This is a genomic window from Vibrio sp. V08_P9A1T1 (genome assembly GCF_963874405.1).
Classification (GTDB): Bacteria; Pseudomonadota; Gammaproteobacteria; order Enterobacterales; family Vibrionaceae; genus Vibrio; species Vibrio anguillarum.
The window spans coordinates 1-41,641 of sequence record NZ_CAWNIB010000305.1 but is presented as its reverse complement, the minus strand read 5'-3'; the positions used below and the strand labels follow the sequence as shown (position 1 = coordinate 41,641).

General features: G+C 45.9%; 33 protein-coding genes. 5 read left to right on the top strand and 28 right to left on the bottom strand.

Annotated elements, in window-relative coordinates; all coding sequences use genetic code 11:
• Positions 1-148: 148 nt before the first annotated feature.
• Positions 149-574, bottom strand: coding sequence for a ribonuclease E inhibitor RraB (rraB, locus tag AACT21_RS15845; RefSeq protein ID WP_088731609.1), 426 nt, complete (start codon positions 572-574; stop codon positions 149-151).
• 686 nt (positions 575-1,260) lie between these two features.
• On the opposite strand from rraB, the gene arcA reads away from it, so the two are divergent.
• Entirely contained in the window at positions 1,261-2,481 is a 1,221-nt protein-coding gene (gene arcA / locus AACT21_RS15840) for an arginine deiminase (protein WP_094163392.1), read from the top strand.
• A gap of 117 nt (positions 2,482-2,598) precedes the next feature.
• Here arcA and tldD read toward each other — a convergent pair whose 3' ends face one another.
• From tldD to AACT21_RS15710, 26 genes are all read right to left on the bottom strand, one after another.
• Complete coding sequence (gene tldD, locus AACT21_RS15835) at positions 2,599-4,044, bottom strand: metalloprotease TldD (protein ID WP_013857867.1); 1,446 nt, start codon at positions 4,042-4,044, stop codon at positions 2,599-2,601.
• Positions 4,041-4,874, bottom strand: a complete 834-nt coding sequence (locus AACT21_RS15830) for a carbon-nitrogen hydrolase family protein (protein ID WP_094163390.1) — start codon at positions 4,872-4,874, stop codon at positions 4,041-4,043. Before AACT21_RS15830 ends, tldD begins: the two co-directional genes overlap by 4 nt.
• A 10-nt stretch (positions 4,875-4,884) precedes the next feature.
• Positions 4,885-8,769 carry a YhdP family protein gene (locus AACT21_RS15825; protein ID WP_094163388.1) on the bottom strand — a complete coding sequence of 1,295 codons (3,885 nt, stop codon included), beginning with the start codon at positions 8,767-8,769 and terminating at the stop codon, positions 4,885-4,887.
• A 10-nt stretch (positions 8,770-8,779) separates the two neighbouring features.
• Complete coding sequence (gene rng, locus AACT21_RS15820; protein ID WP_017047090.1) at positions 8,780-10,249, bottom strand: ribonuclease G; 1,470 nt, start codon at positions 10,247-10,249, stop codon at positions 8,780-8,782.
• Between the two features lie 22 nt (positions 10,250-10,271).
• Entirely contained in the window at positions 10,272-10,838 is a 567-nt protein-coding gene (locus AACT21_RS15815; protein ID WP_094163386.1) for a Maf family protein, read from the bottom strand.
• Positions 10,835-11,323, bottom strand: a complete 489-nt coding sequence (mreD, locus tag AACT21_RS15810) for a rod shape-determining protein MreD (RefSeq protein ID WP_013857872.1) — start codon at positions 11,321-11,323, stop codon at positions 10,835-10,837. Before mreD ends, AACT21_RS15815 begins: the two co-directional genes overlap by 4 nt.
• Positions 11,313-12,200, bottom strand: coding sequence for a rod shape-determining protein MreC (mreC, locus tag AACT21_RS15805; RefSeq protein ID WP_013857873.1), 888 nt, complete (start codon positions 12,198-12,200; stop codon positions 11,313-11,315). Before mreC ends, mreD begins: the two co-directional genes overlap by 11 nt.
• A gap of 51 nt (positions 12,201-12,251) precedes the next feature.
• Entirely contained in the window at positions 12,252-13,295 is a 1,044-nt protein-coding gene (locus AACT21_RS15800) for a rod shape-determining protein (protein WP_013857874.1), read from the bottom strand.
• A gap of 170 nt (positions 13,296-13,465) precedes the next feature.
• The gene (locus AACT21_RS15795) at positions 13,466-17,878 is read right to left on the bottom strand and encodes a DUF6701 domain-containing protein (protein WP_094163384.1); all 4,413 of its coding nucleotides are present in this window, start codon (positions 17,876-17,878) and stop codon (positions 13,466-13,468) included.
• Positions 17,865-18,293, bottom strand: a complete 429-nt coding sequence (locus tag AACT21_RS15790; protein WP_094163382.1) for an MSHA biogenesis protein MshP — start codon at positions 18,291-18,293, stop codon at positions 17,865-17,867. The genes AACT21_RS15795 and AACT21_RS15790 overlap by 14 nt, the downstream gene beginning before the upstream one ends.
• Complete coding sequence (locus AACT21_RS15785) at positions 18,265-19,035, bottom strand: PilW family protein (protein WP_094163380.1); 771 nt, start codon at positions 19,033-19,035, stop codon at positions 18,265-18,267. The genes AACT21_RS15790 and AACT21_RS15785 overlap by 29 nt, the downstream gene beginning before the upstream one ends.
• On the bottom strand, positions 19,035-19,592 hold the full coding sequence (locus AACT21_RS15780; protein WP_176430163.1) for a type IV pilus modification PilV family protein: 558 nt from the start codon (positions 19,590-19,592) through the stop codon (positions 19,035-19,037). Before AACT21_RS15780 ends, AACT21_RS15785 begins: the two co-directional genes overlap by 1 nt.
• Positions 19,582-20,079: a prepilin-type N-terminal cleavage/methylation domain-containing protein gene (locus AACT21_RS15775; RefSeq protein ID WP_094163376.1), complete on the bottom strand. Its 498-nt coding sequence runs from the start codon at positions 20,077-20,079 to the stop codon at positions 19,582-19,584. Before AACT21_RS15775 ends, AACT21_RS15780 begins: the two co-directional genes overlap by 11 nt.
• A gap of 131 nt (positions 20,080-20,210) precedes the next feature.
• A complete protein-coding gene (locus tag AACT21_RS15770) occupies positions 20,211-20,681 on the bottom strand; it encodes a type II secretion system protein (RefSeq protein ID WP_094163374.1) in 471 nt (156 codons plus the stop codon).
• A 37-nt stretch (positions 20,682-20,718) separates the two neighbouring features.
• Entirely contained in the window at positions 20,719-21,294 is a 576-nt protein-coding gene (locus tag AACT21_RS15765) for a prepilin-type N-terminal cleavage/methylation domain-containing protein (RefSeq protein ID WP_094163372.1), read from the bottom strand.
• Positions 21,295-21,389: 95 nt separating this feature from the next.
• Positions 21,390-21,851: an MSHA biogenesis protein MshF gene (locus AACT21_RS15760; protein ID WP_094163370.1), complete on the bottom strand. Its 462-nt coding sequence runs from the start codon at positions 21,849-21,851 to the stop codon at positions 21,390-21,392.
• A gap of 10 nt (positions 21,852-21,861) precedes the next feature.
• Positions 21,862-23,079, bottom strand: coding sequence for a type II secretion system F family protein (locus tag AACT21_RS15755; RefSeq protein ID WP_094163368.1), 1,218 nt, complete (start codon positions 23,077-23,079; stop codon positions 21,862-21,864).
• A 12-nt stretch (positions 23,080-23,091) separates the two neighbouring features.
• On the bottom strand, positions 23,092-24,816 hold the full coding sequence (locus AACT21_RS15750) for a GspE/PulE family protein (RefSeq protein WP_094163366.1): 1,725 nt from the start codon (positions 24,814-24,816) through the stop codon (positions 23,092-23,094).
• On the bottom strand, positions 24,806-25,921 hold the full coding sequence (locus AACT21_RS15745) for a tetratricopeptide repeat protein (protein WP_019281133.1): 1,116 nt from the start codon (positions 25,919-25,921) through the stop codon (positions 24,806-24,808). The genes AACT21_RS15750 and AACT21_RS15745 overlap by 11 nt, the downstream gene beginning before the upstream one ends.
• Positions 25,918-26,763, bottom strand: coding sequence for an ExeA family protein (locus tag AACT21_RS15740; RefSeq protein ID WP_029189910.1), 846 nt, complete (start codon positions 26,761-26,763; stop codon positions 25,918-25,920). Before AACT21_RS15740 ends, AACT21_RS15745 begins: the two co-directional genes overlap by 4 nt.
• A 5-nt stretch (positions 26,764-26,768) precedes the next feature.
• Entirely contained in the window at positions 26,769-28,397 is a 1,629-nt protein-coding gene (mshL, locus tag AACT21_RS15735) for a pilus (MSHA type) biogenesis protein MshL (protein WP_013857887.1), read from the bottom strand.
• A 14-nt stretch (positions 28,398-28,411) separates the two neighbouring features.
• The gene (locus tag AACT21_RS15730; protein WP_013857888.1) at positions 28,412-28,738 is read right to left on the bottom strand and encodes an MSHA biogenesis protein MshK; all 327 of its coding nucleotides are present in this window, start codon (positions 28,736-28,738) and stop codon (positions 28,412-28,414) included.
• Entirely contained in the window at positions 28,728-29,372 is a 645-nt protein-coding gene (gene gspM, locus AACT21_RS15725; RefSeq protein WP_013857889.1) for a type II secretion system protein GspM, read from the bottom strand. Before gspM ends, AACT21_RS15730 begins: the two co-directional genes overlap by 11 nt.
• Positions 29,369-30,811, bottom strand: a complete 1,443-nt coding sequence (locus AACT21_RS15720; protein WP_094163364.1) for an MSHA biogenesis protein MshI — start codon at positions 30,809-30,811, stop codon at positions 29,369-29,371. The genes gspM and AACT21_RS15720 overlap by 4 nt, the downstream gene beginning before the upstream one ends.
• Positions 30,812-30,823: 12 nt before the next feature.
• Positions 30,824-32,812 carry an RNase E specificity factor CsrD gene (csrD, locus tag AACT21_RS15715; RefSeq protein ID WP_094125115.1) on the bottom strand — a complete coding sequence of 663 codons (1,989 nt, stop codon included), beginning with the start codon at positions 32,810-32,812 and terminating at the stop codon, positions 30,824-30,826.
• Between the two features lie 129 nt (positions 32,813-32,941).
• Positions 32,942-33,478 (bottom strand): single-stranded DNA-binding protein, encoded by a 537-nt coding sequence (locus tag AACT21_RS15710; RefSeq protein WP_064624271.1) that lies wholly within the window; start codon positions 33,476-33,478, stop codon positions 32,942-32,944.
• Positions 33,479-33,763: 285 nt separating this feature from the next.
• Here AACT21_RS15710 and AACT21_RS15705 point away from each other — a divergent pair, with 285 nt between their 5' ends.
• From AACT21_RS15705 to AACT21_RS15690, 4 genes are all read left to right on the top strand, one after another.
• Positions 33,764-34,411: a LuxR C-terminal-related transcriptional regulator gene (locus AACT21_RS15705; protein WP_176430162.1), complete on the top strand. Its 648-nt coding sequence runs from the start codon at positions 33,764-33,766 to the stop codon at positions 34,409-34,411.
• Positions 34,412-34,528: 117 nt separating this feature from the next.
• Positions 34,529-35,398, top strand: coding sequence for a UTP--glucose-1-phosphate uridylyltransferase GalU (gene galU / locus AACT21_RS15700; RefSeq protein WP_013857894.1), 870 nt, complete (start codon positions 34,529-34,531; stop codon positions 35,396-35,398).
• A 168-nt stretch (positions 35,399-35,566) separates the two neighbouring features.
• On the top strand, positions 35,567-38,389 hold the full coding sequence (uvrA, locus tag AACT21_RS15695) for an excinuclease ABC subunit UvrA (protein WP_064626113.1): 2,823 nt from the start codon (positions 35,567-35,569) through the stop codon (positions 38,387-38,389).
• 34 nt (positions 38,390-38,423) lie between these two features.
• A complete protein-coding gene (locus tag AACT21_RS15690; RefSeq protein WP_094163359.1) occupies positions 38,424-40,217 on the top strand; it encodes a PglL family O-oligosaccharyltransferase in 1,794 nt (597 codons plus the stop codon).
• A 114-nt stretch (positions 40,218-40,331) separates the two neighbouring features.
• Here AACT21_RS15690 and mgtE read toward each other — a convergent pair.
• The coding region (mgtE, locus tag AACT21_RS15685) for a magnesium transporter (protein WP_141195229.1) at positions 40,332-41,641 on the bottom strand (1,310 nt) is incomplete at its 5' end.

The following is a 41,641-nucleotide window of genomic DNA, read 5'->3' as shown; positions in this document are numbered from 1 at the left end:
GATCAATGTTGAGCGATTATATACAAAATAAATAAAGATGTGCTGACAAAAATAATGATTCGTCACTAAAGTGCCCCGCTAGCTTTGCATAGCGAAAAAAATACCAGCCAAAGGGCTGGTATCTCACATCAAGGTAAATAACGCCTAATCACTCTTGGTCGTCTTCATCTTCTTCATCGTCGTATAGCGCATCTTCACCTTCGTAGTAAGTGCCCCATCCGTCGTAAATAATGTCATATTTTTCAGCAAGTTGAATAAGCTTCGCTGCCTGTTCATCGATCGCTTCGGCCTTCAGTACCGATTGCATAGTCGCGTCACAGCACAATAGTTTATTGCCGTCTTCATCTTCTGTTTCTTCTGCTTCAAGCACTTCAAAGCCCATTTTAAAGGCTTCAACAACCGCTTTTTCTAGCGTGTCAAAATCTTCAGCAAATAGGTGGTGCTCTATCTCATATAACGCATCTGGATCACTGCCATCTTCGAGCAGGGCTTGAATGATGTCGCGAGTATCTTCTTTTTGAATTTCGATTAACTCTTCAACGGATACGTAGTCATCTTGCTGAGGTTGAGACATAAGGTGCTCCAGATTTGGCTAAATGTAGACTATACTCCATCAACTTGGCGTTGCAGATAGGCGGCAAGTGAGTTCATCCCCATGAACATAGATAAACTATGTGACTGGGGTGAGCAAACGTAGCCAGCACCGCTGCAACTTCACGTCGGAAGGGTATAAATGAATTTCGACGAAATATGGCATGGTTCGCCTAAAATTGCCACCAACAACGTACCGCGATCTTTATCTTTCTAAAGGATCACTGCTCAATCAAGTACAGATTAAATAAAAAACACTTTAATTTAACAATTTATTTTCATTTTGCTAATTCAGTAGATTATCTGCCTGATGATTTGCTCTTTCACCGCATTAAACTGCCTGTTTATCAAACATTCATGCATAGCGAAAAAGGTCGCTTTGGCTAAACATGCCCGCATTATGCACTTTTTATGTAAATAACCGCATAGAAAATCACTTATTCTTCATGCTTAATTCACCCTCCTCTGAGCCAAAAACGCATAACAAAGCACTTTGTCGTTATTAGGCTTATTTGGCTGGTTTTGGAGTTATTTTTTAATAAGTGCACACTTTAAAGCATATACAACTGTAAGTTCATAAAATAACAGCTAATACCACCACTAAGTAGACTTGCATCGTTCGCTTAAGCTTGTCATAAAGAACATGAGAAATAAGAGTAGGGATACAAAATGAATAAGCTGTACGTTGGATCTGAAGTTGGGCAACTGCGCCGAGTATTACTCAATCGGCCAGAGCGTGCCTTAACTCATCTCACACCGTCGAACTGTCATGAACTGTTATTTGATGATGTGCTTGCCGTAGAAGATGCAGGAAAAGAGCATGATGCCTTTGCCAACACATTGAAGGACCAAGATGTTGAAGTGCTGTTGTTGCATGATCTCTTAGTCGAAACCTTAGCCGTTGCCGATGCCAAAGCGTGGTTGCTCGATACGCAAATTTCTGATTTTCGCTATGGTCCCACTTTGGCGCGCGATCTGCGCTGCTATTTAGCTGACATGGATAACGAACACCTCGCCACTCTGCTACTCGGTGGTCTTGCTTATTCCGAACTGCCCATCCACTCCTCTTCGATGCTACCTAAAATGCATCGTCCGTTAGATTTTGTGATTGAGCCGCTGCCCAATCATCTCTTTACCCGCGATACCTCTTGCTGGGTGTATGGCGGCGTATCGCTTAATCCGATGATGAAACCAGCACGCCAACGTGAAACCAACCATTTACGCGCCATTTATCGTTGGCATCCTGTATTTGCAGGAGAGAATTTTATCAAGTATTTCGGTGATGAAGATCTGCACTACGATAATGCCAATATTGAAGGGGGCGACGTACTGGTGATCGGTAAAGGTGCGGTGTTGATTGGTATTTCCGAACGCACGACTGTGCAAGGGGTAGAAAATTTTGCTGCGAGTTTATTTAAACATGAGCAGGCCAAAGAGGTGATTGCCGTTAACCTGCCTAAACACCGCTCTTGTATGCATTTAGATACGGTGATGACACATATGGATGTCGACACCTTTTCTGTTTACCCCGAAATTATGCGTCATGATTTAGAAACATGGCGTTTAACGCCAAAAGGCGATGGCGGGATGAACGTCGATTCAATGCCAAGTTATGTTAATGCGATTGAACGCGCGTTAGGTTTGGACAAACTCAAAATCATCACCACTGGTGGTGATAGCTATGAGGCTGAACGTGAGCAATGGAATGACGCCAACAACGTGCTAACGGTTAAACCCGGAGTTGTGATTGGCTACGAGCGCAATGTCTACACTAACGAGAAATACGATAAGGCGGGCATCAAAGTATTAACCATCCCCGGCAATGAACTCGGTCGAGGTCGAGGCGGCGCGCGCTGCATGAGCTGCCCGATCGAGCGAGATGATATTTAACCTTTTCAATTCAACGCAGTGAATAAAAGAGATAAAAAAGCGGCGCATCAAAACGCCGCTTTTTATTTGCTTACGCTGCGCGATACAAACCACGTCAGCTCTGAGCGAGTAACAACGTTATTCGGTGCCACCAACAGTGAGCGAATCTAGCTTAAGCGTAGGTTGCCCTACTCCAACAGGCACACTTTGTCCTGCTTTACCGCACACTCCAACGCCGCGATCAAGGCTCAAATCGTTACCCACCATCGAGACTTGTTGCATTGCCTCAATGCCAGAACCGATCAAGGTTGCACCTTTGATTGGATAAGTAATTTTGCCGTTTTCAATCATATAGGCTTCAGAGGCAGAGAACACAAATTTACCCGAGGTGATATCCACTTGGCCACCGCCAAAGTTGGGCGCATAAACGCCTTTCTTCACTGTTGAAATGATCTCTTCTGGCGTATGTTCACCCGGCAACATGTAAGTGTTGGTCATGCGCGGCATCGGTAAATGTGCGTACGATTCACGACGCCCATTACCCGTAGGGTTCACCCCCATCAAACGTGCGTTGAGTTTGTCTTGTATGTAGCCTTTCAACACGCCATTTTCAATTAAGGTGTTGTATTGACCATTGACACCTTCATCGTCGACATTGAGCGAGCCACGCAGATCTTTCAGTGTGCCATCGTCAACAATCGTACAAAGCGTTGAGGTTACTTTCTGGCCAATTTTACCGGAGAAAACAGAAGATCCTTTGCGGTTAAAATCACCTTCTAAGCCATGCCCTACCGCTTCGTGAAGCAAGACGCCCGGCCAACCAGAACCGAGCACAACAGGCATCGCGCCAGCGGGAGCTGCGACAGCTTCAAGGTTGACTAAGGCTTGTCGGATAGCTTCATCGGCAAACTGAAACGCAACTTTACGGCCATCTTGTTCGGTGAGGAAAAAGTCATAACCAAAACGACCACCACCGCCAGAGCTGCCTCGCTCGCGGCGATCACCTTTTTGTGCTAACACGCTGATCGACAAACGGACCAACGGGCGGATATCGCCTGCGTAAGTCCCATCGGTTGCAGCAACTAACATCTGTTCATGCACACCACTTAAGCTCACCGAGACTTCTTGGATCAAAGGCTCTTTGGTACGAATGTAAGCATCCAGCTCTTGCAGTAATTCTGTTTTTTGCTTTTTTTCCCAACTGGCTAATGGGTTATCCGCCGCATAATAGGCTTGATTATCGCTACGTTTAAAGGCTTGAACACAACCACTTTTACCTTGCTGCGCAATGCCTCGTGCGGCTATTGCACTCTGTTTCAAACCTTCTAATTGGATTTGATCTGAATAAGCAAAACCCGTTTTTTCACCTGTGATGGCACGCACACCAACACCGCAATCGATATTAAATGAGCCGTCTTTAATAATGCTGTCTTCGAGCACTAAAGATTCATGCCAGCTCGACTGAAAATAGATATCGGCATAATCAATTTGACGAGTGGCAATTGTCGCTAGTGTATCCGCAATATCTTGCTCGGTTAATCCTGCAGGTTTTAATAGTGCATCTTCAATGCGGTTAATACTCATAGTTTGCTCTTATTATCTATAAACTGATTGGTGAATCGGGTGTGTGCAGCAATGGGCATTTTTTGTCGAACTTGCTCAACGTAAGCCAAGTCAATATCGGCGACTAAATTCCCCACTTGCTGGTTTAAGCTTGCAATAACCTCACCCCAAGGGCTGATGACCATCGAATGACCCCATGTCTCGCGCCCACATGGATGAAGCCCAGTTTGCCCAACCGCAACAATCCAACACTGATTCTCTATCGCTCGGGCTCTTAACAAGACTTCCCAATGTGCCTTTCCGGTCACCGCCGTAAAGGCCGCAGGAACCACTAATATCTGGGCACCCTGCACTCTTAATTGGGAATAGAGGTGCGGAAAGCGCACATCATAGCAGATGGAAAGGCCAATTTGACCAAATGGCGTCGACGCAACACTCAGCTTTGTGCCGCAGGTAAAAGTTTCCGATTCTCGATAGCGCTGGTGGCCGTCAGCGACATCTGCATCAAACATGTGTAATTTGTCGTAGTACGCGACAAGATCGCCACTAGCGTCAAACAGCAAGGAGGTAGTCGTTACCCCGACCTCACGACGGATAGGCATGCTGCCCACCAACAGCCACACCCGATGAAAGCGAGCCATAGCAGCCAATTGACTCTGCAAGGGCCCTTGCCCCAATGGCTCGGCATGTTGGTGATACTGTTGTCGCGTGCCAAACACCAGTGCATTTTCCGGCGTGACAATCCACTTCGCACCTTGCGCCACAAGTAGTGACACTTGCTGTTCGATATAGGCCAAATTCTGCGCAGGTTCAGAGCTTGACGTCATTTGAATAAGTCCAACGCGATCCATGCCTACTTCCCTATTTTTCAGTCAATTTTCTCAACTTTTCTGGTAATTTAAACTCGCCCCTACTACGTGAAAGCTCTTTAACAACCGGTGAATTAATTGGTCCTTTAACCTCATAGTTGACTTGGGTAAAGACCTCAACCACAGGTGCAATCACGGTCGTAATAGCTAGGACATACAGCGCTGTTTGCGGTGTCACCGCAAAAGCCGTCAAGACGGGAATTCCTGATGTGATGTCTGGTACAAAATTCACCTCAGCATCAACAGTACGGCTATTGAGATCCGCTAAGCCTTTAATGGTCATTTCACCGGCAACAGCATCCATTTTGATGTTGTTGGTAACAAAAATCCCTTGCGAAATTTCACCACTGCCCGTAATTGAGTTAAAGGCCATTCCTTTATCAAACACGTCACTAAAATCGAGCTGCATTTTACGGATAATGGAATCTAAACTGAATAATCCGAGTAAACGAGCGGCACCGCTGACATCAGAAACGACACCTTTACCCATAGTAGTCTCTATCTTGCCTTCTAAGCTGTCGATCTTCATTGACCAAGGCGCGCCATCCCATTCGGTTTGACTCGACATTTCAAATGGCGCTCTTTGGATACCGGAGCTGATGCCAAAGCGCTCCATCAAATCGCTATTATTGTCACCTTTCATGGTGAGATTCAGTTGAGTATGACTACGCTCATCACCTTGTGCGTCTTTATTCAACGTCCAAGCACCACTGATATTGACTTGGTTTGAACCACTACTGATATAAATCTTCTTCCATTGCAAAGTATCACCTTGCCGTTGGAAGTCCATATTCATCTTGCCCACCTTGTAACCCTGCAACCAAAGATCATCAATGGCCAAAGTTAAGTTTGGCACCAATCGATGAAACTGTCGGTCAAAATCAGTAATAAGCGGCTCAGACTGGCGATCTTGATCAACCAACAGTGATTTTTTGGAGCTGTCCTCCAGCTCAGGAATGTAAACGTGCAAGCGTTCAAGCGAGACGGACAAATCATAAGGTTCAATATAACTCGCTTGACCTTTTGCTTCTTGGCTCTCGAGCTGTGCGTACCAACCGAGATTTTTACGTCTAGCACTAAAATCAACATCGTGCCACTCAATGCCCGCTAGTAGAAGTGCTTTGACGTTGATGTCCACTCTCTCTGGTGGTGGGATCTCAGGAGTATTCATCTCCGCTAGAGCTGATTTTTTCTTCGGTTGAGGCTCATTGGCCAAACTCAACCATTCATCCAAATTAAAGGTATCGCTGCGGATCTGCGCATGGTGGCCAACCACTGGGCTGATTTTGAAATTGCCGCTCCCTACTATGAGATTGGTGGCTGTCAGGCGTGGTTTTTTCGATGTGATATCGATTTCAGCTTGGTATTTCGCTTGTGGTAATTGTAGGCGAGCGGTGATCGACTCTTGGTTACCCGATGCTTGCAAGTGAGCTTTGCCTGCCACGTTGAAGGCTTTTTTTAGCGGGTAAGGGTAATCACTTTCTACCATTTTTAAATCGGCTAAGGTGTCGATTTGATAAGTGAAACCGACATCATTGAGCTGAATATCAACGCCCATTTGCCAAGGAGCATGCCCTTTTAAACGGTTTAGCCAGCGCTCACCGACAAAAGGCGTCAGGGGTTTAATATCCCAGTCTCCCACCACATCAATATTCACCGCGTAACCTTGGCTGGCATTTTCACCTTTAAAATCAATCGCGATCGGTTGAGTCAGCAGATCAGCCGACAAACCGGCTGCCGTCACAACGTCATTATCAAATTCAATTTTGCCAGAGACACCCTCAAGCACCATTGGCGGTGCATCAATTTCCACGTGGTTATTATTTAAATTCGCCCAACCCCACGCTCGGGGTTCCTGCTCACTATCAAAAGGAATACGAAGCTGAAATTCAGATTGCACTTCGCCACTGACTTGGATCGCCGTTAACGCCGCTCCCACCGAATCCACTAAAGGCGTTGAGGTCATATAGTCGCGTACGGCATTGCCTTGGGCTGTTGCACTGGCTTCGATTTCGATGTGTCCACCTTCGGCTAGCTCAGGTATTCGCCCTGTGATCCGCTGGGCAGTGACATCCATTAAGGTCGCAGAGTGTGAATCAAGGTACATCGCATCGTTTTCAAACAGCAGATCGAGTTGCAAATTGGTGATCGGCGGCCACGCCGTATCAAAACTAAATTTCGCCTCTTTTAAACCAACCCAAGCTTGGAATACGCCAGTGTTTTGTTGGTAGGGAAAATCGCCAAGTTCACCATACCAAAGCAGTTTAGCGGTGTTGGCTTTACCGCCTTGAATCGCAGTAGAGAGATAGTCTGTTAACTTGCGCCCCAATGCTAAGGTGGGCAAATAACGCCAAGTTTCACCTGCATTGTATAAGTCCGCTTCCGCATAAAATGAAAGTAAAGGGCTGCGTTTTTCAGGAAAATCGAGACGAAATGATCCAAGCACTTGTAAGTCAGGCGTCGCTGCAGTCACTTTACTGGCCCACAATGACCAGCCATCGTCTTGCTTTTGCCACACAACATCGGCTTCACCTTGACGAATATTCAATGGTGCTTGGAAAACCTCACCATAAGGTAACACGTCATCAATCAGCGTCACTTTGGCGCGGGCACTCTCCATGCTACCTGCAATGGAGGCTTTGAGATGGTGTACTTGTGGCAATAACTGCCATTGCGCCATGGCGCCATCACTGAGTTCAGCCGAATAACGAAGCGATTGCAGGCTATCTCCTTTGCTGAGCCGAATATCTTCTAAGGTGCCCCCCAAATCCAATAGCTGCAAAAGCTCGTTCGTTTTGCTGGAATCGGGCATCATTTTCACAAAGGGAAGCAAAGTTTTTATGTCTAACTGCGACAAGTTCAAACGCCATTGCGTCGGTTGCCATTCAAACGCGACATCAAGTTTAGGCCACACTTCGTCATCCGTGCGCAACTGAAGTGAGTAAGCGTTAACTTGCCATCCTTGTTCAATAGGTAACAGTTTGATGATTCCCGACTCTAACAACAGTTCATGCTGACGCTCTTCACCCCAAACCAGTTCAGAGGGCTTAAGTTCGACATAGCCATCTTTGGGTTGGTTATGTTCTAAGGTCAGCCATGCATTAAAACTCACCTGTCCTTTCTTAATGCCGGTTTCGTCTTTGAGATAACGAGTCAACCACGGGTTTATTTTGATATTGTCAGCGCTAACATAGAAGCGACCTGAAATATCGCGTAGTGAACCATGATCTTCAAAGTTAGCACTCACTAACAGAGAGTTAATACTGGTATCAGCGATGCTCACCACGCCTTCAGCTTTATGTTGCTGAGCGTTATTTTTCCACCGAAGACGTTCAATATCTAACTGGCGAATCTCCCCCGCGACAGATTGATAGAAAACCGTCGAGTCGAGTAGCGCAAAATCATCCAATTGCCGCAACAGTAGGTTGTCTAAACGTTGAATGACATTGCCTTGTGTGCGGCTCTGTTGGTTATCTTCAGCCTGTAGCTCAAGCCAGTTTACCGAGCGAATATCCAATTTGAGTTGATGAATACTGAGATCCGCGACCACAGGTTGCATTTGCAGTATTGACTGAATGAGGTCAAATTCAACATCGATTTGTTGCGCAGAAAAGTGAATTTGCGATCCATCAGGTAGCTTTGCTTTTAGCCCCTTAAGTGCAATTGACGGGTGAGTATTACGCCAAAAACCAGTGACCTCACTTAATTCAAATTCAAAACCTGAATTTTGGTTGATCAACGTTTGTATTTCGCCTTGGAAACGATTCATTTGTGGCAAAAACACACGCAAAGTGGTGACAGCAACAGCCAGCACCACTAGCACGCAAACGATAAACCACAATACTATTCGCCAAAGGCGCGTAAAAGTTGAGATCACAAAGGCCCTACTACATCATCACAACGTCAAATTGTTCTTGAATATAAAGTGGCTCCGCTTGGATGCGCACTTCTTTTCCAATAAACACTTCCAACTCAGCAAGAGCATGAGACTCATCACCTTGCAAGGTTTCTGCCACCGCAGGGGATGCGTAAACCACAAATTTATCCGCATCGTAAGCACGGTTGACACGCGTGATTTCACGTAAGATTTCGAAACAGACGGTTTCAACGGTTTTCACACTGCCGCGGCCTTCACAGGTTGGACAACTTGAACATAACACGTGTTCAATACTTTCACGGGTGCGCTTACGCGTCATCTCCACCAAGCCTAACTGCGTAAAACCATTAATATTCGTTTTGACGCGATCTTTAACCAGGGCGGCATCTAAGGAGTTGAGCACTCGCTTACGGTGCTCTTCAGACATCATATCGATAAAATCAATAATGATGATGCCCCCTAAGTTGCGCAAACGTAATTGACGGGCAATGGCTTGGGTCGCTTCAACATTGGTATTAAAAATGGTTTCTTCGAGGTTACGACGGCCAACAAACGCGCCAGTATTGATATCAATCGTGGTCATGGCTTCAGTTTGGTCGATGATAAGGTATCCACCAGACTTGAGCTCCACTTTACGCTCGAGAGAACGCTGAACCTCGTTTTCGGTGTCGTACATATCAAAAATAGGCTTGTCACCTTCATACAGTTCAAGCTTATCGGTTAACTCAGGCACAAACTCTGAGGTAAACTCTTTGAGGTTCTCAAATTCAAGGCGCGAATCGACTAAGATCCGCGTCAAATCGGTGCCGACAAAATCTCGTAAAATACGCTGAGCTAAACCCAATTCGCCATACAGTGTCGAGCGTGTTTTGTATTTAACTCGACGCTCCAACACTTTCAGCCATAGCCGTTTAAGAAAGGCGGCATCTTGTGAAAGCTCTTTCTCATCAGCCCCTTCAGCGGCGGTACGAATAATAAACCCACCGTGCTCATCACAATAATGAGCCACGACTTTTTTGAGACGATCACGCTCTGATTCACTTTCAATGCGTTGTGAGACACCAACATGACTTGCGCCGGGCATAAAAACGAGATAGCGCGAAGGTAGGGTAATATCTGTCGTTAAACGGGCGCCTTTAGTGCCTAATGGATCTTTGACCACTTGCACCACGATATCTTGGCCTTGACGAACTAGCTCTGAAATATCACGAACTTGAAACTGCTGTTTTTCGTTCTCAGCCACACATTCAGTATGAGGAACAATGTCAGAAGCGTGAAGAAAAGCGGCCTTGTCTAAACCAATATCGACAAAGGCGGCCTGCATTCCGGGAAGAACTCGGCTGACTTTTCCTTTGTAAATATTGCCCACAATGCCGCGTTTCGCTTCTCGCTCAATGTGGACCTCTTGAAGAACTCCGCCTTCAATCATCGCCACTCGAGTTTCACTCGGGGTGACGTTTAGTAGCAACTCTGCACTCATGAGTACACCTCAATGTTTTTAATTATATAAATTCGTGCAAGAGCTGGTCAGTTTCGAATAATGGTAATCCTACAACAGCGTAATAGCTGCCTTCGATCTTCGTTACAAATCGTCCACCCAATCCTTGAATGCCATAACTGCCAGCCTTATCGCAAGGTTCACCCGATTGCCAATATTGTTCTATTTCTTCATCTGACAAAGGTTTAAACCATACATCCGTCGTTACTACGACGGATTTAGAATGATCATGTGTTGCTACGGTTACGGCCGTCATCACTTGATGTTTTGTACCAGATAAGCTGCGTAACATCTGTTGTGCTTGAGCAAAATCAGCAGGTTTTTCAAGTACTGTTTCACCTTGCACGACTATGGTATCAGACCCAATAACTATCGAAGCAGGGTTGGATAAAGCAACACCAGCCAGTGCCTTATCACGTGATAAACGTTCAACATACACTGCTGGGGCTTCATGCTTATTACGGCACTCTTCAACGTTGGGCACCACAATATCAAACTGATAACCCAGTTGAGTCAGTAACTCTCGTCTTCTTGGCGAGCCAGAAGCTAATACAATTTTTTTATTCATCATCTAAGGTGCCAGTGGCGTCGCACACGACGAAGCAGTAGGAACATCCAAGGCCATAATATGCAATTGATCATACCAACCCATAGTGAGAGCGGGTTAAATGTCACATCTTGAATTAAATATTCGCCGCAAAAGATCAGCACTTCAAGCAACATAGATAACACGCCAATGATTACGGCTTGTTGCCATAACGCCATATTACGCAGCACTAAGAAGTTAATCGCCACTAAGTAGACAACAATGGCCATCATCATGCCACGAATGCCCAATGTTGAACCAAGCAGCAGATCCCATAACAAACCAAGGATCAAAGCCGACCCTACGTTGACTCGATGCGGCAACGCTAAAACCCAATAGCATGTCACCAGCAGTAACCACGATGGGCGCAGTAGATCCAGCTCACCCGGCCAAGGGATAGTTTGTAAAACCAGAGCAAAGAGAAATGATGCACCAATCACCAATTTACTTTTCACGACACTACTGGCCATCGGTTGCTTCCTCTAACATTTTCTCTGGCGTAACTTGCAATACTTTCTGCTGCCTATCTTCGTTAGGCCAGATCAACAGCAAATAGCGTAGACGATCAAAATCCACCACGGGATCGGCGGTGATCGACGCAAATTCACGCTGGGTATCTTTGTCGACCACCGAAACGTGTGCGACAGGATAACCTTCAGGATATACGCCCCCTAAACCTGATGTGACGAGCAAGTCACCCACTTCAATATCGGTGCTGGTGGGAATGTGTTCCAATTGAATACGATCCACCTGGCCATTCCCTGAAGCAATCACTCGAATATCATTACGAATAATTTGCACTGGAATCGCACTATTGGTGTCAGTCAGCAACAACACCCGGCTGTTATGCGCCGCCACAAAAGTCACTTGGCCAACAATACCTTTGTCGTTGATAACGGGTTGCCCTTCGTAAACGCCATCCGTTCGCCCTTTATCAATCACAACTTGGTGACGATAAGGTGAGGTATCGACCGCCATCACCTCAGTGACAACCTTCTTTTCATCACGAACAAAAGAAGATCCAAGCAATTTACGTAACCGTTGGTTCTCTTCGCGGTATTGATCAAACAAGATCAAATCACTTTTCAAGGTGATCGCTTCTCGTTTTAAACGTTGATTCGATTCAATCAGTTTTTGATGAGTGGCGAATCGCTCATACAGATCATCAAACATGCTGCGCGGTAAATCCGCCATGTATTGAATGGGAGCCACTAAGCTATTAAGAAAAAAACGAACGTTGGAAAAAGCACCTAAACGACTATCAGCCAGCATAAGACTGGCTGATAAAATCACGGCAAAAAAGAGACGTAGCTGAAGAGATGGTCCTCGACCAAATATTGGCTTCATTCTATAAAAATCCTAGATGTCATGATGGGAGCTTTACGGCTCCCAAAGCCATTATTCTTCGCTAAATAGGTCGCCACCGTGCATATCGATCATTTCCAACGCTTTACCGCCACCAAGGGCAACACAGGTTAGAGGATTATCGGCAACCACGACTGGTATTCCCGTTTCTTCGGTCAAGAGGCGGTCGATATCTTTGAGCAGCGCTCCACCACCGGTTAATACCATACCATTTTCTGAGATATCAGAAGCAAGCTCTGGCGGACACTGTTCAAGCGCAACCATCACCGCAGAAACAATACCGGAAAGCGGTTCTTGCAGTGCTTCTAAGATTTCATTGGAGTTAAGAGTAAAGCTACGAGGGACCCCTTCAGCAAGGTTACGACCACGAACTTCAATCTCCATCACTTCATCGCCGGGGTAAGCCGAGCCAATTTCATGTTTGATTTTCTCTGCGGTCGCTTCACCGATTAAGCTGCCGTAGTTACGACGCACATAATTGATGATCGCTTCATCAAAACGATCACCGCCGATACGCACAGAGGAAGAGTAAACCACACCGTTCAAGGAAATAACGGCAACTTCAGTCGTACCACCACCGATATCGACCACCATTGAACCCGTTGGTTCAGAAACACGCAGACCAGCACCGATGGCCGCCGCCATAGGCTCATCAATCAAATACACTTCACGCGCGCCAGCACCGAGTGCTGATTCACGAATCGCACGGCGTTCAACTTGGGTGGAGCCACAAGGCACACACACCAGAACGCGAGGGCTTGGTTTGAGTACACTGTTGTCATGCACCTGCTTGATGAAGTGTTGCAACATTTTTTCGGTCACGTAGAAATCCGCAATCACGCCGTCTTTCATAGGACGAATTGCAGAAATATTCCCCGGCGTACGACCAAGCATCTGCTTAGCGGCATGACCGACAGCAGCAACGCTTTTTCCACCACGACCTTTATCTTGGCGAATAGCAACAACGGAAGGCTCGTCGAGGACAATACCTTGTCCTTTAACGTATATAAGAGTATTGGCGGTACCTAAATCGATCGATAGATCGTTGGAAAACATGCCACGCAGTTTTTTGAACATATTCTTCGCTCGTCCTGCAAGAATTAGAAGATAGAAAATTGCACTAAATGTACCAATGCCTTGCGATCACAGCAAGGCGTTGACGCATAAACATGGACTGAAACACGCAATTTCTAACAGATTCCTAACTTAGGTAGAAAAATCTCTATGAATTTGTGTGAATTATCCGGTTAATTTTTTTCACGCCACCAGATTACCCGGTCGCTGCCTCGGTACAATCCAAACTGTACTCGGCCTGAGACTTGATTTTCAAACGCGCTATTTTGATCATTGTAGGGACGCAACCAAGGCAACCCATGAGCATTGAGATCAAGCAAAGTATCAATGAATCCTTGATGACCCGCTCCCGGAGCCGTAAAGTTGATATTCGCGGCACCCAAAGCGAGCGTTTGACTGACTAAAGTAGGATAAACTTCAGGAGCCCCACCGGAACCTAAAGTTAGATCGGTCGGCGTTAAAGTGAAATTCGCAAGATCTGGTAACCTTGTACAGCTATCAAAGCTATTGGTAACAAAGCCATTGGCAGTGAAGTATTCACTCGTGATTGGCTGACTTAACGCACTCGTTTCTGGGCCATAAGTGTCGTGGATCACCAGTTTTCCCCAACGCAATTTCATCTCATCATCAATGTCTGTAATCGTATAGTTTAGGCAAGGATCACTGGCCGTTTCTCGGTAGCAAACTCCATCAAGGTCTGTAAGATCGGATACCAAGAGGGTAAGATCTAACTTGCTGTTAAAAGGCACTATTGGTTGTGGTGGCTTTTGGTAGATCAATATCTCCCCAGAGAGTTCAATGCGAGAATCAACGCCATTGACTCGGTTCACACTCGTCAAATCGCTATCAAAGCTGATTGGTAAACTATTCACAGTATCGTTATATATTCGGTTGTCCCACTGCCGATCATAACGCCACCAAGCACTGTCGAAATAATTGACTGTTTCACTGCCTGACGCGGATCTTGGGTGTAAGTAAATACCCGGATTGTCTTTATATCCAAACGGTTGTCCTAAATAACTGAACGATTCGTCATTCGGAGAAGTCACCTCACACTCAGCCTGTAAGCTGGTCACCACCGAAGAAGGAGAAAAATAGGCTGGGATAAAACGACCTATCGGGCCCGTTGAGGCAACGGCAATCGGCAGATTCTCACTCGCTAAATCGAGTCCAAGATACGTCGTTGGCGCGTTCAGCGAGAAATCAAACACCCCAACCTCACTCACTCTTTGTTGTACAGTCGTCGAGCTACCTAATTGGTGATCATATTCAACTTCACCGAGAGCACCGGGCACGCCTGTCGCTGGTGCGATTAGAGTATGTTTAAGCTCAATGTTTGCTTGTTGATAATTTGTCACTACTAAATTGTTAGTGAAATCATTATCCTCAATCGGTGCCTCCGCAACCGCTTTGATATTGAGATTAAAGTTTTCATCCGCCCTAGCAAAAATATCACAGCTAATATCGGCATTAGGACACGCTCCACTAACACCATAATAACTGGTCGCGCTGAGTACTAAAGCACGAGGAACTCGTATAAAAGTCGTTTGACCTGTTAGTTGCAAATCCTGCTCATCACCACTCCCCGTTAAACGAGCATTCAAAGCAAGGCTACCAGCCTCACGATAGGATACGTTAATGCTCGCCTCACCATTTTGGTTGAAATTGAGCACCACTGGCATCGCAGTATTGGATGACTGCCCTACCGCCACACTATTCACACCAACCGATAAAGCGCTAAAACCTTGCCCCCCATTAGGGCTCAAGTAATCACTCCAAAAGGAAACGGGTTTCTGTACATTTTGAAAACTAGGCAAACACAGTTGTGAAGCATTATCTTTTCGTACCGCTTTAATGGTCCCAGTTACCGATTGATTGGCGTAGGAATTGGGTACATCCAAAATGAAGCCACTGTCAGCAAAGTTCATCGTGCAGTTACTGGCCAAAAAGGGGCCAGCATTCCCATTGTGGCTGCATAAGGTGTTATTGAAAGACATAGCGGTGGGAACGGAACCAGAAACATCAACGGTGACATTACCTGCGCTGTTACGCCTAAGTTGGGTGTTACCAACCCCATTGCTAAATGAGATAGTTGAACCATTCACCCAACCGCCCGTTGCACTAGGTAGAGAGTTAGGGACTAAATAAGCAATAACCGGATCGGTGAATAAGTTATTGCAATTTTCATCGGCACACGCCGTCACAGACACGTCAGAGGCTGCACAAGTTAAACCTTGTGCTGGCAAAGAGATGCGAAAGTGATTAATTTGCTCACCAACTGGACGAGAATTGAGCGCACAGACTTCGAAATTATCAATTTCATGGTTATTAGTCGAAGAGCCTGTAGAACCTGTGATGGACATAAACAGATCCGTAGGAACATTTTGTTGCGCCGCAAATGACATCACATCAACTGGCCCAATTAAAGTTTTCCAACTGTCAGTGCCAACTTTACGGCTTACGGTCACCAGCGACGTTGAAGCTTGAGTTGAGTCAATAACAATTCGGTAGCGGTGCTGAGGATTACCATTGGTATTGTCTACCCTCGGATTTAGGCAATCTCCATTGGTATTGGTTGTGCCGTTATTACACGTGCCTGCTAAATAGTTATAACCGCTATAGCCAGAACCAGAACCTCTTAATACAACAGCTTGCCGCCTGCGGCCAGGACCATTCCCGCCACCTTCAATCGAATAATTACCATATTCATCCAATCCAATGCCTAACCAGCCGCCCGCAAATCCGGGTTTTTGCTCATTGACTTTATAACCAAAACCTAAAGGACCACCAAATGCTCCAACTTGAGGAGTGACAGAGGCATCAGAAAAAACAATCGCCACCCCATCAGCACCATTACCGCCATAGGCAAAATAGTCAAATTCAACCTCTACACGGTTCCCTGCCGCTGGGAAAATGCGTTGGAATGTTGAAGCGGTGGCTTGGTTTTGCACCGCTTGTGTTAATCGCATGCGATTATTGGTGATTGAAGGCGTAAAGTCACCACTGCTACTGAATACTCGCCACTGCTCATCCAATGGCTGACTTTGGAAATCATCGCTAAAACATTGCAGCCCTGAACTTTGGCACAGATGACGTTCGTTATACAGATTGACAATCTGACTATCAGTGAGAGCTTTATTATAAATAGCCACTTCATCAAGCCTTCCGGAGAAAGTTCTGTTGTCGGAATTGTAATCTCGACCAATCTCTAAATTCACTGTATTGGTTTTGAGTGGTTGATTATCGCTGTTTGTCGCCGCAACCACACCATTAATATAGATTTTTTGTCTCTCATTACTACTTGCTGAGCGGTTATAGCGAATGGTGATATGAGTCCAAGTATTTAGCGGAATAACATTGGATGTGGTTAATGTATTGGCACCGCCAGAACTTCTCTCCCAATACCAAAAAACTCGCCCTTGGCTATCAAGGTGGAATTCGTAGTTAGTATCTTTCGCCACTATGGTATGCAAGCCACCATTCGCCGGGCGACTGACGGGGTACACCCACGCAGATATCGTTAGCTGGTCCGAGAAGGATAACTGGCTATCATGAGCCACTTGTACATATTGGTTTTGGTTGGCAACAAACTCGCCATAACCACAAGTACCGTAATTATTAATATTAGCGGGTAGCGCCGGTGATTGAGAGCTGGTAAGCGCACCATTCATTGCGCGGCCGTTAAGAGAAGAGCCAAACGCATTCTTGACTTCATTGACAGCCCCACTCCATTGCACTTCATCAAAATGATAGCGCGCTACAGGAGAGGGATCACAAGCATTCAATGGATTAGATATGGGGGAACATGTACCAGTAATTGAACTATTGTTGACATTAACTTGGCCACCAGCATTATTAATTGCCGCATTAAAATCACCATAAGCCGTTGAGTCATTTAAGGTGATATCGTTAGAGGTAGTACTGATATTGACCTGAGAATCAGGCCTTCCTAGCTGGCTATTGTTTGCCGTGAAATGACTTGCCCCTGATACAGAACCGGAAGTCATATCCACCGAATTAAACGTCACAGAGTTATTAGAGGTCATCGTAATATTGCCGCTATACACACTTCCTGTAATGACAATGCCTGATTGCGCCGTAATATTACCAACCACGTTTGCTCCAGTAATAACAACCGTTTGATCATTACTGGTTAAATTACCCTGCACGCTACCACCGTTGATAGTGACGTTTCCTCCCGTCGTAACATTACCAATTAAATTGGTGTTATTGAAAGTTACGTTGCTGCTGTTGGCTGAAACATCCCCATAAATCGTATTTTGAGAGCCTTGGCTGGCTATCGCTCCGTAGTTCGCTTGCAGACTTATCCTATTTGATGCGTTACCCACTTGGTTATTAATCAAATAAAAACCGTCATTGGCGATCAGTGTTGAGTCAACATCGGCGACAATCACATCACCATCATTTAACGTCACTTGACCACTACCGCTACAGGTATAAGTGTTGCCAGATTTTTGCCACGAGGTATTACAAGGAGGATATTGATTATTGGATAAATTATATTGTTGGGCACAAACCCCACTGCTCATGAGCAGTAAGCTAATCAGCCATTTATAGTGAATCACTTTTCACCCCCACTTCGATGACTCGCTGCAACATCCAATCGCCAGACTGACAGCGCCCGGTTGAAGTCAGTTGATAGACAGTAAGGCCATCATCCATTGTACCCACCAAATTACATTTAACCTGTGCACTACATTGTGCTAATCCTTCACCTTCAAACGTGAGTGATTGTACAGAATGAGTATGGCAACTGCCGTCGGTTGTCGTTTGATAAAAACGACTCAGTTCAACGTTGATCGCCGATCGCGCCGCCATTTCAGCCCTTGTCCCTAACACCATCGAAACCAATTGCTGGCTATTGCGCTGTTGATTACGGTTCGCGACCGATGCAACAAAGCCGACCACCACAATGATAAAGATGACCAATACTAAGCCGCTGCCTTGCTGTTTACGGCGTGTTGTAGATAAGCGCATCATGGTCAAACTTTACCTCCTCGCCGCGGTCGGAAAATGTCAGTTCAATTTTCACTAAGCCGTTGCGTTGTAGCTCTGGCTGCGTGACGTGAAAATTAGCTTGGCTAATGTTTTCAGCCATCAATACTGGAGTACCAAGCTGTGCAGGGCTGAGCGCACTGCGATTAAGCGCGTAATCCGCATAACGATAAATACGATTGTTCTGATAACAAAAAGCCACTGGCGTGCGATAAAAATAGACTCGCTTAGCTGGTGATTGAATTACAAACCCAGTCGGTTGTGTCAAGGCTGCATCAACCATGATCGCGTCGTTGGGTGGCGTAAAATCAACATCTGCGTTTACTTGCGCTGTTTGCCCACTTGCATTTGGCGTTTGGCGTAGCGAAGCGGCGTTGGTTGGAAACACGACCAGACGATCGCCATTGAGTACCTTTTTGTCGATCGGCAATAAACGCACCGCAGCCGAAGGCGATTGCACGGTTGGCAGGTCGTTGTAGATCGCGCTGTCAGTGATCGGTAAAAACTCAATGCAACCATTTTCCACCATCACGCTGTTTGGTACCGCTTCACGCAGTTCTCGGCTCAGCCGCTCAGTAACAAAGCGCCCTTGTTGGCTCAAAGCTTCGCGGGCGGTGGTATCAACATAAATACCCATACTTTGGCGGATCACAGAGCCTAAAAATAGCCCGACTACCGACAACAGAATAATCGCAATCACCATTTCAATCAGGGTAAAACCACGCATCAGAAATTGCCCTTAATCGCCGCAAACGGGTAGCGATTGCCCTTCGGGTCAATGATCACCACAGATACCCGTTTATAGTGAGTCAGTTGGTTAGCGTTCACTCCGCTTAGTTGCCCACCATTGTCCTGCTCATAAAATACTTGAATCTCAACGTTATAACGTTGGTAATCAGCACTGATATCAATGCCTAATACATCTTTAACCGATCCCGTTAGGCCATGGAAATCATCCACATCGTTGTACAACGTATTATTGGTTTCACTAGGTTCTGGACCCAGTAGCGCTACAGATGTACACACTTCTCGTCCTAATGTTGTCACTAATACACACTCAGGCACTCCGCCATTGGGCCCGGAGTTTTGGTCAAAGGCTCGGCCCATTACTTCATCCATAACCGCGCGGCCTAACTCGGCGGCTTTTACTGCTAGCACCTGTTCAGCGCTTTGTTGCGAGCGAGGATAAAGCGCGGCCGTGATGCCTGTCATGGCTATTGCTGTCACTGTGATAACGATGATCATCTCAATGAGAGTAAACCCGCGCGGCGCGTTAACACGCATAAATGTACCCCTCGCTATTGATGCACACTTGGCGAGATTCACCCGATTGCAGATTATTTAAGGTAACGGTGCAGTTTGCCGTTAAGCACTGCGCGGCGCGACCTAAACTATCAAAATCTAAAAAATAGCTGCCATCGTTATTGGTTAACGTCAGGGTGATATCGTTCGCCGCCGCGTCAACAAAACTACTGTCGGTTGCAGGGCTGAGCAGTGAAGTAGTGCAGGCACCAGCAGAAACGGAAGGAGATACTTGCTGTGCTTGATTATTGCTGACCAACCAGCGATTACAGAGGCCGGTACGCTGCATGGCGCGGTTTTGGGTTAAACGCAGTGAGGCCAACACTTCGCTTTGAGTGGTCACGCTTGAAAAGGAGGAGATGCCAGTATAACGGCTTGCAGCGTACACAGCGACAATGCCCAGCAGCACAATTACCACGACCAGTTCGATCAACGTAAAACCACGCCGCGCTGCTAAATGTTGCTGCATTTTATACCTCTAGCGAAAAAACAAGTGCTTAAAGTATATAAGAAATTTCAGTAGTGGGCTTAAGTTTTACTCGCTTTTGTAAATGAGAAAGAGCTAACAATAAAGGCCAGCAATGCTGGCCTTTATTAAATCTAATTACAATTTGAGACAGATATTGCAGGTTGAGCGTTACTTACCGCTGGATCAATTGCATAGGTCACAGAACATGAACTAGCACCTGCTCCTGTTACACCACTCTTAAAGCTATATGAAATCGATGTTGTTGGTGAAGATGCGACAACACTCCAATCACCATTCAATCCAGAAACTGCTTTGCCAATACCATCAACACTTGCTTCAGGATAACCCCAAACAAGTTTCACAGTGTCAGTTCCAATTGTGACTGTTTTACCTTGTGAGACAGACTCATTCCCATCAATAGCAGCTCGTCCATAAACTATCCCGGCGGATCCATCCATAGCTCCTTTTAACCCTTGTAAAGAAGCTTGGCGCGCATCGCCTTGCAAATTCAAAAAACGTGGTGCGGCGGTGACGGCGAGAATGCCGAGAATGACAATCACAACCACAAGTTCGATTAGGGTGAAACCGTTTTGTCTTTTCATAGTTACTTTCTCTCTATGTTTTAATCAATGCGCAGACTTACTGCAAAGTGACGGTCACACGACCAGTTTTTATCTCATACACAAACTGGTGCGCGGTTCCGCCCTCTTTTTGCACATAAGTACAAGTGGCTTGACCGTCATCGGCTTGTGCTGAATATTTTACATTAGCGTTATTGGCTGCATTAGCGACTGTGTCAACTTTTGGTGGGTTTTGCAGCAAATTATCCATTAAATCAATACATGACTGATCCGTAATCGCCGCTGGATAACTGGTATTATCGGTATTGAGCGCCAACGGATAACCGTCCCTAAAACCTGTTGCGGCCCCGCTGCTATCTGTAGAGCGAGTCAGCCAGAAACTGACACCATCATAGTTGACGGTGTTTTGTTTTTCCGAGCCCAAAGTCACAGAGGTTCTTGCCTGAGCTTCCCACTGAGCACGCGCCGATAGAACACCAGTAGCAAAACCACCGGCAACCCCTTCGATGCTAGCTTTTTTCGCTTCATCGGTGACATCTAAAAAGCGGGGTAGCGCTGCAACGGCCAATAAGCCGACAACCACAATCACTACGACTAATTCAACTAAGGAAAAGCCCGTTTGTTTGTTATCCATGCTCTACCTATCTCTTTGTTATTACCGTGTATTATACGCACTTGTTCTCGCATCGCTACGGGGCGAGTGCCCATTTCACTGCTTACGTCGAAAACTCATGCTGAAAAATCGACGCTTACTGTAAACTTATCCCTTAAAAGTTCAATGGTTATCACCTGTTTTTGACTGTAAACATAGCGACATTGATACTGATTTACTTGATGTGCCGATTCAATTGAAATCACTTTGCTTTCAAGTAGTTGTTCATCTGGGTATAGCAGGCTTAACCAATAACGACAATCTATACTTGATTCATTCTCAGCCAATGGTAATACCCAGCCCGTTGCACTCATATTGAGTAATCGACCATTCGCGATTAAAGTTGAGGGCCGCCCCTTTAATAACCAATCTTGCTTATAAAAATTGGCACTTTCTACGATTTTACTGCTCGCCATCGCTAATGCGGTTTGATTGGCTTCTTTTTCTATCGACTGCCATGCTGATAGCAAAGCCATCAAAAGAACAAAGACAATCAACCCCCAAATTACGAACTGAGAACGCTCTATCGCCGTTTTCATCTGACAACCTTTATCCTTTGATCGCGTCGAGCATTCCCCACATTGGCAAAAAGATGCCAAGTGCCAGCACCAACACCATAGCGGCAACAATCACCAATAAAATCGGCTCTATGCGCGCGGTGAGGGTTTTGAGATCGTAATCCACCTCTCTATCATAGAAGTCCGCGACTTCAAGTAGCAACTCATCAATGCGCCCTGTCTCTTCACCCACCGAAATCATCTGAATAACTAATGGCGTAAAAATATTGGCGTTTACCGCGGTGGTGGATACGCTTGTTCCCGCTTCAATGGCAGCTTTCATTTCTAACAGGCGAGATTCTAGAAATTTGTTATCCAACGCTTCGGCAGATAATGCTATCGATTGGTTTAATGGCACCCCCGCTTTCAACATCAAGGCAAAAGTTCGAGAAAAACGCGCCAATTGCGCTCGGTTCACTATGCCGCCGACAATAGGCATTCTTAAGCGAAACTTATCCCACTTTTGACGCCCTGCGGCTGTGCTCAACCAAGCTCTGAAAGCAAATAAACACCCAAGCAATACGCCTATCATCATCGGCCAGTAGTTGACAAAGAAATCTGACATACCAATTAAAATGCGAGTTGGCAGCGGTAAATCAACCCCGAAACGGCTAAACATGCTAGTAAATTGTGGGATCACTTTAACGTTGAGAATGAACATCGCGACCAAAATAAAGCTGATGACAAAACTCGGATAACGCATCGCCGTTTTAATCCGTTTACGAGTTTCGACTTCTTGCTCGTAGTAATGAGACAATTGCAGCAAGACTTCATCAAGCCGCCCTGTGTTCTCACCGACGTGGATCATCGACACAAACAACGGGCTAAAGACTTTCGGGTACATCTGCATTGAGCTCGATAAACTGCGCCCGTTGGTTAGCTCATTACTAACCGCTTCCAATGCTTCTTTAAGCTGTTTATTAGCACAATTTTGGATAAGTCCTTTCATCGAGCGCAGCAGCGGCACACCCGCCTTGGTCAAGCTGTAAAGCTGACGACAGAAGATCACCAACACCTCAAGTGGCACACTTGGGGTAAACAGCGATTTCCAATCAATCGAAAAATCAGCCCCTTGGTCTGACGAAATTAAGGTCGGAATCACGCCTTTGTTAAATAGCGCTTCCGCCGCGAGCTCTTCCGTCGGCGCATCAACATGCCCCGAGGTTTTGCTACCATCTAAATTTCGACCCTGATAACGATACGTTGGCATGAGTAACCTTAACTATACATAGATGGCTTGAATGATACCGGATGAATCACCTTCACCTAAGCTCATCACTTCATCTAAACTGACAACACCTTGTAGCGCCAACTCCATCGCCGAAGCTAGCAGCGGTTTGTATTGCTTCGACTGACGAGCGGCTTTCGCAAAACTAACCGCATCGTTGGCGCGCAGCGCATCCATCATCTCGTGTTCAAGTTCGAGCATTTCAAAAACCCCAATTCGCCCACGGTACCCCGTCAAATTGCAGTTCTGGCACCCACGCCCACGCGTAAAAGCCGCTTCAACTTGATTTGGGAAACGCACCGTCAGCCACTGTTTACGGGCTTCATCAACCTCATCCACCGCTTTACAATCGGGGCAAACTTTACGCACTAAACGTTGGGCAACCACAGCCCGCACGGCGCTGGCCACTAAATAACCCGGCGCGCCCATGTCCATCATGCGCAAGGCGCTATCAACCGCATCATTGGTGTGTAAGGTGCTCAACACTAAGTGGCCGGTTAAGGCCGCGCGCAAACCAATTTCAACGGTTTCTTGATCGCGCATCTCCCCGACTAGAATAATGTCCGGGTCTTGACGCAAAAAGGTTCTCAGCACCGTTGAGAAATCAAGGTCAATTTTAGGGTTGATCTGCACTTGGCTGATGCGTGGCAATCGGTACTCAACCGGATCTTCTGCGGTAATGATTTTTTTACCGGGAACATTGAGCTCAGATAACGCGCCGTACAGCGTCGTCGTTTTCCCTGAGCCGGTTGGGCCGGTCACTAAGATCATGCCGTGTGGACGTTTAAGTTGATGACGTAAACGCTGTAAAATATCATCAGGAATACCTGACTCTTCCAGTTTACGAACTCCGGATGATTGGTTGAGCAAACGCATCACCACCGACTCACCGTATTGCACTGGCATGGTCGACATACGAATATCGACCGATTGGCCTTTGGCTCGGATATTAAAACGGCCATCTTGTGGGAGGCGTTTTTCTGAGATATCAAGATTGGCCATCAATTTTAAACGCAGCACTAAAGCCGAAGCGATGTTGGTTTCATTGAGTAGGGTTTCGTGTAATACCCCATCAATCCGCTGGCGTAAACGCAATACGTTAGCATCAGGTTCGATATGAATATCAGACGCCCCGACCTGAATCGCATCTTCAAATAGAGAGTTGATGAGCTTAACAACGGTCACTTCATCGCTATCATCATCACCGATATCGAAATCAAAGGCGGTATTGCCTTGGTGTTCCAGTTGTAGCTGCTCGGCAAAGGACGCAATTTCTTTGGTGCGGCGATAGTAACGATCAAACCCTTCAACCAATTGTTTTTCTGGAGCAATAACAAATTCAAAACTGTATTGGGGTAATTGAGTAAGCAGAGATTCTTGAGCAAACAGATCCGCCGGATCACTCATTGCGATGCGCAGCATGTCGCCATTTTTGCCAATGATTAAGGCGCGTAAACGGCGTGCATGTACTTCCGGGAGGAGCTGCACTGCATCAATATCGACATTGGCTCGGCTGAGATCGATCAGCGGCAGCGAAAGTTGCTGCGATAAGAAGCTCAGCATCTGCTGCTCTGACAAAAAGCCGAGTTCGATCAGTGTGTCACCCAGTTTACGTCCACTGCGTTTTTGCGCAGCGAGCGCTTGTTCCACTTGATTTTCAGTGATGATCCCTTCTTCAACCAGCAGATCACCTAAGCGTTTTCGTAGCTTAATTTGCACTCGCACTCTCCTCTAAACTGCTTAGTACGACTAGGCGATCACGAATAAACAGTTGCGACTGACTCGAGAGGCCAACTTTCGCAAGCGCTTGTTGGTAGGTATATTTGGCCGCCTGAAAATCCATCGTGCGCTCTTGTGCTATCGCAAGCCCTAACCACCAGCGTGCGTTCTCAGCATCAAGCTTGACTAAGCGTTGATAGCTTTCTAATGCGAGTGAATCTTGCTTGGCTTTTTGTGCCAAGGCTGCCCTTAGCGAGAGATAATCGATCGAAGCATTGTCAGGTAAATGAACTAGAGGGGTTAACGCCGCTTCACTCTGCTTTTCTTTAATCAGCAATTTAGCCAACGCGATCCGCAAACTTTCTCCGTTATGATTGAGCTTTATACCGCTTTGTAAAATTTCAAAAGCTTTGCGCGCATCACCTTTGCCGTAATAGAGCGCGGATAATTTTTGACGGGCGAGTTCATTTTCTGGGGTAAAGCGTAGCACTTCACTGTACGCATCCAGTGCCTCTTTGAGCTCATTGCTGTCCACGGCTTTATCAGCGCGGCTCATTGCTTTTACCGCCAGTTGCTCTGGCGTCAAATCCACTTGTTCAATCAAAACACTTGAGATTTCTTGGTCACTTTCAGCACCGAGCGCGACCACACGGTTAGAATGCAACGGCTGTTGATTGGCTAAGGCCGAATCCTGTTTAACCGTCACTGTGGGCGTTGCTGAATTTGACGTTTTTTTGTCTACTGCAACAACGGCAGTTTGGTAAACGGGACGATGAACCGGGACAATTTTGGTGGTCGGAGAAACAAACGCAGGCGAAGAGCTTTGCTCATCAACCTCTAACAACAGGCTCTTAGGTTCATTCACTATCGCTTGATTGGCCAGTGTCTGACTGACCACTGTTTGGTCAACCGCAACTTGGTCAACCATAGCTTGCTGCTGTGACACCGCCCATCCACCGACCGCTAAGCTAGCAGCAAACCCGGCTACCATCCACAACCAAGCGCGGCTGCGTTTTACTTTCGCAACTTGCGCTGGTTGCAAGTTCACCACCGATTGGCGTTGCGCTTGTGCCAGTTTTGATAGTGCATCGTTCATCGCACTCATGATTGACTCCATCCCCACATAAAAGGGCGTTTAAACTTAGGCTTACAGGTATCAAACGTATCGTGAATCGCTGTAAATAGGTGCTGATTGCGAATCGTGCTGTCGTTTTGCGTAAAAGCCAGCAACAGAGCTTTGTGACACACTTGGTTAATCAAACGAGGGGTACCATAACTGGCTCGCCACAACGCTTTTTTCTGTTCAAGATTAAACAGTTGCGCATCACCTCCGGCTTTGCTCAAGCGGCTCTCGATATAAGCGACTGTTTCATCTAAAGAGAGCGACCGCAGATAAGCGCTAAAAGTAATTCGTTGGCGAAATTGGCGCAGATGGTGCTGCGCTAAACGCTCATCGAGCTCTGGTTGGCCGATCAACACCAGTTGCAACAACTTTGTGTATTCTGTTTCTAAATTGCCGAATAAACGCAGCACTTCCAATGCATCGTCTGGTAACGCTTGTGCTTCATCAACAATCGCGACTACTCGTTTCCCCTGCTGCTTTAGCACAATCAATTGTTGCTGAATACGATCAACAATATCCGCATCATCTTGCTTACTAAGGCCTAGTTCGCTGGCGACAGCTTGGCGAAGTTCTCGACCATTAAGCGCTGGGTTGGGTAAGTAAATCAGTGCAATATGATCATGTAAATGATTGATCAACATACGACACACCATGGTTTTTCCGGTTCCGACTTCTCCGGTTATCTTGATCACCCCTTCGCCTAAATCAATGGCAGCACTCACTGTCTGAATCGCCTCGTAATGTGGCGCTAAGCCTAAAAACAGTGATGTATTAGGCGTGAGATGAAAAGGCAGTTGCTCAAAACCAAAGTGCTCAAGATACATGATGTTTATTCTTCGTCTGGGAACCACTCCTGTAGTAGTTCACGCGAGCGTTCGAGCTCTTTTTGCCAGGTATTAACACCCACAACCGTTGGTTTCAGCAAAATCACCAATTCGGTTTTTTCAGTCAGCTCAGAGGTGTTACGAAACAGATACCCTAAACCGGGTAAATCCCCCAAAAAAGGGACTTTAGATACTTGATTGGAGGTGTTGGATTTCATTAATCCACCAATCACCACCACGTCACCATCTTGTGCACGGATTACCGAGTCTGATTCGCGGATCGTACTGCGCGCTAATGGCAACACAATTTGGTTGCCTGCATATTCAATTTGTTTCGTCTGCTCGTCGACTTCAATCACAGCGGGGTGCACGTGCAATAGCACATTGCCTTGGTCATCAATTTGTGGCGTCACGTCAAGCGAGATACCCGAGAAAAATGGCGTTAGTTGGATATCTGGTGCAACATTAGAGTTATCGCCATTACCAACCACACCCGTCACGTCAGTGACATAGTATTCATCAGTGCCGACTTTGATCACCGCTTTTTGGTTGTTAGCAGCGGTAACTCTTGGGCTGGATAGGACATTCAAATCACCCTGAGTTCCCATAAAATTAAGCACCGCTTCAAAACTACCATCTGAAATGGTGACATTGGTTTGGCCTTGCAACAGAGTGCCTATCGCATCCATCCCCGGCAGTAACGAAGCCGCACTACCGACCTTATTAATCACAACATCACCATTGCCAAAGGACATATTTGACCAATTGATCCCTTGCTGGTAACCATCGCTCAAGGTGACTTCTAAAATTTTTGCTTCAAGGATCACTTGTCGCTGCAGACGTTGCTGAGAAATGCCTAGAAACTCTCGCACTTCACGTATTTCATCTGGGTAGGCTCGAACAGTGATTACGCTCGCTTGTGGCGTGACAACAACGCCTTGACCTTTGCCCGAGCCAATCAGCTGTGCAACGGCTTTTTCAAGCTGCGGCCAGAAATCGCTTTCACTGGTGGTTTCAATTTCCGTTCCACCTTTCGAATTACTAGATGAGTTACTCGAATTGGAATTAGAACTGGAATTTGAGCTAGAACTACTCGAGGAACTAGAACCGGTATCCGTATTAGTGATCGTACCGGTGGTGATGGAAGTTAAAGAACGGCCCGTACGTTTAAGTTGTAAATAATCGACCGGGATAGTCACAGTACGAAGGCCTGACGGGTAAACCTGAATCACTTTACCCTTTTTGATAATTTCATAGCCATACATGTCACGAACGACGGCCAATACATCATCCAAAGTCACGTCGGTTAGATTTACCGTTACACTTCCAGTAACTTCAGGGTGGATGGCGGCACTAAACTCAGTTCCTTTCACTAAACTGGCAAAAAATACCCTTGCATCCACATTATCAGCTTGGATACGAAAGCGTTTAACCGTTTCTTGACTGCGCGCTGTGATTCCCTCAATGTCAGGCATCAAGTCAGCTTCTACGGAGGCCGGTAGAACGGCTAGATTTCGGCTGTTGGCTTCATTAATCGCCTGATTCAAAGACTGTTTCATCTCAACTGGATCGCGATGTCCCATAGAACAGCCCATTAAGGATACGATGACTACGCCTAATACGATTTTACGCATACGATTTCTATACCTTACTGCTTGATGTCCAGAGAAAAGAGGCCTAAATCCCACGTCTTTCCTCTGCGAGAAAGGGTCACTTGCTGTGGTTCAATGGCTTCTACTGTGTAGCCAAATAGCGACTCTCCGATGCCAACCACTTGATCGTTAAGCACTGCCACACAAGGTATGGTTTGTTGGCATACAATACTTTGCAACCTAGGTAGCGGGTAACTCTCTATCTTATTGACAGGTGATGCGCTCTCCCTCGCCCAACCTAATGGCGCGGTAGGATCTTGCGCTGCCCAACTACTGCATACAACACACATCAACAGCAGTGAAAAAACGGATCTAACCACCAATAAACTCCTGTCTAATGCCTAATGTATACACTTCCATAATGACTCTGGCTTGGGGGTAATTTTCTACCTTGTATTGGAAATAACGCCAATAATACTTCATCGGTAAACTTTCTAAATTGGTCAAATAATTCAATATCGCGAAGTAATTACCGGTGAACTCCAATCTCACAGGATGAACATAATAGCCTGAATATTCAGATGATTGGTTGTTATTTGCAATCGGCTCTGCTGCTAATGACTCCATGGAGACCAACGTCAACTCTGGGCTGGTTGCCAAAACACTTTCAAGCAATTGCGCCATCTTCGCGGGTGTAATCAGTGAATCAACCAATGCTGCCAGCTCAAGCGAGAGAGTTTGGCTCTGCGCCATTAACTGTTTGAATTCTAGATTGATCTCTTGATTCGGATCTTTATTAAGCTTAGCAGTCAATAACAGAATTTCACCTTGCATTCGCTGGTTCATCTGCTCAACAGACTGAAGCTGTAACCGATTAGCCGCCACCGATTTCATCGCGGGTTCAAGTAACAAGCTAAACAAGAGCAGTGTAATCACCACTAAGCCACACAGGGCGATCAACATTTTTTCACGCGAACTGATGGCTAAGAATTTGTTGCTGATGCTCTGCCAATTCATTGGCTATCCTCCGCTTTAGTTTTAAGCTCAAAGATGAGAATGCCTTGCTCATTGCGCGCAATTTTTAACTTTTCAAAACTACGTCCCACTAGGTTCAGTTCGCTTTTAAACTGACTTAACCAGTTTGGAATATCTTTCGCCTCTCTAGCCAAGCCTTGCAAATCGAGCTGCTCATGATGGATGGTAATGGTCGTTAATGAAATATCATCACGGCTGAGTGTGGCTAGCGAACGCATGACTCCTGAGTAACCGACCTGTTGTGATTGATCAAACTCATTAATCGAATCCAATGTGGCTTGTTTGCCCTTAATTTGCTGCTTCAAACGCTCAATCGCCGCCATTTTTTCAACCGATGGCTTATGCTTATCAACTTTCTGTTTGGTCGTTTCTAATTCAGCAGCAAGGACTTTATTTTGCGCTTGTTTAGCTTGTAGCTGCTGTTTCAATTGACTATTTTGCCATTGATAACTGGCATAGGCCAATAGCATCACTAAAGCGACAATGCCCCAAATCGCGCAGACCATGGAGAGTGAAAAATACTCTTTCTTCGGCTTAAGATGCGCCGGGTATAAGTTGAGCATTGAATCGTCAATGCGAGTCACTTGCTCCACCAGCAGATGCGCCGAACTCGGTAACCGCTCATCAAGCAGGGAAACTTTGACATTTAGGCGTTCATTTAATGCATCGACCAACTCTTGCTGCGCTTCTTCATCACACAGCACTTTTAGCTGATGTAATGAGGCCCCTTTAAGCTGCGAGGAAAGGTAATCGATCGAACGTTGCAGTTCTAACGCTAAGCCATCGAGCTGTAAAACCGAGCTGGCGACGCCAGTAATGGGAGAGACAACACCTCTCATTGTGCGTTGAAAACAGCATTTTTGGTCCACAAATGCGTCAAACTTAAAACTGCTGTTTTTACTACGCTGTAACAGCAAAAAATGCTCAAGATCACCGGCACTTCTCGCCCACACTTCATCTTCGGGAATGACTTTGCCTAACGCTAAACCCATCGCACTCAGTTGCGACGCCACTTCCAATACCGTGCGTTTTGAGACCACGTAGGCTTGAATTTTATTATCTGCGGGTAACGGAAAAGCATCAGCGATGATGTCAGTGACTTTCTCTGTCACCAGATCTTTCAATAAAAATGGCAGGGCGACTGACCACTCTTCTTTGGGTAACTGCGGTTTTTCTATTTGATAAGTTTGATAAAAATGAGCGTGGAGGACAAGGTTAATTACCGTACCCTTGATGTTGAGCGGTTTGAGTGCGTGAAAGAGTACCTGTTGCCACGTTGCACCATCAAGCGGGATCTCTGCCGGCAAAGTCGCATCATCCAAAGCCGAGAAATAGAGAGCATCAGGTCTTACGACAACGAACAATTGCCGCAACGTCGCTTTAGATGGTTTTAATTTATCAATCAGTGACTGAAGATTCATATAGGTTCGCTTTTATTTTTTACGCCAACGATTTCTTCGCCCTAAGGTCACGCTAGGGCTAATTATTTTCTCAGGTAACAAAGGCTGTTCTTCTTCAAACAGTCGGCCTTGCCCACCATGAATGCCTAGGTTTTTTAGCGTTTGCCACTCTTGCTCTGTTTCGACACCGACCGCAATAACTTGAGTCTGAGTACCGCCACAAGCACCGATCATGCTACGAACAAACAGCTGATTTTCATGCCGTTGGTCTATTTTCTTCATCAAACTGCGGTGTAACTTAAGGAAATCAATCTTAAGATCTTTTATGTAGTGAGTGCTGACAATCGTTCTGCCAGCCTGCCCTACGATTACCTTAGCACCGAGGCCGGAGATCATCTTAATAACGGGGCGCATATAATCGAGATGCTGTACTAATCGCCCCTCTGGAAACTCAAAGGATAGCAGTACTCTGCTACTCGAGGTCAGTTGCAGCAATTCATGTCGAAACCACTTAAAATACGACTTATCGGCGAATGGGACGACATGCAAGTTCACTGACACATTGACCTTAACTTCAGAGCGTTTGAGCAAACGAACCACCTGCAGCAACACGGCTCGATCCATCACCATTTCATAACCTACAGTTTCTAAAGCAGAATGAAAGCGAGAGGCTTTTATAACACCTTGTTCTGGATCATCAATACGCGCAAACAACTCATCGTGCAGCCATACTAAATCATTCGTCTTTTCAAGCAAATAGCAAGGTTGACGGAATAAAATTATTTTCTCAGGCGTCAGCACCTGATCAAACAAAGTTCGCCAACGCACACTGCCCCGTTCCTCTTGGAAAAAAGTACTCTTTTTAAAGCGGCTCCACGTATTCACTCGCTGTAACTGAGCACTTTTTAAGGCCGTTTCTGCCTCATCCAACACTCGACCACGCCGCTCGCCTTCGCTGTACATACTGATACCTATATGGCACCAGTTTTCTTTATCGAGCGGCTCAGGAGGCGATATGCGCGCTAAAAGCTTCAAACATTGTGTAGCAATAGAAGCGACCTCTTTTACCCCTTGGTGCGGCACAAAAATGGCAAAATCGGTATCGTAATAGCGAGATAAAATCACATCTGGGTAACGCTGTATGACGTTGGAGATGTTCTCCCCGACTTCCACAACGAGATCATCCGCTGCTTTTTTATCATTTTCTTCGCACAGAGAATCCCAATCATCGATACGCACTAACAAAACGCCACCACGCGCGCCATTCTCTAACAAGGCTGATTCCAATTTGCTATCAAAAAGGACACGGTTGGCCGTACCCGTCAACTTATCTAAGAAGGTTTGGGTCCGGATAAAAGTATCAAAGCGGCTACGCTCTTGACGAGCATCTTGCAGCTCATCAATCAGGACATCAAGCGCCTCACTCGCCGTATAAGGCCACTCGCGGTGATCACCTTTGGCGTACTGCTCCACTCGACCGGCGAGAATCATTCGCCCTCGCTCCTCCAACAATTCAGATCCAAGCAATTGCTCTTTAAGCCACTTTACCCCACGAATCAAACAAAACACGATGAGACCAACTGCCAACGTAATAGACCACATGGCACCCAATGAGTAGCTATAACTGAGATAAGGCGGAACGGCTTTAAAGCTGATGCTGTAGCCTGGATTACGTTCAAGGATAATATCAATATGGTACAAACGGGCAGGGTCAACTTTGGACGAGGTATCTTTAAAACGGTAAATAACGCCAGCTGGTGAAGAGAGCTGCATTTCAACAATGCTACTGGCTTGCAACATTTTGGGCATCCAACGTTGCAATGAATAAGCGGCATCAGGATCTTCTATTTCTTTATCGACTACCTCCACAATTCCTGCTAGGTAGTGATTGAGATATTCTTGTCCAAGCCGTTGAAAAGACAAAGTTCCACCAATAAACAAAATGAACATTGCACTGGTTACGATGAGCGTAACAAAAGCTACTAACCGAGTACTCAGTTTCAGTGTTGGTGTATACCGCATGAATGCTGAATTCCTTTTCAACGTAAACTTTGTCGATCACTAAGCTGTGCTGACAAATAAGAAAATGCTAATAGTGATAACTATATAAAAAAGCCGCGGTTTTCGCGGCTTTTTTCGACATTCGAACGTTTAGAATGGGATGTCGTCATCAAAATCCATTGGTGGTTCATTATACTGAGGTTGAGCCTGTTGAGGAGCTGACTGCTGCTGTTGCTGTGGTTGCTTTTGCATCGCAGGCTGCTGAGGTTGCCCCCATCCGCCACCTTGTTGCTGTTGTTGTGGCATTCCACCTTGCGCTGGAGCACCACCTTGAGCACGGCCACCCAACATTTGCATCACACCATTGAAACCTTGTACGACAACTTCGGTGGTGTAACGATCTTGTCCGCTTTGATCTTGCCACTTACGAGTTTGTAGCTGACCTTCAATGTACACTTGTGAACCTTTACGTAAGTATTCACCAGCCACTTCGGCTAATTTGCCAAACAGCGCAACACGGTGCCATTCGGTTTTTTCGCGTTGCTCGCCAGTTGCTTTATCACGCCATGAATCTGACGTTGCAATGGTGATATTTGCCACAGCAGCGCCACCAGGCATATAACGAATTTCTGGGTCGTTACCTAGGTTACCCACTAAAATAACTTTATTTACTCCACGGCTTGCCATGTTTTGCTCCGTCTTCCATCATGAGTGTTCTTTAAATAGCTGACTAGGATACCACGCTTTATGCGAGGCACAAATCTTCACAGAAATAGTTGTCAAAATTCATCTCACAATCTTGCTCAATTTCCTATTTTTTAGAACCGCCACCTCTAATTTAAGGATGACAAAACACTCAGTTACCTTACCATATGAAACTAAGCGCAATTTTATTTATCTCGTTGGCTTTATAACCTAATTTCCGTCATTTTCTAGGCAGTTGTCTAACATTCTCGTCAACAGGAAGTGACCATGAGAAAAGCAAACTATACCCGCACCATTTACTTTCTTTGCTTAGATAAAGAGCAAGAGCACCCTTATATTGACCATTTAACCGATCGGCTTGGACTGCCCATTCCGAAAATTGAGCCTGAAATCCTGCGCCAAACGTATTGTCCAGATAAACACAAAATATTGATGATTGATCATACCGATTATGCGCTACTGCAGCAACGCTTGGGAAATTGCCCATTAAGCAGTCAGCATCATGAAACGATCCTTATCAATGTGTTGCAAAGATTAACCACGAATGACTTATTAACCTTTGGCCATTTAAAGGGGCTATTTTATAAAAATGATACCCTAGATAAAATTGCATTTGGGCTTGGTGAAATCATTAACGGACAAAATTGGCTACCCAGACACGCTGTAAGCCAGTTACTGCACTACTATCGCTACGCGTTTGAGTCCCATACTGCTCAAGTGATTACAGACTTAACCGCCCGCGAAATACAGATCCTCCGCTGCTTACAAACTGGCGCATCGAATAACCAAATGTCGGAAGATTTATTCATCAGTGAATTCACGGTCAAATCACATCTCTACCAAATATTCAAAAAGCTATCGGTCAAAAATAGGGTCCAAGCGATTGCGTGGGCCAATCAAAATATTCTGTCTTAATTATGTGCTTTCACGCAGAATTTAACTGAGTTCACCGCTTTAGTGGTGATAGCGTTTCATAAAGCATGATAAGGTTGCGCCATCAATTAACAATTCAAATAAAAATAAGGTTATAGCATGATCAAAAAATGCCTATTCCCAGCCGCTGGCTACGGTACACGTTTTCTTCCAGCGACCAAATCAATGCCTAAAGAGATGATGCCAGTCGTCAATAAACCCTTGATCGAATATGGTGTTGAAGAGGCGATTCAAGCTGGAATGACCGGGATGTGTATTGTGACTGGGCGTGGAAAACACTCGATCATGGATCACTTCGATAAAAACTATGAGCTAGAGCATCAAATTAGTGGCACCAACAAAGAAGAGCTACTGGTTGATATTCGTGAAATCATTGATACCGCCAACTTCACCTACATTCGTCAACGTGAAATGAAAGGTTTAGGCCATGCGATTTTAACGGGTCGAGAGTTAGTCGGCGATGAACCTTTTGCGGTGGTGCTGGCCGATGACTTATGTGTCAATCAAGAAAAAGGGGTTTTGGCACAAATGGTCGCTCTGTATAAACAGTTCCGCTGCTCAATTGTTGCCGTTCAAGAAGTGCCTGAAAATGAAACACATAAATACGGTGTTATTTCCGGTGAAATGATCAAAGACGATCTGTTCCGAGTGGATGACATGGTTGAAAAACCAGAACCAGGCACCGCACCAAGCAATTTAGCCATCATTGGCCGCTACATTTTAACCCCAGATATTTTTGATCTGATTGAGCAAACAGAGCCGGGTAAAGGTGGCGAAATTCAAATTACCGACGCGCTACTCAAACAAGCGCAATCAGGCTGTGTATTGGCGTATAAATTCAAAGGCCAACGCTTTGACTGTGGTAGCGTAGAAGGCTATATCGAAGCCACTAACTACTGCTTTGAAAACATGTACAAAAAGAACGAACAAAAAGTCGCGTTGGATAAACATTCGACTCATAAAGCTTAAGTAACCGAATGCGTTAGTCACCTAATGCCTTAGTAACCTAGCGCCTCCCCAATAAAAACCACGGCAAGTCCCGTGGTTTTTATTTACTGTTTTTTTATCCAGTACCTATTTGCACAAAACTCACACTATGCAATACTTGCTTAACTTGTGTTACATAGAGCCTAGATGATGGACAAAATTGAAGTTAGGGGCGCTCGAACCCACAACCTGAAAAATATCAACCTGACCATTCCACGCGATAAATTAACGGTGATTACAGGGCTATCAGGCTCGGGGAAGTCGTCTCTCGCCTTTGATACACTCTACGCAGAGGGCCAACGCCGCTATGTTGAATCGCTGTCTGCCTATGCACGCCAATTTTTATCTTTGATGGAAAAACCGGATGTTGACCATATTGAAGGTCTTTCACCGGCTATCTCTATTGAACAAAAATCAACCTCGCATAACCCTCGTTCTACGGTTGGCACCATTACCGAAGTTTATGACTACTTGCGTCTGCTTTATGCGCGAGTCGGTGAGCCGCGCTGCCCAGAGCACAAAGTTCCACTTCGCGCTCAAACCATCAGCCAAATGGTTGATAAGGTGTTGGAATTAGCTGAAGGTTCAAAACTGATGCTGCTTGCACCGATTGTGAAAGAGCGCAAAGGTGAACACGTTAAAACGCTGGAAAACTTGGCCGCGCAAGGTTTTATCCGCGCCCGCATTGATGGTGAAACGTGCGATCTGACTGATCCACCAACCCTTGAGCTGCACAAAAAGCACACCATTGAAGTGGTGGTTGATCGCTTCAAAGTTCGCCCTGACCTACAGCAGCGCCTAGCCGAATCCTTTGAGACAACACTAGAGTTGTCAGGCGGTATTGCCGTTGTTACTGACATGGATGGTGAAGGCGAACAGATTGTATTCTCAGCCAATTTTGCTTGTCCACACTGTGGCTACAGTATGCAGGAGTTAGAGCCTCGGCTGTTCTCATTTAATAACCCAGCGGGCGCATGCCACACCTGTGATGGTTTAGGCGTACAACAATATTTTGACCCTGAACGCGTTATCCAAGATAGCCAACTCAGCCTCGCGCAAGGAGCGATTCGTGGCTGGGATCAGAAAAATTACTACTACTTCCAGATGCTCACGTCACTCGCTGCGCATTATGATTTTGATTTACATACCCCATTTAACAAACTGCCCAAAAAGGTTCAGGAAATCATCTTGAAAGGCTCGGGGAAAACTGAGATTGAGTTTAACTACATTAATGATCGTGGTGATATTCGGGTTAAACGCCATCCGTTTGAAGGCATTCTCAATACACTTGAACGGCGTTATCGCGATACAGAATCTAACTCTGTCCGTGAAGATTTGGTGAAATACATCTCGACTAAGCCTTGTACCAGTTGTAATGGCACCCGTTTACGCATCGAAGCTCGCAACGTATTTATCAATGACACCGCGCTCCCGGAAGTGGTGGAACTGAGCATTGCCGATGCCTTGCAATTTTTTCAATCTCTTGATTTAGAAGGCCAACGAGCACAAATTGCTGAAAAAGTAATGAAAGAGATCAATGACCGTTTGCATTTCCTCGTCAACGTTGGGTTGAATTATCTCAACCTTTCTCGGAGTGCTGAAACCCTGTCAGGAGGCGAAGCACAACGGATTCGCTTAGCGAGCCAAATTGGCGCTGGACTCGTTGGGGTAATGTACGTCTTAGATGAGCCATCGATTGGGCTCCACCAGCGTGATAACGAACGGCTATTAAAAACGCTCACGCATTTGCGCGATCTAGGCAACACGGTATTGGTTGTAGAGCATGACGAAGACGCAATTCGTATGGCCGATCATGTAATTGATATTGGCCCTGGCGCTGGTGTGCATGGTGGGCAAGTCGTCGCAGAAGGGAATGTGAATGACATAATTTCCAACCCTAATTCGCTCACAGGACAGTACCTGAGCGGCGCGAAAAAAATTGCGATTCCTACCGTGCGTACCCCGAGAGATCCCAAGAAAACGGTGGAGCTTATCGGCGCGTCGGGTAACAACCTCAAGACGGTTGATTTATCAATTCCTGTTGGTTTATTTAGCTGCGTAACCGGAGTTTCAGGCTCCGGTAAATCAACCTTAATTAATGATACCTTTTTTAAAATTGCTCATACGGCCTTAAATGGAGCCACCACAGCAACGCCTGCTCCATATCAAAAAATCAAAGGGTTAGAGCATTTTGATAAGGTCATCGACATTGACCAAAGCCCGATAGGCCGAACTCCCCGCTCAAACCCGGCCACCTATACGGGCATTTTCACACCGATCCGCGAGCTATTCTCGGGCACTCAAGAGTCTCGCTCTCGAGGCTATAAACCGGGTCGTTTTAGCTTTAACGTACGCGGTGGACGCTGCGAAGCATGCCAAGGTGATGGTGTGATTAAGGTTGAAATGCACTTTTTACCCGATGTTTACGTGCCATGCGATGTGTGTAAGGGCAAACGCTATAATCGTGAAACATTGGAAGTCCGCTACAAAGGCAAAGCAATTGATGAAGTGTTGGAGATGACCGTCGAAGATGCTTACGCTTTTTTTGAGCCCGTACCGATGATCGCTCGCAAACTCAAGACTTTGATTGACGTGGGTTTATCCTACATACGCCTCGGACAAGCGGCGACGACATTGTCAGGGGGCGAAGCTCAACGCGTCAAACTGGCTCGTGAACTATCAAAGCGCGATACAGGAAAAACCTTGTACATTTTGGATGAGCCAACGACTGGCTTACACTTCCATGATATCCAACAGCTCTTGACCGTACTGCATCGCCTACGCGACCACGGCAATACCGTGGTGGTGATTGAACACAACTTAGATGTGATTAAAACCGCAGACTGGGTGATCGACTTAGGGCCAGAAGGTGGACAAGGCGGCGGCGAAATTATTGCTCAAGGAACGCCCGAAGATGTGGCGCAGATCGAAGGTTCACACACAGCACGCTTTCTTAAGCCTATGTTGAAATAGAAAAAAACGGTAAAGTAAAGAAACCAGCAAGTGGTTGCTGGTTTCTTTTAATTGGAACGCGAGACCTATGGCAACATTGCATCTAAGCGGTACACAACTTGAAGCACAAACACCCGCCATCCCCTTAAACAAACCCTTTTTGCTTTCGATTGGCATTCTCTATTTACTGGCAATGCATTTTTTTATGCCCAACCCTGGTGGCTCAGGTCTGGCTTTATCTTTTAATCCAACCACTTGGCTTGCCCTTAGTTTTACGCTCTCATTAGGTCTGTATCAACTCGCATCTAACCGTAGGTTACGCTATTCCAAACTGACCATCGGTCTTTTCATCAGTTGTACCATCATGACGATTCCGCTGCTTTATACGAATGCTCAAATTGAGTCGTCGCTGAGTCGAATGTTAGGACTATGGACTGGGCTGCTTTTTTTTGTATTGCTGCAACAATTTCGTTTTAGTAACAAACATAAGCAGCGATTACTCTGGTTTATCGTACTCGCGGTATTGATTGAAACTCTATTTGGTCTGTACCAATACTTTTTGCTTTCACCCGATAATATTTTTGGCTACAACACCCTCATCAACCGCCCTTACGGCATTTTTCAGCAACCGAATGTGATGGCAAGCTTTCTCGCGACAGGGCTGGTTATGTCCGGCTATTTACTGGCTCGTCAACCGAAAAAGTACAATCAGCATGTTAGCGAAGTGAGCCTACTTTATGTCACTCCACTGCTCACTGCACCGTTGCTGGTGATATTAGCCTCGCGCACTGGCTGGATTGGCGCGGTACTCGGCACGCTTTTTGTTCTGCCTTACCTATTTAAATTTTCAACGCCTAAACGGTTTTGGGGATGGAGCGCTGCAACGCTATTGGGTATTGCTTTAGGGTTTGTCGCTGTCTATTCCCAAGGCACGGGCGATTTTCTAGAGAATAAGGCTGATTTAGAGAGCCCTCGTCGTTATACCTTTCCTCAAACCATCGATATGGTCATAGAAAAACCCTTCACGGGTTATGGCTATGGCAAGTTTGAATCTGAATATTTGCTTTATACCGCAAGGCAACACCAATTAAACCCTAGCTACCAACCGGGGTTGGCTTCGATGGATCATCCTCATAATGAATTACTATTCTGGGCGGTGGAAGGCGGTTTGTTACCTGTGCTAGGGATCACACTGGCCATGCTTTTCGTGCTCATGCGGATGTATTCGGCCAAGAAAGGGACCAGGCTTGCGATGTTCGCCCTTTTCATCCCTATCGTGTTGCACAGCCAACTCGAATACCCATTTTACCATTCTGCCATTCATTGGATAACCTTCATTATTCTGCTTTTTTGGGTTGATCAACGCGTGGCTAAATACCGTTCGGCCCCTTTTGGCCTTATCAGTAAATCCCTGTTTCGAGTATTGAGTTTAGTAGTGCCGATTTTGACTGGCTTTTATATGCTCAGCGCACTGCACAGTAATTACGTGCTTACCCAATTTGAGAAATCTCAACCCAAGAACCCGGATATCCTACAAAAGGTGACGAACCCTGTGGTTTGGAAAGACCGTTTTGATTGGGATGTCTACAGCACTTACCTCAACATTGGCCTGTATAATCAAGATCCTAAATTGATTACGCCATACATCGACTGGTCATTGGCCATCATAAAACATAAACCGCGTCCTGCTTTTTACAATAATCTGATCTTGGCTTACCAAGGTATTGGTGACGAAAGCCGCGCCGAGCAAATTCGCTCCGAAGCCGCATTTTTGTTCCCCAATATGGATTTCAGTGAGGTGCAGTATAGCCCGCCAACCAGTTCGGCTGATCGTTCGTCTGCCAATTAAATCGAGCATATGAGCCTTATTCATAAAAAAAGCTTTCCCAAAAATAGAGAAAGCTTTTGACCGTTGGGCTTATTTCACACTCCAACCCGTAGATCTCACTGCCAGATGAGTGGCTTACGTCACTGGTGGAAAATCCAACACCATGGTAGCAACGCTGAAATAGATGATCACCCCGATAGAATCCGCAATGGTCGTGATCAACGGAGCACTGGCTGACGCAGGATCGAGCTTAAACTTATTCAGAATGAACGGAAGGAGCATTCCAACAACACAACCAATAATCACCACAATTTGCATCGTTACCGCAACGACAAAAGCGATATCACTGCCGCCTCGCCAAAAACCCAATAAAGAAACAGCAATGGCCATTGTTGCCCCTAATAACGCCGCAATCCCTAACTCTCGCACCAACATGGATAGCCAATCTTTCATCACCACTTCACCAGTGGCTAAGGCTCGAACCATCAACGTTGCTGACTGGGATCCTGCATTACCGCCGCTATCAATCAACAGTGGTAAGAAGAAGACCAAGGCTACATAGGTTTGAATCGTCTCCTCAAAGTACGCAATTCCGGCACCAGAAAAAAGATTACCAAAGACTAACAACACCAGCCAAAACACACGTTTCTTGTACATTAGCCATACGCTGGCTTCTTTAAGGTTACCGGTAAAACCAACCGCAGCGACTTTATGAAAATCCATATCCGCTTGCTGCTCGGCCACGTCCATCGCATCGTCATAAGTCACTATACCGACCAAACGAAATTGCTCATCAAAAACAGGCACCGCAAGTAAATCGTATTTACTAATGGCTTGCGCTGCACACTCTTGATCTTCATCGGCTCGCACAAACACTGTCTCTTTGGTCATGATGTCAGAGACAAGCGAGGTCGGTTGTGCCAGCACTAAATCCTTAAGCGAAAGTGTACCAAGTAAGCGATTCTGTTTATCAATCACATACGCTTGATAGATGGTTTCCCTCTCGTTGGCCATTTCACGTAAACGCGCAATCGCCTGCTGCACATCATCCTCGGCGTTTAACGTCGCATAATCTGTCGTCATGATAGAGCCGACCGAGCCTTGAGGGTAGGCTGCAAGTTGTTGTACATCTTGCCGCTCTTGTTGATCCAGTAGAGCAAGTAGCGGCGGTTGGCGCGTCTCATCCAAGTGAGCATATAAGTCAGCCCTTTCATCATGGGGCATAACTTGAAGCACTTTCGCAAGCGCTTCGAGCGGCATTCTCTCCACCACTTTTTCTCTGATAGGCTCAGAAAAATACCCCAATAGCGCCGCTTGACGAGCGATTGGCATCAATTGTACCAGCTCAAAGACATCCTCTTCGCTCAAGGTCTGATTAGCCAACTGCTCAGCGAAGACTTGAGCAATATCAGCGATGGGATACTGTTCCATTAATTGATTTAAGT

Coding starts and splice junctions, on each gene's coding strand:
- rng (WP_017047090.1), bottom strand. CDS start 10,249: ATGAGTGCAGAGTTGCTACTAAACGTCACCCCGAGTGAAACTCGAGTG.
- AACT21_RS15760 (WP_094163370.1), bottom strand. CDS start 21,851: ATGAAAACGGCGATAGAGCGTTCTCAGTTCGTAATTTGGGGGTTGATT.
- AACT21_RS15740 (WP_029189910.1), bottom strand. CDS start 26,763: ATGTATCTTGAGCACTTTGGTTTTGAGCAACTGCCTTTTCATCTCACG.
- AACT21_RS15765 (WP_094163372.1), bottom strand. CDS start 21,294: ATGGATAACAAACAAACGGGCTTTTCCTTAGTTGAATTAGTCGTAGTG.
- tldD (WP_013857867.1), bottom strand. CDS start 4,044: ATGAGTATTAACCGCATTGAAGATGCACTATTAAAACCTGCAGGATTA.
- AACT21_RS15785 (WP_094163380.1), bottom strand. CDS start 19,035: ATGCGTGGTTTTACCCTGATTGAAATGGTGATTGCGATTATTCTGTTG.
- AACT21_RS15705 (WP_176430162.1), top strand. CDS start 33,764: ATGAGAAAAGCAAACTATACCCGCACCATTTACTTTCTTTGCTTAGAT.
- AACT21_RS15830 (WP_094163390.1), bottom strand. CDS start 4,874: ATGGATCGCGTTGGACTTATTCAAATGACGTCAAGCTCTGAACCTGCG.
- AACT21_RS15755 (WP_094163368.1), bottom strand. CDS start 23,079: ATGCCAACGTATCGTTATCAGGGTCGAAATTTAGATGGTAGCAAAACC.
- AACT21_RS15800 (WP_013857874.1), bottom strand. CDS start 13,295: ATGTTCAAAAAACTGCGTGGCATGTTTTCCAACGATCTATCGATCGAT.
- galU (WP_013857894.1), top strand. CDS start 34,529: ATGATCAAAAAATGCCTATTCCCAGCCGCTGGCTACGGTACACGTTTT.
- AACT21_RS15780 (WP_176430163.1), bottom strand. CDS start 19,592: ATGCGTGTTAACGCGCCGCGCGGGTTTACTCTCATTGAGATGATCATC.
- AACT21_RS15775 (WP_094163376.1), bottom strand. CDS start 20,079: ATGCAGCAACATTTAGCAGCGCGGCGTGGTTTTACGTTGATCGAACTG.
- AACT21_RS15745 (WP_019281133.1), bottom strand. CDS start 25,921: ATGAGTGCGATGAACGATGCACTATCAAAACTGGCACAAGCGCAACGC.
- mshL (WP_013857887.1), bottom strand. CDS start 28,397: ATGCGTAAAATCGTATTAGGCGTAGTCATCGTATCCTTAATGGGCTGT.
- AACT21_RS15770 (WP_094163374.1), bottom strand. CDS start 20,681: ATGAAAAGACAAAACGGTTTCACCCTAATCGAACTTGTGGTTGTGATT.
- mreD (WP_013857872.1), bottom strand. CDS start 11,323: ATGGCCAGTAGTGTCGTGAAAAGTAAATTGGTGATTGGTGCATCATTT.
- arcA (WP_094163392.1), top strand. CDS start 1,261: ATGAATAAGCTGTACGTTGGATCTGAAGTTGGGCAACTGCGCCGAGTA.
- uvrA (WP_064626113.1), top strand. CDS start 35,567: ATGGACAAAATTGAAGTTAGGGGCGCTCGAACCCACAACCTGAAAAAT.
- rraB (WP_088731609.1), bottom strand. CDS start 574: ATGTCTCAACCTCAGCAAGATGACTACGTATCCGTTGAAGAGTTAATC.
- gspM (WP_013857889.1), bottom strand. CDS start 29,372: ATGAATTGGCAGAGCATCAGCAACAAATTCTTAGCCATCAGTTCGCGT.
- AACT21_RS15815 (WP_094163386.1), bottom strand. CDS start 10,838: ATGATGAATAAAAAAATTGTATTAGCTTCTGGCTCGCCAAGAAGACGA.
- mreC (WP_013857873.1), bottom strand. CDS start 12,200: ATGAAGCCAATATTTGGTCGAGGACCATCTCTTCAGCTACGTCTCTTT.
- AACT21_RS15710 (WP_064624271.1), bottom strand. CDS start 33,478: ATGGCAAGCCGTGGAGTAAATAAAGTTATTTTAGTGGGTAACCTAGGT.
- AACT21_RS15790 (WP_094163382.1), bottom strand. CDS start 18,293: ATGATGCGCTTATCTACAACACGCCGTAAACAGCAAGGCAGCGGCTTA.
- csrD (WP_094125115.1), bottom strand. CDS start 32,812: ATGCGGTATACACCAACACTGAAACTGAGTACTCGGTTAGTAGCTTTT.
- AACT21_RS15720 (WP_094163364.1), bottom strand. CDS start 30,811: ATGAATCTTCAGTCACTGATTGATAAATTAAAACCATCTAAAGCGACG.